Here is a 57671-nt window from a genome sequence, read left to right as displayed (position 1 = left end):
AGCGCGCCTTCCTGTTCCATGCACTCCATGTATTCGCCGATCAGTTGGTCGCAGGCGGCCTCACGCAGACTGAACGGCTCGCGAAAAGCCCGGTAGCCCGGTTCGTTCCATATCTCGTCCAGGTCCTTCTCCAACACGTTGCCGAACGATACCAGCGGGCCGTTGAAACCCTCGGGACGGGATTTCAAGGGCAGTTGCAGGAACACGCAGGGGCTTACTCCCCCGTCCACGGCCACGGTCATGTTCTCCTGGGGACGGTTCAGGCAGCTGGGCAACCGTTCCGGCACTACATGGACGATGCTCAGTTCCTGGCGGTTGAAGAAAGCTGCCCAACGTGCCCTGCGGGAGGCCTTTCTGGCGGCTTTGCCAGGTTGCACCAGACGCCCGGCATGCTCCGGGACTGCCTGAAAGGTGGGGTTCACACACAGGACACCGTCCAGACCCGTCCGCTTGGCCAAACGCACCGCTTCGGACAGCTCATGCTGGTTTTCGGGCTGGCGCAAAAAGGAAAGGCGCACCTGGCAGGAACTCCCAGCCATTTCCTTGAAGCGGCCAATGCCAGCCAGGATGTCTTCAAGCCGGGATGGAGGCCGCAACATGGCCTGGGTGGCCGGGGTGGCACCGCTCAAGGAGACCGTGAGCGCGTTCAATCCCGCATCCAGAAGACCTCGCCCAAGCTCCGGGGACAGGTGCACGCCGTTGGTGGTCAGGCCGCAGGGCGCTCCGGCCTGGGTGAAGGCGCGGACTATGGCGGGCAGATCCGGGTGCAGGAGAGGCTCTCCCCACCCCTGCAGGTGGACGAGGCTGAATCGCCTGGCGTGGGGCAACAGTTTCTCCACCACCGCCCAGGACACGTGCTCGCTTCGCCAGTGGTCGGCAAACGCCGTGTGCGGACACGTTGGGCAGCGGAGCGTGCAGTGCGTGCTCACGTCAAGCTGCAGGATGTTCCAGGCAGACGAAAGGGCCATGGACGGCATTTATTCCTTCGAGAAGCCCATGTCCAACCGGACTGATCTGTCAGCTCTTGCAAGAATCTCATACTTCCTCTTGCTTAAATCCGGCAATTCGGATTAAGGAATAAAACATGAAAACCGTGTGTCAGCTCTTCAAGGCGCTGACTGATGAAACCCGCCTGCGCATAGTAAACCTCCTGAGCCAGGGCGAACTGTGCGTCTGCGACCTGACGCACGCCCTGAAAATGCCTCAGTCAACTGTGTCCCGCCACCTGGCACACTTGAAGAACGCGGGCATAGTCATTGATCGACGCTGCAAGACATGGGCGTATTACCGGATTACAGATGATGCACTGCCGTTTACCCGAGACATCTTATCGTGCCTTGCCAGGCATGTGGCTCAATGTGATCAGGCACGCGCGGATATTGACGCCCTGGGTGATTATCGCTGCTGCTCGGAAAGGAACTGTGATCAACCACCAAAACGAGGGGGGGGGCCATGAGTGGGAGTGTGCCGACAGAAGACCCCTTGGTCAGGATGTACCGCGATCTGAAGCGGGCCATGGCCAAGGACATATCACAGGTGAAATGGGCCATGGTCATCGACCAGGCCAAGTGCATAGGCTGCCATGCCTGCGCGGTGGCCTGCGCCTCGGAGAACCGGCTCGGGCCAGGCGTGGTGTACCGCCCGGTGATGGAACAGGAAACCGGGACATACCCCAACGTGGGCCGGCGCTTTCTTCCCCGCCCCTGCATGCAGTGCGAGAATCCGCCCTGCGTTTCGGTGTGCCCGGTAACGGCCACCTACAAGAACGCGCAAGGGGTCACCGTCGTCGACTACAACCGCTGCATCGGCTGCCGGTACTGCCTGACCGCCTGCCCCTACGGTGCCCGCTGTTCGGACTTCGGAGGCTTCTATACATCCAAGACGGCTGAAGAGCCGGGACTCGTGCAAGGCCGTTACACCGCACGGGCCTACGAGCAGCAGAACGCCCCCGAGTACGCCAAATCCTGGGGCCAGCGCGGCAAGGGCTCGCCCGTGGGCAACGCCCGCAAGTGCCACTTCTGCCTGCACAGGCTCGAGGTCGGACAATTGCCCTCGTGCGTCACCAGCTGCGTGGGCAGGGCCACGTATTTCGGCGACCGTACAGATCCGGGCTCCCTGGTCAGCGAGCTCATGGGCTCGGCCCGCGCCTACACGCTCAAAGCGGAACTGGGCACCAAACCCAACGTCCACTACCTGGCATAGAGGAGGCTCACCGTGAAACCAAGCGTCAAAAAGCCTTTGCTCTACCTGAGTTTCGTTGGTCTGGCCGCCCTGGCGTTCGCTGTTGTGGACGTGCTCATCCACCGTTCCGGAGGAACGAACCTCGGGTCGTACGTACCCTGGGGCATGGGCGTGGTCATGTATCTTCTTTTCGTGGGCTTTTCCGCCGGAGGACTTCTCATCTCGGCTTTGACCCAGATTTTCGGCATGAAGGACTTAAAGCCTCTTGGTGGGCTGGCTACGTATGCGGCCTTAGTCGCCGAAGTGTGCGCGGGTATCGCCATCGCCTCGGACCTGGGCAGGTTCGAACGGATGTTCAACTTCGTGTTCTCACCAAGCCTTACTTCACCCATGTGGTGGATGTTCCTGTTTTTTTCTTCGGTGCTGTTCGTTTCCTTCATGAAGGCCTGGGCCTTCGCGAAGCTTGATGACGGCATCGTCTCCTTCTGGAGCTGGGTATCCATCCCTGTTGGGTTGTGCTTCTACTTCACCAACGGCTTCTTCTTTTCGGTACTTACCGGGCACGGGCTGTGGAGCGGACCGGTAATTCCTGTGCTGTTCGTCACGGCGGCGTTGCTTTGCGGCGGTGCCCTTGTGTGCGCCCTGGCCTGGTGGAGCAAGACGGATAAGATTGCTGTGGCCAAGCTGTCCTGGATAGTACTCTGGATGTTGGTGGTGTTCGCATTTCTGGAAGGACTCTGGCTGTGGATCGGTTGGCAGGGCGCTCGAGTTGAAACCGTGGCGGCTCTCAAGAATCTCTCCACCGGACCTGGCGCATGGGCCTTCTGGGGGGGACACGTATTGCTAGGGCTTATCCTCCCCCTGCTTCTTTTGCCACAGGCCAAGGACAATCCAGGCCTGGCCGCGTGGGCCTGCCTGTTCATTCTTATTGGCTTCGCCGGAGCGCGCTGGGCGTTCGTCGTCCCTGCCCAGAGCGTGGCCATGCTTCCCGGGCTCGATACGGCCTGGCAGCATCCGCGCCTCATGCTCACCTATCTGCCGAGCATGGCTGAATGGAGCTTGGCCGCGGGCGTGAGCGGGTTGGCGCTGTTCGGGTTCATCATGGGGCCGAAGGTCTTTCCCCGTCTCTACGGTTCAGGACCTCAACCAAACCAGGCCAGCTGAGGAGGTGACACCATGGACCGCAGAGACTTTTTGAAATCCTCCGCGCTTCTGGGCTGCGCCCTGGCCGCCGGGGAAAACATCGCCAACGCCGCCTCCTCCGAAGAGGCTTCCCGGAACCCATACCAGGGCTTCAAGCCCGAAGGCATGATCTTCTCGGCCTGCCAGCAGTGCAACACCCAGTGCGGCATCAAGGTGAAGATCGAAAACGGCAACGTGGTCAAGATCGACGGCAATCCTCTCTCGCCCTGGAACCTGACCCCGCAGCTGCCCTACAAGTCCTCCATGGCCGAGGCCGCCCTTCTGGACGCCCCCCTGTGCCCCAAGGGCTACGCCGGCATCCAGACACTCTACGACCCCTACCGCATCGTGAAGGTATTGAAACGCGCCGGAAAGCGCGGCGAGAACAAATGGAAGACCATTCCATTCGAACAGGCTGTGAAGGAGGTAGTGGAAGGCGGGGACCTCTTCGGCGAGGGCAAGGTGGACGGATTGAAAGACATCCTGACCTGCCGCGACCCCAAGATCTCCGACGCCCTCAAGAAGGACGCGGCCGACGTGGCCAGCAAGAAGATGACCCTGGACGAGTTCAAGGCCAAGAACGCGGACAACCTCAAATACCTGATCGATCCCGACCATCCTGATTTCGGGGTCAAGAACAACCAGTTCTGCCTGAACTGGGGCCGCCTGAAGGGAGGGCGAAGCGAGTTCGTACGGCGCTTCACCGAGTTCTCCGGCGGCTCCTACAATTACCACGGCCACACCACGGTGTGCCAGGGCTCGCTGTACTTCTCCTGCAAGGCCATGTCCGACCAGTATCTGGAGGGGAAATTCACCGACGGCTCCAAGTTCTACTGGCAGGCGGACACTGGCAACGCGGAGTTCATCTTCTTCGTGGGCGCCAACCCCTTCGAGGCCAACTACGGCCCGCCCCTTCGCGCCAGCAAGATAAGCCAGATCACCTCGGACGGGGTCAAGATCGCGGTGGCCGATCCGCGCTGCTCCAAGACGGCGGCCCGGGCCTGGAAGTGGCTGCCCGTGAAGCCCGACGGGATAGGCGCGCTGGCCCAGGCCATGATCCGCTGGATCATCGAGAACAAGCGCTACGACGCCCGCTACCTGGCCAACGCCAACAAGGCCGCCGCCAAGGCGGACAACGAGCCCACCTGGACCCAGGCCTGCTGGCTGGTGAAGCTCGACGCGGACGGCAAGCCCACGGTGTTCCTGCGCGGCTCGGACCTGGGCATGGAACCCCAGAAGCGCCCCACCAAGGACGGCAAGTCCGAATGGAGCTTCGACCCGTTCATCGTTGTCAACGACAACGGCGAACCCGTGCCATTCGATCCCAATGACGACAAGGCCGTTGTCGAAGGACAGCTGCTCTTCGCTGGAGAGCTGAACAGCATCAAGGTGAAGACCGCGCTGCAGATCTACGCGGAAGGCGCCAATTCCAAGAGCTTCGACGACTGGTGCAAGCTGGCCGGGGTGGCCTCCGCCGACGTGGCCGAGATCGCCAGGGAGTTCACCTCCCACGGCAAGAAGGCAGTGTGCGACCTGCACAGGGGCGTGTCGCAGCATACCTCGGGCTTCTTCAATGTGGTCTCCTGGATGCTGGTGAACGTGCTCATCGGCAACCACGACTGGATGGGGGGCTTAAGCAAGGCCACCACCTTCAACCACGACGGCTCGCGCGAGGGAAAACCCTACAACCTGACCAAGCACCCGGCCAAGATGCCCGGTTGGGGCATCTCCATCATCCGCCACCAGGCCAGCTACGAGAAGTCCTCGCTTTTTACCGGCTATCCGGCCAAGCGGGTGTGGTATCCCTTCGCCTCGGACATCTACCAGGAGGTCATCCCCAGCGCCGGGGACATGTATCCCTATCAGCTCAAATGCCTTCTGCTCTACATGGGCACGCCCGTGTATTCGCTTCCGGCAGGTCACGCCCTGGCCGCCATCCTGGCGGACCCGAAAAAGATACCGCTCTTTATAACCTCGGACACCACCGTGGGCGAGACCAGCATCTTCGCGGACTACGTCTTCCCGGACCTGACCTACCTTGAGCGCTGGGAGTTCGTGGGCTCGCACCCCTCAATGGCCCCCAAGGTTGGCGCCATCCGCCAGCCAGCGGCCAAACCCATGACCGACACCTGCACCGTGTACGGCCAGCAGATGCCGCTGAGCTTCGAGTCGCTGCTTTTGGGCCTGGCCGAGAAGCTCAACTTGGCTGGATTCGGCGAGGACGCCTTCGGCAAGGGCCTGCACCTGAAGCACCAGGACGACATGTACCTGCGCATGGTGGCCAACCTGGCCTTCGGCGACAAGGCCGACGGCACCGAGAAGCTTCCCGGGGCGTCCCAGGCGGAGATGGACATCTTCCTGAAGGCCCGCGCCCACCTGCCTCCCACGGTGTTCGACGCCAAGCGCTGGGAGTCTTTGGCGGGAACGGAGCTGTGGCCAAGCGTGGTGACCATCCTGAACAGGGGAGGGCGCTTCCAGGAGTACGCCCAGGCCTACAAGGACGGACAGCTCACCAACAAGTACGGCAAGATGGTGGGCATCTACTTCGACAACCTGGCCAAGGCCAAGGACTCCATGACCGGGAAGACCTACCTGCCTTACGGTGGATTCGTCCCCGGGCCCCTGGACGTGGCCGGCAATGCGCTGCCGGACGCCAAAGACGGGTACGATATGACGCTTATCACCTACAAGGCCGTGACCCAGACCAAGTCGCGCACCTCGGGCAACTACTGGCTCCAGGCCCCGTATCCCGAGAACTTCGTGGAAGTGGCGGCAGCGGACGCTGCCAAGCTTGGCTTGAAGGACGGCGATCTGGTGAAGGTTCTCTCGGCTTCGAACCCAGAAGGCGTCTGGGACCTGGGGCCGTTCGGCAAGAAGCCGGTGGCTGGCAAGGTGAAGGTGCTTGAAGGCCTTCGCCCCGGTGTGGTCAGCTTCTCGCTTGGGCATGGCCACTGGGCCTACGGGGCAGGCGTTTGGGAGATCGACGGCAAGAAGATCGCCCCTGACCTAAGGCGCGCCACGGGCATCCATGCCAATGCGGCCATGCGCCTTGATCCGGTGCTTAAAAACACCGGGCTGGTGGACAAGATCGGCGGAAGCGCCGTGTTTTATCAATCACCAGTGAAACTTGTAAAAGCCTAGCCTACACCAAGAGCCGGGCTCCTTCACAGGGGCCCGGCTCTTCTTTTCATGGCCATCAGCTACATCACGGCGTAGATCAGATGGGTGCATGGAGGCCCGCCCGAAATCATTGCCCTTTGCCCGCGCCCAAAGGCCTGTCCGGACATCTACCGATCGCTTCGCCCCAATCCGCCCGACTGAGCCAGCCCGGCGGCCAGCCGCCGCCTGCCTTCGAAGGACAGATGTTCGCACGCCCATTGGCGGTCCACGAAAAGCTCCGGGCCAAGGATCTCGGAATAATCGAGCAGCTCCACGCCGTGCGCCGCGACGCCACGGGCCAGGGCCGCCATGTTCCCGCGCATGCGCTCCGCGAACGCCGGTCCAACCAGGCCGACGGCCTCTTCCATGTTCACGGGCGTCACATACACAACGGGCGTCATGCCCGCCCGGCGCAGTATGTCCAGGGCGTCGCCCAGCACAAGCAGCATTGGACAGCCGCCGTCGATCACGGTCATGTAGTTGTCGATAAAGAGCCTGCAAAGATCCGCAGCTTCCGGGTCGCCCAGGGCGCAGCTGCCAGCTAGGGGGAGCCGGGCCTCCTGTCTGCGGGAGGCGAAGTAGTCCTCTTTGGCCGGGAATGCACCGGATGCGGTGATGGTCTTTAAGTGTGCGTTGAAGTCCTGTCCCCGCAGGCGTGCGGCGCACCACGCCAGATACGCTTTAGGGCCCGCGTCATTGCCCAGCACCGTGAGATAATGCAGCAGATTGCCGAAATACGTGGCCGGATGGAAGAAATCCCCCACCGTGAGCGCCCTGGGATTTATGTTGACGATGACGAACCGTGGCTTGTGTGGAGCCTGCGCCAGCATCTTGGCATAGGCCTTCACCAGTACCGGACTTAGCCCCGGCGCGCTGATGCCCTGGACCGTGAGGCCGGTTTCGGCTGCAACCAGCTGGGCCAGGGTGTCCTGGCGCTCGTCGCTGTGGTGGGCGCCCATGGTGGAATCGTTGAAATAGAGCACGTCCGGAGCGGATTTCTTCAGGGATTGCCAGAGGGTGTAGGCGTCGGCGTTGTGGTAGGTGTCGTATTCCGGGTGGCGCGACGGCCAGGCGTGCTCACGCATGCAGCGGGTGACCGCGTCCCGGTGGAGGTTCGCAAATGCAGCGTAGTCCCAGGCTATGGCACCGGCAATGGCCGCCAGCACGGCCACAAGGCTCGCCCGGACGGCGGAACGCGTGAAAAAGCGGCGCATGAGGACTCCAGGGAACTGAACGGCGAGAGCGCGGATAACCCGGCAGCCGCTTGGAGAGCATGTGCCTCAGGCGGGCGCGAATAGCAACGCCCGGCGCATCAGGGCCGCGAAACCAGGCTTGGGCCTTCAGTACCGCTCGTACGCCCTCTCAGCCATTTCTCGAATGAGATGACCGGCAGAATGAGAGCCCCGGTCAATGCCGCATAGAGCCAGGCCAGTCCATCAAGCGGCGCCGAGCCGAAAAGGGTCTGGAGCGGTGGCAGATAGACAAAACAGGCCTGGAGGAGCAGCAGGAGGCCTATGCCAATAAAAATGGGCGGGTTGCTGAAAATACCCTGGGTAAACAAAGAGTCGCGCAGGGAGCGGCAGTTGAGCAGGTAGAATACCTGGGTGAAGGTGATGCTGGTCACGCAGAGGGTTTGCGCTTCGGAGTGCGCCAGAGCGTGCCGGGCGCTGGTGACCGCTTCAGGGCCGACGTTTCGGAAATAATCCCACAGGAACAGGCCGCAGGCCCCGGCGGTCATCAGGGTGGCAACGATAATCAAACGGGCTACGATGAAGCCGGAAAAGGCGGGTTCGTCCGGAGTGCGGGGCATGCGCCGCATGACGCCTGGCTCCAAGGCCTCGAAGGCCAGAGGGATGGAAAGCGTGACGCTCGCTATCAGATTGATCCAGAGAGTCTGGCTTGGGGACATGGGCATCAGGAGCTCATTGACGTCGCCCACCTGGACAGTAGGAAAAAAAAACATGGCCACGGACAGGATGCACGCCAGCCCCAGATTGGTCGGCAGCACAAAGGCCAGGGATTTGATGAGGTTGTCGTAGACCCGGCGGCCCTCCTCGATGGCGGCGGTTATGGAGGAGAAGTTGTCGTCCATCAGGACGATCTTGGCAGCCTCCTTGGATACCGCCGAACCGGTTATGCCCATGGCGATGCCGATGTCCGCTCGCTTGAGCGCCGGTGCGTCATTGACGCCGTCGCCAGTCATGGCCACCACATGGCGAAGCGACTGGAGGGCCTGCACCAGCCTGATCTTGTGCTCGGGCGCCACACGGGCAAAGACGTTGCACTTTTCGGCGGCGGCCGTGAATTGTTCCTCGGAGAGCTGGTCCAGGTCGCGCCCCTGCATGGCTTCTTGCCCTGGCTGCAAAAGGCCCAGTTGCCGGCCGATGGCTTCGGCTGTCACGGGGTGGTCGCCGGTGATCATCTTCACCGTGATTCCGGCCTTGTGGCACGTTTTAATTGAATCGATCACCTCGGTGCGGGGAGGGTCCACCATGCAGACCAGGCCTGCGAACTGCATGCCGCTTTCCACCAAATCAGGTGAGATATGATCGACTGAAGCATCCCGCTTGTGGGCGAAGGCGATAACCCGCATTCCTTGCCTGGCATAGGCATCCATGGCTTCATTCACCAGTATCTTTTCGGCAGCGCTCAGGGAGCTGCGTTCCATGACGATTTCCGGAGCGCCTTTGAGGAGAATGCGGCGTTCGCTTCCGATCCGGTTCAAGGTGGCCATGTATTTGGTGTCTGATTCGAAAGGGATCACGTCCAACCGTTCATGCCGGCTGCGATGATCGTTGGCGTCCAGGCCCGCTTTTTGACCTGCCACCACCAACGCGGCTTCTGTCGGATCCCCTGTGATGATCCACCTGCCGTCCTCCTGGCGCAGCGTGGCGTCGTTGCAGAGCACGGCGATCGTCAACAGCTCGGCAAGGTCCGCGGGAATATCCGTCAGGGGAACCCCGCCATGCTCGAACGCCCCCACTGGTTCGTATCCTATTCCAGACACGCGGTATTCCTGGCCATCGCGCCAGGCAGCCTGCACCGTCATCTCGTTGCGGGTCATGGTGCCCGTCTTGTCGGAGCAGATGATGGTTGTGGACCCCAGGGTTTCGACCGCGGGAAGGTGCCGGACCACGGCATTTCGCGCGGCCATGCGCCGGACACCGATGGCCAGGCAGATGGTGACCACAGCGGGCAGGCCCTCGGGGATGGCTGCGACGGCAAGCGACACGGCAACCATGAGGGACTCGCCCACCGGAGCGTTCTTCACCCAGATGCCAAAAGAGATCAGCACCGCCACCACAACCACGACCGCAGCGGTTATCCCGGTGGTGACCTTCGCCAATTGCCTGGTGAGCGGGGTCTCCAACGCTTTGGCCTGGTTCAGGAGCGCATTGATCCGACCCAGCTCAGTGGAGTTTCCTGTGGTAACGACCACACCCGTGGCAGTGCCTTGCAGAACAAGGGTCCCGCTGAAGACCATGTTGAAACGGTCACCCAGCGGAGCATCCTGGGCTACGGCTTGTGTGCTCTTTGCCACCGGCAGGGATTCGCCGGTAAGGGCGGCTTCTTCGACAAGAAGGCTCTTCACCCGAACCAGCCGGAGATCGGCTGGGACCTTGTCGCCACTTTGCAGGGTTACGATGTCTCCCGGGACCAACTCTCCGGCCGGCAAGGCGATGGACCGGCCATCGCGCAGAACGGTCGCCGTCTCGGGCACCATGGCGGCAAGGGCTTCGATGGCTTTTCCAGCCCTGTACTCCTGGGTAAAACCAATGAGTGCGTTAATACCCACCGCTCCGAACACCACAACGGCATCGGTTGGTTTGTTGAGCGCCACAGCCAGCGCGCCCGCGGCGATCAAAAGCCAGCCGATGGGAGTATTCACCTGGTTCCAAAAGATGAGCCATGCGCTGCCGGAACCATCTTTTGAAAGGGTGTTCGTCCCATACTGTCGCAAACGACGGAGGGCCTCATCTTCCGTGAGTCCGCTGGCCGTTGTTTTCAGCTCGGAGAGCACATCATCATCGGGAAGAGAGTGCCATTTCATTGTATTATCCATCACCACAGACCTATTGAAAAAATGCTGAGAGATGACACTTCATGGTCAATCCAACATGTAGCGCAAGAAGCGAAACATTTCCACGAACAAAACAAGAAACCACAGGGCTATGCTTATTCCAGCTGCTGCGGCTGATATGTCTTTTATTATCTTTATCTTTATGTTTTCATTCTCTTCAACAAAGTCGCATAGGGACTCTATGGCGCTGTTGAACAACTCGGAAATGAGAACCAACGACGTAACTAAGATTATAAGTAACGAGTCAACCCATTGTTGCATTACAAAACAAACAACAATGACGACAAGTGACAGGTACACTTTGTACGCCACGCTAAAATCATAACGCATGGCATAACGCAGTCCGGAAAGACACACCTTGATCTTTCGTACCGGATGGTATCCGGATCTGATTCTGCTTATAAACTTATTGTTCATGGGCGCTTAACCGATTGTCTCCACGAGCTTCTTTGTGGCTCGCTCATGAGTTGTACTTGTTTTTTCGAGCCCCGCAAGAAGGGATTCCGGACATTGCTGCCTGCGGGAGAAACTGAAACATGGCTACTTTCTGCCCCAACCGGGGATGGATGGCAATGGCGGGCAAGTCTTGGCGGGTCCGGGTGGATACGCCTCCGGAATGGTCCGGACGGACGGAGACGCTTGTTTCAGGAATACTCGGCGCGGCTTATGCTCAAAAAAACGGCCACGATATCCGGGTCGAACTGGGTGCCCGAGAGTCTGGTCAATTCGGTCACGGCCTCCTCGTGGCATCGGCCCCGGCGGTAGGCGCGGTCCGCTGTCATGGCCTCGTAGGCATCGGCCACGGTGCAGATGCGGGCCAGCAGGGGGATGTCCGTTCCCGCCAGGCCATGCGGGTATCCCATACCGTCGAATTGCTCCTGGTGGTGCAGAGAGACCAGCAGGGCATCTTCAAGGAAGGTTGCCTCTTTGAGCATTTCATGGGCGATGGCGGGGTGGGTTCTTACGATGGCCAGCTCCTCCTGGGTGAGCGGCCCGGTCTTTCGCAGAATGGAGTTGGGGATGGCCAGCTTGCCGATGTCGTGGAGCAGGGACCCCCATTCCAGCTGGGTCAGCTGATCCTGGTTGAGCCCCATCTGCCTGCCGATGGCCATGGCCACCTTGTTGACGCGCAGGGAATGTTCGGCCGTGCTTGATTCGTTGAACTTAAGCGCGTTCAGGAAGGCGCGGATGGTGACGTCGTAGGAGAAGGCGAGGTTCTCATTGGCTGTCTCCAGCTTTTCCAGAAGCTCTGCGATGCTCTTGCGCATGGCGTTGATGTCCTGGCTTAAAAGGCCGACCTCGTCGTTGGAGGCCGCGACCACCTCGGTGCCCAGGTCACCGGCCGCGATCTTGCGAACGGAGGTGGAAAGCTGGGATATGGGGCGAACAACTTCTCTGGCCACCCACAGGCTGAAGGCGATCCCCACCAGGACGAGCATCGCGTACACCAGCACCTGCATCTGCACGTGGCGAAGGCGCAGGGCGGCCCAGTTGGAATCGTCCATCTCAAGCTCCACCACACGCTTCGCGGGCTGGCCCGCATCGACCGCTATGGGAATGTAGTGGAAATGCCTGCCGTCTTCTGCCGCCATCTGCTGCTGGCCCTGCTGGACCGCCTGGGTGGCGGCGGCAAGGCGCGCTCCAGGAGGCAGAAGACTGGAAGTGTCGTTGACGTTTAAGAAGTTGGTGGAGTGGTGCTGGGCGAATATCTCCAGGCTTTTGACGTAGGAGGCGTTGCCCACGATGTTTCTTGCCAGGTTCTGAAAGGCGAGTATGTCGTGAAAGCCCTCGCTCGGGCGAAAGGGCGCTCCCACTTCGAGAATGAATTTGCGGTCCTTGGTGGCCTGGTAGGCGAACTGCTTTATGCCGTCGTTGAAGCTTAGGATCGGCCTGTCCAGAACGTATTCGCCCGAGGCGAGCACTCCGTCAAGAAACAGCGCGAAATCCCCCTCGCCGATGACCAGGCCCAAGTCCTTGGCGAAATTGGTGTGGACGACGGTATGGGAGAGGTCCACCACGAACAAATCCATCCCGCCGCCAGCGGAGGCTATGACGCCCTCAAGGTCCATTCCCCGGGGATTGCCCGGGTTGTTCTCGTAGCTCTCGTGAAGAAGGCCCATGGCCTTCTTCATCTTGTCCGCCATGCGCTCTTCCAGGAGCTTCTGGGCGTTGTCCTGGATGCGGACCCCCTGTTCCACAAGCCTGACGATCATGGCCACGGTAGCGTCGTGGCTTTCCTTGGTCATGGTGTCGAAGAGCCTGCTGGAGAAGACGTGGGCCATAGCCACGACCACCACGATGGTAGCAACAACGAGCGTGGCCAGCTTTCTGGAGAGGGGTCTGAATCCGCTCATCTGGGACCTTCAGCCTGAGTCACCCTTTGGTTTTCACTCACGCAAAGCCCTGGACGCGAGCATCACCTCGCCACGCACAGATGTGAGTTACGATATTACTTTTTAAATATTGTAAACGCCCTGGATAGTCAAGCACTTAGGAGATTGCATGGCAAGCGCAAGAATGTTGACGTCAATCGTGGGGACAAGGGAGCAATCGGTTCGCAAAGCCGGACCATAAATGCCATCAGCCCGTGACGTAGGGAAAGAACTTCCTGTCTTCCTCCAGCATGTGTTGTGATATCACGTCCACCGCCAGGAAACCAAAGAGCTCTCCCACGGAGACCTGGTCCTGGTGAAACCGAGCCGTCAGCTTGTCCATGCCCTGGACGAGCCTCGTATGCATCTGCGTATGCTTGTCGGCATCGGGATAGCGAACTGCTCTGAAAAGGGCGTCCTCGTCGCGAAAGTGCTTGGCCACATGGGCGGTAAGGTCGCTGATCAGCTTCTCGCACACGTCTTTGGGCTTTTCATCGAGAAGGGCGGCAAGAAGCTCATTGGAGAAGCTGAACAGTTCGCGGTGTTGCGAGTCTATCAGTTCGTTTCCGGATTCGTAGGAGTCTTTCCAGGCAAGACGAATAAAACCCGTCCGCGTCCTGGCGAAAGTTTCGTCCAGGTCCTCAATGTCATCAATAACTTTAACGGTGTTTCGCCCGGCATTCTTGGCTTCGTATAATGCTGCGTCAGCCTGGTTCAGGCGTTGCTCAAGCGACTTGCCCGCTCCGGTGAAAGAGACCGCGCCGATGCTCACCGTGAAGCGAACAGTTCCGCGCTGCGTGTTCACAGCGGTCTGCTCGATGTTTACGCGAAGACGCTCGGCGATCTGCCTGCCGCGCGTCTGGCCGGTATTCAGGAGCACAGCCGCGAACTCGTCTCCTCCCAGGCGGCCGAAGACGTCGATTTCCCGCAATGAATTCCTGCACGTCGACGCCAGGCTTCTGAGAACGTCGTCGCCTATGGCGTGCCCGAAGGTGTCGTTTATGGTCTTGAATTCATCAATGTCGATCATGAGCACGGTCATGGATTCATGGAAGCGCCCGCCGCGAGCGATCTCCCGCTCCCCAAGGTCGAAGAAGCGCCGCCTGGTGTTCACCCCGGTCAGATAGTCCTCTGACGCGAGGCGTATCAGCTCGCTCTCGTTTTTCTTCTGGGCGGTAATGTCTTGCGCCTGGGAAATAAAGAAGAGGGGCTTGTCATCGTCATCGCGGACCAGGGAGACATTTAGCAGCACAAAAACAATGCCGCCGTTCTTGTGGATGTATCTCTTCTCGCGCTGGTACGTCTCTCTTTCGTGGGAGAGTATCTGCTGGAAGTAGGTTAACGCCTCGTCGACGTCTTCAGGGTGGGTGATGTCCTGGAACTTCTTGGACAACAACTCGGCTTCCGAATAGCCGACAAGATTGCACAGCGCGTTGTTCACAGCGATCCATTGGCCGTCGGGCGCTATAAGCGACATGCCTATGGACGCGAAGCTGAACGCGCTGAGAAACAGCTTGTCTGTGCACAGGATGGGGCTTTTGGCACAGAGTTCTTCGTCTTTTACTCCTCGAGCGCCAAAGCCTCCGGCGAAGTTCTCTTTTTTGTCTCTCATGTGGATTGCGTGTCTCTTGTCATGGCGTGGAGAAAGGCCACCAGTTTGCAGGAGGCTGCCCTGGCCGTCGTGGCGCGCCTGTTCCACGCCATGTATGTGCACACACTCCTAGGAAAGCGCCTTCTGGCCGCCGCCTTCGGCCTGCATGTTTTCGATGAGGTTCTTGAGTATCTGGGCCTGGTTGGCCAGCTCGCCCACGGCCTGGGCGCTTTGGCGCATGGCGTCCGAGGTTTCGGAGGAGATGCGGCTCACGTCCTCGATGCTGTGGTTTATCTCCTCGCTGGCCGAAGACTGCTGCTCCGATGCCGTGGCGATGGAGCGCACCTGGTCCGAGGTGGATTCCACCAGCCTAACGATCTCCATGAGGGACTCGCCGGACTTCACGGCCAGGCCTGTGGCCTCCTCGATGGTTCTGGCGGAGCGTTCCACGTTCTCGATGTTCTTTTTCGTGCCGTCCTGGATGCCCCGGATGGCGTCGCCCACTTCCTTGGTGGCGGTCATGGTCTTTTCGGCCAGCTTACGCACCTCGTCGGCCACAACCGCGAAGCCCCGGCCGGCCTCTCCGGCGCGGGCGGCCTCGATGGCGGCGTTTAAGGCCAGCAGGTTGGTCTGGTCCGCGATGTCGGAGATAACGTTCATTATCTGGCCGATGCCCTCGGCCTGCTTGCCCAGGGTGCCCATGTCGGCCTTCATCTCCTGGGACTGGTACTGCACGTCTTCTATGCCCTTGACCACCTGGCCCACCACCCTGGAGCCGTCCTCGGCCTTGGCCTTGGCCTCGTCCGCGGTGTGAGCGGCGTGGGAGGCGGACTTGGCCACTTCCAGCACCGTGGCGTTCATCTCCTCCATGGCCGTGGCCGTCTCGTCCACGCGGCGGGACTGCTCCTCGGAGCCCCGGCTCGACTGCTCGATCTGGGCCGAGAGCTCTTCCGAGGCCGAAGTGACTATCTCCACCACGCCTTCGAGCTGGTTGGCCGCGTGGAGCATGCCTTCGGCCTTGGCGCGCTCGGCCTGTTCCTTGGCGGCCTCGGCTTCCTGGGTGGCGATCCTGGCCTTTTCGGACTCCTCGGCCGCGATGCGGGTCTTCTCGTTCGCTTCGGCTATCTTCTCGTTCAGATTGGCAACCATCACCCGCAGGCTGTCCGCCACTTGCCCGATCTCGTCCTTTTGCGAAACTTCGAGCTTTTCCCCGAGCTTGCCCGAGGCCACGGAATCCGAGAAGACCACCACCTTGCCCAGCGGCCTGGAGATGGAGCGCGTCAGCAGGATGCCCAGGATGAAGGCGATGATGGGCGTGATGGATGCCACGATGGTCATGTTGCGGACGTTGGCCGCGACCTTCAGGTCGGCCTGCTCCTTCTCCGCGTCGGAATTCTTCTTGTTGTTCTGGATTATCTTCCCCAGTTCCGCGAACTGCTTTCTGTTGATGTCGAGCCCCTTGACCACGCTGTCCAGGGCTGCGTCGTACTTGGCCTGGTTGCCGGGGTCGCTCTCCCATTCCTTGATAAGGGTGAAGCCCTTGGAATTGGCGGCCGTCGCCTGCTCATTATACCCTTTGAACACCTTCCATACGGCCGCGTCCTCCGGGGACTGCGGCATGGTCTCGTAGCGCTCGAACCCCTCCCTGTAGAGCTTGCGAGCGGTATCTATGTTGGCGTATTGCCCGGCCCGTTCTTCCTTGGGCAGACCCGGGATGAGCAGGGTACGCTGCGCCGTGATGACGTTTCGCATGTTGAACCTGATCTGGGCCAAGGCTTCGATGCTGGGGAGATAAACCTTCGCTACGCTATTCAACGATTTTTCAGTGTCGCGTAATCCTGAATAGCCGATGAGGCCGACCACTCCGGCCAATATGGCCACAATGATAAAAGCGACGATCAAACGGATGCCGATCTTGATGTTTCCCATTACACACCTCGAATTTGTGTTTCGATTGTAACCGCATTCCGGGTGCCTCAAGGGAATACAAAAGGAGCCCCGATGCTTTCCTGGACCAGCCTCTTCACGCCAAAGGCAGTGGGATAATCTATTTTAAATAAGCAGATAATTGCGTAAGTGCAAGGCTTACCGGGAGAAATGATGCCTTCGGACGTTGCGCCCTAGTGCTCTTCGCGTCAACTGTTTGAGTTATCTCGCAAAACTAACAACCTTGCTGAAAGCCCGGCCGCACCCCCGCTATGGGACAAAACGCGAGTCCGCGCCCTGGAACTGTTCCGGGGAGAGGCCCTGGGCGCCGCCGCTTCCGCCTTGAGGTATCCGCAACTGCGTGTCGTCTGTAGCCCGGGGAGCCTGTGAGAACAGTATCTGGGGGGGCGGGCAGGGCGGATGAAACCAAGCCCCGACCCCGTCCGCTAGGCGCTTTTCTTCTTTATGAGCTGGAAGGCCTTTTCAACGAGCTCGTTTATCTTGGCCTTGGAAATCTGAGCGTCCGCTCCCACCTCGACGCCCTTGTGGTACAGGCTCTCGGTGATGATGGAGGAACACAGAAGAATGGGGATTTTTTTCAGCACCGGATCATCTTTGATTCTCTTGGTCAGGTGGTGGCCGTCCATGAGAGGCATCTCGATATCCAGGATCGCGATGTCGGGAATGCTCGAGGGTGATTCGTTCTTCAGATTTTCCAGGTACACCCAGGCTTCCTTGCCGTTTTCGAACTGGGCCACCTCGAAGTTGTTTTCCGAAAGCATGTTGAAGACCATGTTGCGCACCATGGTGGAGTCGTCGGCAATGATCGCCTTGTAGTTCTTGCTCTCCAGTTCCTTCTTCACCTCGCTCGAAACGTTGGCGTTGGGAGTGGCAAGTTCGTTGAGCTTGGCCACGATCTTTTCCAGATCGAGTAGGAAGACGATCTTGCCTTCCAGCCGGACGATGCCGGTGATGGAATTGGAGGTCAAAGACGACAGCTGGACGTTGGGCGCTTTGACCTGGTCCCAACTGAGCCGGTAGATGCGGGTGACGCCGGACACGAGAAACGAGGTGATCACCTGGTTGAACTCGGTGACTATTACTTTCAGATGCTCTGTCTGCTGGAGCTTTTTCCCCACCCAGTGGCTCAAATCGATAAGCGGGACGATCTCGGTGCGCAAATCGAACGCGCCCATGACCGACGGATTGGACGCGTCAGGCATGTCGGTCAGCTCCGGGAGCCGGATAATCTCCAGCACCTTGGCCACGTTCATGCCGTAGTAGGTCCGGGAGGTGCGGTCGGTTTCGGGGTCATGCTCGTCAATAAAGAATTCAACGACCTCGAATTCGTTGGTTCCGGATTCCAGCAGAATGTCTGTTTTCGACATGTCTTCATCCTTCACTGAGTGTTTGCCGGGCGTCGGATTCAGTTTTTCGCAAGACACACAGAGAGCGGCGCGGCTGCTTGTTTTGTGCAACCCGGCTGTCTCAAGGAAGGCTGTATGAGACCCGTGGCTTTCCGAAAGCACTCGCCTCGCGACGAGGATGGCAATGATTATTTAAAACCGATAATTTGAACAATTCGTTAAAGCAAGTAGGGTTCGGAGAAATCTTTATTCATCAGCATGATATTTTGTATTCCACGCATTTTTGATCAAGAAGAGTTGAAGCCTGAAACAGTGTGCCCCATGCGTAGCCGATTTCTTATGGACGAACGAATAGGGACGGACGCAACCACTAACGGCAAGAGAGCCGGCAAGCCCTGAAGAGCCCAAAAGACGGGGCGACCGGTTTTATCGCGGCAAGTCCCTTTTTTATTGAGCAATCCTTGACGATTTGGCGAAATGTTCCTCAGAGTGGCGGCTCCCCCTTGCGCCAAACATGCGCGACAGGGTAACATGCCAGAGGTATGGCTCCCGAGGCGGTTCGTAATTTTCAATGCCTTTAGGCGTGCAATGAGGATTTACCGTATGGCTGATGTTTTTATCAAAAACGACAAAGTGTACGACGAGGATGTTCGCACATTCGTTAACGCCCAGAAAGGGGTGTTCCTCGTTTTGTCCCACGACCAGTTGTTCGGCAAAAACCTGCGCAACACCATCGTGCGCCACCTGGCCCTCAAGGAGGAGTGCATCATAAGCGTCTACACCCTGGAGCAGCTCCACTCGGGCATAGGCCAGCAGTTGGGCCAGGGCAACCGCGTCCTCATTTTCATCGAGCGCGAGATCAACGGCAAGAATTGCCACGACCTGGTCCAGCTGATCAAAATCGAGCACCCCGAAGTCATGGTGGTCGTGCTCACCAGCGAAGTGGCCAGGGAAATGCTCATCTACCTGCACGAACTCGGGGCCAACAACGTCATCACCAAGCCCTTCTCGGCCGACACGCTCATCGAAAAGATAGCCTTCACCGTGAAGCCCCGGGGCCAGATAGGCGAACTCATAGAGGCGGGCAAGGCGCTCAACGCCTCTGGCAAACACGATGAAGCCGTGGCCATGGCCCACAGGATTCTGGAGATAAAACCCAAGAGTCCCGCAGCGCTCATCCTGCTGGGCGACAGCTTCAAGGGCCTTGGCGACACCCAGAAGGCCCTGGACGCCTACAACAACGCCTACAAGAACGCCAAACTCTACCTGGAACCCATCAGAAAGATTGCCGAACTCCACAAGGAAAACGGCAACATCCGGGAAGAGACCAAATACCTGGAGAAGCTCGACAGGCTCTCGCCCCTGAACGTGGAGCGCAAGGTCACCATCGGCGGAAACTACATGGCGCTTGGCGAGCCGGACAAGGCCTCCGAGATCTTCAACGACGCCATGAAACTGGCCACCAAGGAGGCACAGGCCCAGATGAGCCGGGTGAGCCGCGCCATAGCCGACCAGTGCCTGCTCTCCAACCCAGAGCTCTCGGAGAAGTATCTGCGCCTGTCGCTGGAAGTGAAAAAGGGCGGGCTGGACAAGTCCGACATCGACACCTTCAACCGCCTTGGGATCACCCTGCGCAAGCAGGGGCGCTGGTCCGACGCGGTGGTGGAGTATCGCCGCGCCTTGAAGATCTCCCCCGAGGACGCGGGGCTCTACTACAACACGGCCATGGCCTTCACTGAGGGCAAGGAGGCCCAGAAGGCGCTCAAGCACCTGGACAAGGCCCTGGAACTTGATCCGGAGCTCTGGGCGGGCAACGAGACCATCTGCTTAAACATCGCCATGGCCTACTACAACTGCGCGGACAAGGAGCGGGCCCTGGAGTTCGCGAAACGGGCCTTGGAGGTGAACTCCTCGTCTGAAAAGGCGCGGATTCTCATCAAGAAGATCGGGGAGCGCGGGGCCTGACGGCTTGCAAAAACCGTTCTCGCAGCCCGAATGCGATCAATTCGCCTTGGCGATGCACGGAGAGACCAAGAGCCTGCCTTTCCAGGCCCCGTGCAGGGTCCGCATGGCCACGAAAAGCCACATGACACTTAGAAACACCGCCAGCACGGAGCCGAACACCGAAAAGAACGCTATGGAGAGTGTGGCGCCCAACTTGAGCGTGGCCACGGTGTAGACGCCCAGCGGGAAGGTGTAGCCCCACCAGCCCAGGTTGAAGGGAATACCGGCCCTGAAGTAGCGGATGGTGATGAGCGTGGCCAAAAGAAGCCACCACAGCCCGAAGCCCCAGAGCATGGTGCCTGCGATGACGCTTATGGAGGCCGCGCCCCTGCCCACCTGTTCCATGTTCCAGGCCGTAAAGATGGCCGGGGCGTCGCTGCCAAGTATAAGGAGCCCCAGGGCTCCGGTGCCGATTGGGCCGAGCGCCAGCCAGCTGGATGCGGCCATGCTCTCGTGGGGCAGCCGGTGCAGGGACATGCGAAGTAGCAGGATGGTGAGGATCGCGAAGGCCACGGGCACGGAAAACGCCCAGAGAACGTAGCTGGCGATGAGCGTCACGAACTGGGCCTGCGCCTCGGCCAAAAGGGGCGCGAGCATGCCGCCGGTGACGGCCGCCACCTCGGCGGCCACCACGGGCAGGAGCCATACGGCGGTCATCTGGTCCAGCACGTGTTCCTGGCGAGTGAACATGAGGTAGGGTATCAGCACGCCGCAGATGAGCGACATGGCCACGTCTATCCACCACAAGGCCTGGGCCAGGCCCACCACCCCGGCCCCAAAGCGGGGCAGGCCGAAGTAGAGTAGCCCGTTTATAATGGTCGCAAGCCCCATGGGGATGGTGCCGATGAACATGGACACCACGCTGTGGCCGAATATCCGCTTGGCTTCCTGCCCGAACATGATCCAGCGTGCGGTGTAGAGCCCCGCGAACAGCAGAAACATGCCGATGTTCGCCATCCAGAGGAGTTCTCCGGCCGCGTAGAGGGCAGGGGAGGCGCCCGGGAGCTGGGGCAGTGTCAACGCCAGGATGCCGGTGCCCATGGTGGCCGCGAACCAGTTGGGGGTGAACTGTCGGATCATTTCCCGGGGATGCTCCAGGCAGGTGAGGGGCCGTAAATCGTTCAAAAGTTTCTTTAACTTGTCGCGGGACATGGGTGTTCCTTGGTGATCTCTGCCGTGCTTAGGCCGAACTGCAGCCAGAGAGCTCTCAATCAGGATAAACTTGATCTTATTTAGCTTAGATCTGAATACGAGGTTACCGCAGTGGCGTCAACCGTCGAAAGAGGGGGAGGCCCCGGGAAGCACTCCGGGGTTCTAGATGCTCACCTGGATGCCCAGTTCCACGATCCTGTCCGAGGGGATGTTGAAGAACCGCGAGGCTGGCTGGGAGATGCGGGCCATGAGGGTGAACAGTATCTTGCGCCACCCCATGAGCCGCGAGCCGCCAGTGGTGAGGATCGTCTCCCGGCCAAGGAAGTAGGTGACGTCATAGGTGTCAAGCGCGAGGCCCTTGGCCTGGGCCTGTTCCAGAACAGCGGGCACATCCGGGGTTTCCATGAATCCGTAGCGGGCGAAGACCCGGTGGCAATTGCGCCCCAAATCAATGATCTGGAGACGATCCTCCTGATCCACGTAGGGCGTCTCGTCCACCAGAAGGGTCAAGATGACCACATTCTTGTGCAGCACGGGGATATGGGTGAAGAAATGGAGCATGGTCACCGGGGTGCCCTGCGGGTAGAGGCTCATGAACACGCCCGTGCCCGGCACGCGCTTGGGGTCGAGGATGGCCACGTCTCGCCAGAAGGTATCCAGGGGAACCACGAACTGGGAGACGCTCTCGTTGAGCGCCCGGCGGCCGTCCCGCCAGGTGAGCATGGTGAGCAGCACAAGGAAGGCGATGAGAAGCGTGATCCAACCGCCGTCGAAGAACTTCAGGATGTTGGCATTCAGGAAGGCCAGGTCGATGGACAGGAAAAAACCGGACAGGGACGCGGCCTGCCAGCGCGGCCATTCCCAGCGGTAGTGGGCGACATGGTAGAACAGGAGCGAAGTGATGGACATGGTGGCCGTAACGGAGATGCCGTATGCCGCAGCCAAATTGCTCGACTCCTTGAAAAGCAGGGTCAGCACCAGACAAGCAACCATGAGAGCCCAGTTGACGCTCGGGATGTATATCTGGCCTTCCTGCTCGCTCGATGTGTGGATGATGCGCACCCTGGGCATGAAGCCCAGCTGAACCGCCTGCCGGGTGAGCGAGAAGGCGCCGGAAATAAGCGCCTGCGACGCGATGACCGTGGCCATCGTCGCAAGGCCGACCATGGGGTAGAGCAGGGCCGGAGGCACTATGCCGTAAAAGGGGTTGTCCACGATGCTTGGCGAATGCAGCAGGCCGGCCCCTTGGCCCAGATAATTGAGAACAAGGCATGGAAAAGCCAGGGCCAACCAGGAAATGCGTATGGGATTTCGTCCGAAGTGTCCCATGTCGGCATACAGGGCTTCGCACCCGGTGATGCACATGACCACCGCGCCAAGCACGATGAACCCGTGAAACCGGTTCTCGATGAAGAAATTGACCGCATGGAAGGGGTTGAAGGAGGAGAGAATTTCAGGAGCCTGTGAAATGTTCGCCGCTCCGAAGAAGCCGATGGCGATAAACCAGGCCACCATTACAGGCCCGAACACCTTGCCGATGCCTGCCGTTCCCCATTTCTGGCACACGAAAAGCCCCGTGAGAATCACGCAGGTGATGGGCAGCACCAGAGGGGCCGCGGCCTTGGTGGCCACGTTCAGGCCCTCCACGGCGGAAAGCACGGAGATGGCGGGGGTAATAACCCCTTCGCCATACAGTAACGCCGCCCCGAGCATGCCGAAGATGGTCAGTACGGCCAGGCGGCGGCTATTCGACCATTGTTTTTTCGGCAAAAGCTCAAGCAGCGAGAACATGCCGCCTTCCCCCTTGTTGTCGGCCAGCATGATGAAAAGGATGTATTTGGCCGTAACAACCGTGGTGAGCGACCAGAACACCAGGGAGATAACCCCCAGGATGTTTGCCTGAGTGAGGCTCACGGCGTGGGGACCGTTGAAGCATTCCCGGATGGCGTACAGAGGGCTTGTGCCGATGTCGCCGAAGACCACTCCCAGGGCGCCAAGGGACATGGAAAGGAAACGGCTGCGGGATTTGTGGCTGGCGTCGCTTGCGGGCATGCTCATATCGAGGTTTTCCTTGCCGGTGTGCGTGTGTAAAAGAGTATTATTATCAGGCACCTTACTGTGAGTGAACATTCATTGTCCAGACATACCGTCCCCGATTCGCCGGGAGGTTGCACAGAACTCCCGCGCAGGGCGTTTGGCTTCCAAAGCTTGCGGCAATTTTCCCCCCGCCTTTACTTCACCCTGAAAAGCGTCTAAAAATATTGCACTAATCTAAAGAGGTGGACCAGATGGAGACCGCAGGGGCAGCAAAAAGCTTCTTGTTTGTTTCAGACGTCCATTTCGATCCCTTTGCCGACCCCGCCATTGTAAAGTCCCTGGCAGCCACGGATGTTTCGGGCTGGAAGAACATCTTCCTCTCTTCAAGCCAGACCGCGCCATCGCCGTACGGTACCGACGCCAACTTTTCCCTGCTGGAATCGGCCCTGGACAGCATGGCGACAACGGCCAAGGGCGTCGACCTCATCATCTTCCCTGGCGACGTGCTGGCCCACAAGTTCGAGGAGAAATACGCCGCCATCACCGGCGACACCAGCGCCAGCGGAGTGGCCTCCTTTGTCCAGAAAACGGTGTCTTTCTTTGTAAACGAGGTGGACAGCCGGTTCCCCAAGGCCACGGTGCTCATGGCCATCGGCAACAACGACAGCCTAAACGGCGACTACAAGAGCGCCCCCGGCGACGCCTATCTTAAGGTTACGGCCGACTCCATGGCCAAGGCCTTCTTTAATACCGACGCGGAGCGAGCCGCCTTCCTGAACGGCTACTCCAAGGCCGGGTACTACGCCATCGAGCCGGACGGGAAAAACGGCATCAAATACATCGTGCTAAACGACATCTTCTGGTCCGACAGATCCGATCAGACCGCGGCGGGTATCGCGGAGCTCTCCTGGCTCACCTCAGAGCTGGAGCAGTCATCCCAGGCCAACCAGAAGGTCTGGATCATAAACCACATCCCGTTAGGCGCCGACGCCAAGGGCATGGCCGCCAGCATCATCAAGGACGGCCTTACTTACAAGGGGCTCATGACGGCAGGGTTCAACGACGCCTTTGCCGCAATCGAAACCGCCTACGCCCAGACCATCAAGGCCGACCTGGCCGGGCACACCCACCGCGACGAGTTCCGCATCCTCTCGCCCGAACCGGCGTCGCCGTATTCCACCCTGACCAGCATCTCCCTGTCCATTTCGCCCGTAGACTCCAACAACCCCGGCTACGAGATATACACCTACGACCCCAAGTCCGGCTCGCTCCTGGACAAGGCCACCTACACCCGGGACCTGAGCAGGCCCGGCACCTCCTTCGTCAAGGAGTACGACTTCTCCCTGACCTACGGGCAGGGGCTGTCCACGGCGCAGGAGTGGTGGACAGCAGCGGGCGACATTCTCACCCAGCCAGCGAGCCGGGCCGCGTATTCGACGTATTACTCGGCCGGGGCCATGACCGACGCTGCGGTCCCGATCACGCCCACCAACTTCCCGGTCTACTGGCTGGCCGCCACCAACGTAACGCCCGAAAGCTACGCCATAAGCGCCGCTCCCGCGGCAACGGTGTGGAACGCCTTGGCCGAGCTTCTGTCAAAGCCCGCAAGCGGCAGCGCCAACCCGGCAGCCACCGGCGGCACAGCCCTCACCCTGCTGGCCCCCACAGGCATCACAACATCCGGCTCCGCCAGCACTGCCACGGCCGCAGCGCTTCTCGCCAACACCTGAAGAGGTCCTCGCCATGACCACGCTTCCCATCAAGCGCAGGACATTTCTGCGCTACGCCCTGTCCGGGGCTGGCCTTCTGGCAGCAAGGGCCATGCATGGCCCTGCGGACCTGGCCTGGGCCCTGGCCAATCAGCCCGGCATCGACTGCCCGGACGGCGACCCAGGATCATACACGGCCACATCAGCCGAGCGGGCAGGGATGTTTCTGCTTTTCTCCGACGTCCATTTCGACCCGTTTTCTGATCCCGCAAAGGTGAAGGCCCTGGCCGCAGCCCCGGCGAGCGCCTGGCGGGAGATTCTGGCCGTCTCCGGGCCAGTGGTTAGCCCCTACGGGCAGGACTCCAACGACGCGCTCTTTCAGTCTTTCCTGGACGACATGGCCGCGCGCGCCCCAAGGCCGGACTTCCTGCTGTTCCCGGGCGATCTTCTCTGCCACCAATTCTGGACCGAGTATCCGCGCCTGACCGGGGATTCTACGCCCCAGGGCCTTCTGGCCTTCATAGGAAAGACCGCCGAGTACTTCCTGACCGAGGTGACCCGCCGCTTTCCGGACATCCCCCTGTATCTCGCCCTGGGCAACAACGACAGTTTCGAGGGCGACTTCCGCATTGCCCCGAACAGTCCCTACCTAGTGGCCACGGCCCCCATAATCGCCCAGCGCGCCCTGAAAAGCGAAGCCGACCGGACCCGCTTTCTTGACTCCTACCCGGGATACGGCTGCTACAGCCTGCCCCTGCCAGGGCCGGGCAACGGCAAGCTCATCGTTTTCAACAACATCTTCTGGGCCAAGAGATACCCGGATCAGACGGCAGGCAAGCCGGTGCTGGAGTTTCTGGAGCGCGAGATAACGGCGGCTGGCCGCCAGGGCGAGAAGGTCTGGCTCATGGCCCATGTACCCCTGGGGGACAATTCCAAGTCAAGCGCCGCAAAGTTTTTGAAAAAGGGCACCGTCACCTACGACGGGCTCTTAACGGATGCCTGGAACAATGCGCTCGGCCGCCTGCTGGTTACCCACGCGGCCACGGTGAAGGCGTGCTTTGCCGGGCACGTCCACCGCGACGAATTCCGTCTGGTGTATCCGAACGGCCAGCCCATGCCGACGGTCTCCATGCGCCTTGCGCCGTCCATCTCGCCGGTTACGGGCAACAACCCCGGCTACCAGGTATACTCGTACGACAGGCAGAGCCTGGAGCTTTTGGACGTGACCGTCCACTCCATCAACATCGGGGCGGCAAAGCCCGCCTGGAGCAGGGAATACACGTACTCTAAAGCCTACGGCAGAGGGCTTCGTTCGGCCAAGGACTGGCAGGAGATGTACCAGGGGCTCCTGACCTGCGAGCCCAGGCGAAAGGCGTTCTCGCAGGCGTTCGACCTGCGCAGCCCGCACATAAACGAAGTGACCCCGCGCACCTTCCAGATATTCTGGGACGGCCTGGCCGTTACGGTAGGCGAGGCAGGGGGAGCGCTTTAGACGGGATGTGAGGAGGGTGGTTTTTTGCGGGAGCGGTCGCAGCAGCGTACAGGTTGCTTATGCCGTGGTCTCGCTCGCAGGGCTCACATATGAGTTCAGCCGGGAGGTCCTGGCATCGCCAAAGGCCAGCAGCTCCTTTTCCAGGATGAACCTGGCGAATTTCAGGGCGGATTCCAAAGAGCAGTTGATCTCAAGGGCGTTCAGCAGGTGTGTGATGGCGTTGTCCAGGTCGTCCCCTTCGAAGTAGGCCCTGGCGATGTTGAATTGAAGGTTCTCGTCCTCCGGGGACATCTCCTGGGCCTTGAAGTAATAGCGAAGGGTCTCCTCGATGAGCCCCCGGCGGCGAAGGCTTATGCCCAGTTCATTGAAGAGATGCTTGTGCTGCTCCTGGAAAGCTTCGTTCAGTTTGATGAGATCGTTGAAAACGTACTGAGCCTTTTGCGTTTTCCCGAGCGCGAGCAGGGAAATCCCCATTCCGAAAAGGGCCCGGATGTTGGCGTCATCGATGCTGCGAACCTTTTCGTACTCGCGTACGGCGCTTGCGTGGTTGCCTTGCTCCCGGTAGCTGTCGCCCTTCATGAGCGGGCTGCTTAAGAGCTTGTAGGTCAGCTGCGGCTCGGGAGTGAAGTCGTCGAGCACGGCCTCCTTGTCCAGAACGGTAAGCGCGCCCTGTATGCGCAAGTGCATGTCCAGGCTGCGCATTTCCACCTTGTTGCCGGAGATTTCCTTGGCGAACCAGGAGGTCTTGGACACTGATTTCCGCTTGGTGGTGCCTGTGCCCAGGGTTACTTCCTGTTCCCGGGAAAAGACGCCGTAGAGTTTTATGCAGGTTGCATCCATGAGAAAACCTGATCCGGGTAAGTCCTGATACGATGAGCGATCATGCGGCTGGCGCCACTGATGCGCAAGCCCTGGTCGGCCTTACGGACGCTAGTCGATGAGCAGGTTGCTGCCTTTTCCTGAACTCCACGGTTTGGGAAGGTAGCCCGGCGTGGATTCCTCCATGATTCCGGAATTGATTTTGCGGATCAGGTTGGCCGCTTCCTGGAAGTCCGACCGGATGGTCAGAGCCTTGTTCAAATGATCCAGGGCCTTGCCATTCTCGTTCCCGAAAATATGCGCCTTGGCTATGTTGTAGTGGAGGTTCTCGTCCTGGGGGGTCACTTCCAGGGCCTGGGTGTAGGCGTGTATGGCGCCCAGGTAATCACCGCTGCGTCTGAGTTTCACCCCGAGGCTGTTGTAGGGGTTCACCGCCTCCGGATCGTCCTTTAATATCTCAACGAAGACTTCCTTGAGTTCTTTTAACTTGTCCTGCATGGCAAAAAGGTCCGCAGCACGCTTGAGGTGGGCCTGGTACGCCTCGTCATTGCCTTTGCCCTTGTTGGCATAGGCCAGCCCGCGGTAGGCCTCGGCGTAGAGTTCGTTCAGAGCCACTGCCTTGTTGAAGGCTATTATGGCGCGCCCGAAACTCTTTGCGCGCAAATAGTCCATGCCCATGTTGAAATACTTGAGCGCCTCGTTCTCTTCGGCGACCACTTCCTCGAAACCATCTATCGCGGTGTCAAAGTCTCCGTTTCTCAATGCCTCCTTGGCATTGTCGAGCATTTCTTCCTCTATCTCCCCGGCGGAAAGCGAATTCCAGGCGGAGCGGATGTGTTTTTCAATGGTCTCCTGGGAGTAGGGGCGGATAACGTAGCCCGAGCATCCGGCGGACACGGCGTCCATCACGTATTCGCGGTTGCATTCGCTCGTAACCATCACCAGCGCCTTCACCGCAAGGGTCTGGTCTTTTGATATGCGGCGAAGGCACTCCAGCCCATCCATGTCGGAGAGCTGGGAATCGATCAGGGCGATGTTGGCCTGGCCGGCACGCAGATGCTGCATGGATTTATCGAGCGACGGATAGGCGCGCACGTTTTGAAACAACATGCGGGTGAGAATGCCTCTGTCGATGGACGAATGGTGGGCATTGCCGGATAAAACAGCGACAGAAAGCTCTCTGGGGTCGAATCTCATACTCGGAGACCTTCTCCTGATGCATGTTCGAGTGTGGCCCTTACGGCGAAAGAACAATAATTATACATCACAGTTGGAATATAAACAACGTTTAATCCTGAAAAACGATATACTCTTATGAGCCTAGGCTCGAATGATTTCCGCGCGGGCCATGCACGCTCCATGAAGATTTCTTGTTCGGTTTATCACTGTGGCTTCTCCAGCAGGCGAGTGCAAGGTAGGGTAACGGGAAAAACGGATGAATATGGAAAATATGCCGATCATAATCCTGGCGATGGGTTCACAGGGAGCGGCATGGTCGTAGGTTCAAGGTGAAGGTTCAGGGTGGGAACCGAATACACGTACCCGCACACCTACGGCAGGGGGATTCGCTCATCCAAGGGCTGGCAGGAGATGTATCAGGGGCTCGTCACCTGCGAGCCACGGAAAAAGGCGTTCGCAGAAGCGTTCGAGGGACGCAGCGCACACGACTGCGAGGTGACCCAGCGCACCTTCCAGGTATTCTGGGACTGCCTTGCCGTTACTGTGGGTGGTTCCTAGGCGGGGTGGATGAGGAGGTGGCCAAACCTACCAAAACGTACCGATTCCTCTCAATTCTTCTTTACCGTAGAGGGCCGGATTAGAACGCTTTGTGGCGTGAGCCAGAAGAACGGGCCTTGCGCGGGCAGGCGTGGCGACTGCTCAATGGGCTGTAATTCCTGTTGAACATTCCCCAATTCCTGGCCGTTGAATAATTGGAGTTCTGATACTCACACGCTATTGTTATCTGGAGAAAATCAAGCCTTACTTGGTGGTAATAGTTTATTATATTTTACTGGTATGCAGCGATTAGTTCTGTATGTTAATTTTATAATACACTGCTGCAGTTTAAGTTGATTATCATTGATAATAATTGTAATTTAAAAACAATAACATTGCTGTGTGGATTAAAAATCCAATCATATTCCTTAATGTTTCAGACGGTGAGCCTGGACGTTGTGCAATAACATATTTAGTGTCCCAGGGGCAATGTCCTCTTTTTTTGAGTTCGAAATAAGACGCTAAGGAATATAAAGATGATATTAGTGGTATGTAGAAGAATACGCCTTTGACAATTATTGTTAGCTCGCGACACAAGGCATTAACGAATCCAATTGGTCTTTTGTCAGGCCCGAGCACTTTAATTCCATAAAGCATTTTTCCGGGTGTGCTTCCAGTGATACCTATAGATATGGCAATTAGAGGTGTTGATATGCCTACAGAAAAAACAAATAAGAATATATAATCGAAAAAAATTTCTCTTGTGCCAGAAATGTGAATATAGTTATAAATAACTTTATTGAGATCAATAAAATTATACATGATTAGCAGCAGGAGAATAAGTACTAAGTGACAATCAAAATATCTTGCAAAATGCCGTCTCCATGGGTGTGGGGTCGTGTCAGTATAATTGCGTGTACTGTTTTGCTCGGTTTGCTTCATTTTATTATTGTTATGTATTTTTAATGCTCCTCGCACGCCATGAATAGAAAACACGAATACTACTGCAAATTCAAATGTTGTTATAATGTCTGTAGGATCAAGACCATTGTAATGGATAACATTATTTACAAATATTAACGTAGACATGACAAGAATAAATATAGACGCTTTTAAGCTGTTCTTTGTGATTAATTTATAAGACAGGAATGCATAAATAACAGCAGAAATAAATATCATAGTTGGCACTATAGAATCGTAAATTGTTTCTATAGCAGATTCATTTATTAAGTTCATGCAAATTAATAATGAATCAATACACTGCCAGGAGGATGACAACGCTCCATAGAGGACCGCTCTGTTTGCTCCACGCTCAGTGGTGACATCCGGCCAATACCATCTCACGGGCGTTATTGTGCTATTATGCTGCTCTGGCACGATGGTAACTTCCAGGTAGATATTTTCAGCTGAGAAAATATCTACTATACGATTTCATTCTGGTCAACGATAACCAGTGGCCGGTTTGACTGTAGTTTTCCAATGTCTGCCTCTCGAATTCCCATCCGATAATTTCAGAACCTCCCGAAATCTCCCGATTCCTCTCAATTCTTCCGCTGCACAGCCGGGCCGGATCATGGCTGAATGCGGCCCATGGTTACCGGCGACATCACATCCCTTGCCGAAGCGGCCGCCAAGAAACACAACCTCCCGCCCAGGCTGGTTCGAGCCATCGTCACGGTGGAGTCTGCCGGTAAAACAGGCGCCACCCGCTACGAACCAGCCTTTTTCAACCGCTACATCCGTCAACAGAATCTTCCCGAAGCTGAAGGGAAGGGCAGGGCCACCTCCTGGGGGCTCATGCAGATAATGGGCGAAACCGCCCGCACTCTCGGATTCGCAGGTGCGTTTACCTCCCTCCTGACTCCCGCCATCGGCCTCGAATGGGGCTGCCGTTACCTCTCCCGCCTGCGCGACCGCTACGCCTGCGAATCCTGGGAGTGCATCTGCCGGGCCTACAACGGGGGCCCCGGCAACCGCCACAACGAAAAAAACACCTATCCTGCCAAGGTCCTGGCCGCCCTGGGCGGCGTCTGGCCCGGCAAGGAGTAAGTCCGTGAACAATCTGGCCTCGCGCAAGCTGGTCATGGGCGTGGTGTCCGTGCTGGCCGCACGGGCGATCCCGGAGGAGACAACATCCCGTGCATAACCCCCATTCCGGCATGGGCGCGCCCACATACGCCTACGACGCCATCCGCCCCTGGCTGGCCACCGGCACAGTTATCCTCTGGCAGGGCAACGACCTGTTGGGCCGCGCCATCCGCCTGTTCACCGAGTTCAGCCACGCATCCCTCGTGGTACGCGAGCTGGACCCCTTAAGCATCGAACGCGTGGACGTTATCGAGGCGTTGGCCACCGGGCTTGAGATGCGCCACCTGAGCGAGCGCATGGCAGGCTATAACGGGCGCGTGTTCGCCTTCAGGCCGCTGGATCTCACCGCGGACATTCAGGCCAGGGTGAAGAGCTTCGCCCTGGATGAATGCGGCAAGGGCGTGCGCTACGACTACGCGGGCCTTTTCGCCAACGCCCTGGGGCGGGTGAGCGAGGGGGCCAACCGGTATTTCTGCTCGGAGTTCGCGGCCAGGGCGTTGGAACAGGGGGGTATCGCGAGATTAAAAGCCCATCGCAACGGCGAGGCCGCGCGCCCGGGCGACATCCCCGTGTGGTTCGACGGCGTTCTGCGCGAGATCGAGGTGGCCAGATGATGGAAACCATGGCCACGGCCTCGTTCATCGTTAATCCCATCCTGCTGGCCATCCTTGGCTACATGCTCAAGCGCTGGATCGAGCGCCTCGAGACCACCATCAAGGACATCTTGAAGACCCAGGGGGAGTGCCAGATCACCTTGGCCCGGGTGTACCGCACCAAGGCCGAGGCCGAAGCGGACAGCTCCCGCCAGTGGGACAAGCTGGACGACCTGGGCAACCGAATGACCCGGGTGGAAACCCGCCTGGAATCGGACGGGAAGTGAGCGTGGCGGAACCTGCGAATTTTCGGGATTTAACGCCGCTGGAGGAGCGCTTCGTTCAGGAATACCTGGTGGACTTGAATGGCTCCGCCGCCTGCCTGCGGGCCGGGTCCACCACGCGCCATCCCAACAAGCTGGCCTCGCAGATGAAGGCCAGGCCGCCGGTGCGCCGGGCCATAGATGCGGCCATGAGCGAGCGGGCCAGACATACCGGCATCACCGCCGAATGGGTGCTCAACAACCTGAAGGTCGTGGCCGAGCGCTGCCTTCAGGCCGTGCCGGTCGTAAAGCGCGGCGCCCACCAGGAGGAGGACGGCCAGGGGCTGTGGAGCTTCGACGCCTCCGGGGCCATCCGCAGCCTGGAGCTCATCGGCAGGCACCGGGGCATGTTCAAGGACCAGGTGGACCATGTGGTGAAGGGACGCATGGTGCACGAGCACGGCCTGTGTTCGCGCTCCGAGGCCATTCTTGAGATGCTCACCGGCACCGTTTCCGAGGGTGTCCCGGGCGACACCCCGGAGGACATCCATTCAAACGTTTCTAGTGATGTTACTAGTAATATTTATAGTAACCATGCCCAAAAGGCCGGAAGCGAACCCAAAGAAATAACAGGCGAAACACAAGCGCAGGATTCCCATGAACCGGCTTGAACGCGAGGCCTTGTATGCTGAGCTGTTCAAAACCTGCGGCCGCGAAGGCTTCACCACGGCCGCCCGGCGCCTGTGCAGGACCGATCTGTACTTCCTGCTCACGGTAATTCTTGGCCGAAAAGACATGCAGCGAGACTGGCTGCACGATCGGTGCATAGAGGTCCAGGACGAGCCGGACGGCCGCCTGGATCTCTGGGCCCGGGAGCACTACAAAAGTACCATCATCACCTTCGGCAAGACCATCCAGGACGTATTGGCCAACCCGGAAATCACCGTGGGCCTGTTCAGCTTCACCCGGCCCATCGCCAAGGCCTTCCTGCGCCAGATCATGCGCGAGTTCGAGGGAAACGAAACCCTGAAGGAGCTCTTCCCGGACATCCTCTGGGAGCATCCGCGCAAACAGGCCCCCAAGTGGAGCGAGGACGACGGCATAATCGTCCGCCGCCAAGGCAATCCCAAAGAGGCCACCATCGAGGCCTGGGGCCTGGTGGACGGCCAGCCCACCTCCAAGCACTACGGACTGGTGGTTTACGACGACGTGGTCACCCGCGAATCCGTCACCTCCCCGGACATGATCAGTAAGGTCACCGAAGCCTGGGAGCTCTCGCAATCCTTGGGCAGCGACGGCGGCACGGTGCGCACCATCGGCACCCGCTATCACGCGAACGACACCTACCACACCATGATTCGGCGCGGCTCGGCCATCCCGCGCATCCATCCGGCCACCATCGACGGCACGGTGGACGGCGAGCCCGTGCTCATGAGCCGCGAAACGCTAATAAAGAAGCGCCGGGACATGGGGCCCTACACCTTCGGCTGCCAGATGCTCCAGGACCCCGTGGCCGACAAGGCCCAGGGCTTCAAGCGCGAGTGGCTCCAGTTCTGGGAGCCGAAGAACCTGGGGGAATTAAACGTCTACATCCTGGTGGACCCGGCCGGGAAGAAGAAGCAGGCCAGCGACTACACGGTGATGAAGGTGATAGGCCTGGGGCCGGACCAGAACTACTACGAGATCGACTGCATCCGCGACCGCCTGAACCTCACCGAGCGGGCCGCAGCGCTCCTGCGCCTGCACCGGCAATACAGGCCCATCAAGGTGGGCTATGAACAGTACGGCATGCAGGCCGACATCGAGCACATCAAATACCTCCAGGCCCTGGAGAACTACCGCTTCCCCATAGTGGAGCTCGGCGGCTCCATGCCCAAGGAGGACCGCATCCGGCGCCTGGTGCCGCTCTACGAGCAGGGTCGGTTCTTCCATCCCACGCGCATCCTCTACGTGGACCACGAGAAGAAAAGCCGCGATCTGGTGGCCGAGTTCATCGCGGACGAATACGAGGCCTTTCCCGTTGCCGCCCACGACGACATGCTCGATTGCCAGGCCCGCATCGTGGACCCGGAGCTCGGGGCCAGGTTCCCGGAACAGGCCGCAAACGGACACGCCCAGCCTTCCGGGCGGGCCATCATGGACTACAACCCGCTGGACGGGCTTGGCGGAGCCACCGCCCGCACCAGCTACGACCCCTACGGAGGCTGACATGGCAGGCGGCGGCGGATTTCAGGACGTATCGATCGACGACATGAACACGAAGATCTCCCAGATCACCCCTCCCAGCCGGGAGGAAAACCCCATGCTCTACGAGGACGACCAGTTCGGCAACAGCCGCCTGGACGCCTGGTATTCGAATGAAGTGTCCAAGGTGGCCAGGTCCATGCAGCCCCAAGATCCGCAGGAGCTTACCAGGAACGTCACCGATGCTGTCATCCGGGCCAACGCCCAGGGGCGCCTTCCCGACCCGGACTACGACATCCTGGCCAAACAGGGCGTGGACTACGGCAAGATAGAGTGGTCCCCCTCGAACATAAGCGCCCTGGCCGCCCAGCGGGCCAGCGACTACCTCTCGGACCGGATGGCCAAGGCCTCGGCCCAGAGCCGCAAGCTCTCCCAGGCCCAGCAGGAGCTTCTGCTGGCCCAGCGCACGGAATTGGAGAAAACCCGGCTCACCACGGCGGCCGCCGGAGACCAGGCGGCCAGGGACCAGGCCCGGCAAGCACGGCTCACCAAGCTTATCAAGGGGAGCGTGAAGTTTCCGGCCGGTTCGAGCCTTCTGGCCCTGGACGACCCGGAGAACGAGTACAAGGCCACCTAGGTGTGTGAGCGAGCGCGTTTGCGGCCTTAAGCCGCCGCGCAAAAGGGGAGAGGAGCAATGAAGGCTCCTCTCCTTCAATATCTAGCAGATTGCTTCATTTCCAGAAGGTCCTGTGGGGGGCGACCAATTCGTCTTCCAGTTCCGGAAAAGGACCCACCACCAGGATGGGCTTTTGTCCCGTTTTATAGACCGTACGACACGGCAGGTTCATGGTGGGGTTGTCCTTGCTGGCGCCGGTCAGTTTTTTCAATGTGGTTTCCTCAACGCCGTAGACCAGGTTTCCGATGTTGGCCCAATAAACGTTTCCGGCGCACATGACGCACGGTTCGAACGTTGTCACCAGGGTGCATCTCCACAAGTACTCCGGATTGTACTGCGCAAACGCCCGCCGCGACAGTTCTGTTTCGGCATGCTGAATCGAGTTCAGATTTCCCTGTTTCATCAGCACTTTCTCGCCATCCGGTGCCACCAGTACCGCGCCAAATGGGTGATGGCCAAATTCCGCCGCTTCCTTGGCGACATCATTCGCAGCCCTCAGATGTTTCAGGATCTGCTGATAATCGAGGGGAAACCTACGTGTGTCCGAAGATGGTTTCCAATCTTCGGACCCGGTCTTTTCCGCAGCAAGCGCATGACGTGCCGGTAGGGTGACCGCCGTGGAAAAAAGAAACGCTCCGATTGTTGCCGTAGCTTTTAAGAAATCGCGTTTTGACTTTTGCATGTTCTAGCCTCGCTTGAGTTGTGTCTCAGTGCCAGCAAACACACAGGACGACCCAGTCCGCCGGAGAGAGCCGGCCCTTGGTCAAGGGCGGCGTCAGCTGTGGATCCATTCCCATCATTGCCTCAGTTTCAGGCCCACGGCAACCGGTCGGCAAGAGAGAGTTGGTTCTGTTCGAATTAATATGGCCTCAAGGGTATCTCCAAGAGGCCGAGCCCCGAACGCCAAACAGCCGAACCCGGCCGGATCTCACACTCACAACGCAGCGCATACGCGGATGAAAGCGCATCTTACAACGGAGCTGGCGGTGCCGGAAACCCCGGCGGCCCGGCCGGAACAGCCGATGGAATCCAGACCATCGGCAACGGCTGCGGCGGCAAGCTGGTGGTAATCTGCAAAGGTTTGCTCACCGTGGAATCCGGCGGGAAGATAGAAGCGAACGGCATGGTTGGCGGTGCAGCCGGATATGGTGGCGGAGGCGGCTCCGGAGGCGGGCACATAAGCGTCATCACCCCGTCCGGCACACAGTACCAGAACAACGGGACCGTCCAGGCCGCAGGCGGGGCAGGGGGCAACTCCAACAATGGTTGGGGTGCCGGCGGCCCAGGCGGCGCTGGCTCGGTAGTAACCAAAACCTTTATCGAAATGGGATGGTAAACAATGGACTATCATATCTTTCATAGCACTCAGGTTGAGGCCTCCCGCGATCTTGTGGCGGCCCTTGGCGCGGAGCCTCTGAACACCGGCATGCAGATTTTAAGCGTGAACGGGGACAGCGTGACCATAACCGGGCATCACATCCAGAACGTGGCCATAAACCCCAACATCCCAGGCTACCCGTACGTGACCTTCAAAAACGGCGACCAGGACGTGGGCCTTTTCGCGCCAGCGTCCTGGGACGAAGTGAAGGCATGGGTGGCACCCGAGGCCCCGGTCCTGGCGGCGGCCAAGCCGACCGTTCTCTCTCCGTACGAGTTCGCCATCCGGTTCACCCAGGACGAGCGCAAGGCCATCCTGGCGGCCATGAAGACCGACGTGGACGTGGAGGACGCCAAGACCGTCCTGGACAAGGCAAGCCAGGTGGACCTGACCAACCCGGTGACCGTGGAGTACGTCGAGCTCCTGGTGTCCAAGGGCCTTCTGACCCAGGACCGGGCCGCACTGATACTCGCCCCGTAAATGATCTGATACATCTGCCCGGCAGACAGCAATCATCCTCAAATATTCCCCTCTGCCCTTGGCGGCACTTCACCGCCGGAATCGAGAGGCTCTTTCAGACCTCAGTCACATTCGGGATCAACCGCAGGAGACATCATGCCGCAGAGTTTCGGAGTTTACGGCGCACAGAGCCATGGCGTGCAGCCGTGGATCAACACCCTGGTCGTCGGAAAATCCCTCTTTAACTTTTACGACTCCCAAGGAGACATGGTGTCCACTGCGCCAGTCTTCATTCCCGCCGTGCAGGACGGCCCGGGCGTGGTGGCGCGCTACAACAACCTGACGCTCAACCATACGCTCACAACCACCAACCGCTGCCGGTCGCTCACCGTGCTGGTGGACGGCGACCTGACAATAAACTCGGGCGGGGGCATAAGCATGACGGCCCGTGGAGCACGCGGCAGCGCCGCCATGGGACTCTACGACGGATATATACCCATTAGCATCGACATCTCCTCGAAGTACCTGAGGCTTGCCGATGTGCTCAAGTACTTGCGGGATAACGCCATCGACGTGACCGACTGCTGGTTCTGGGACGATTGGTCGAAGAATATGGGGGTCACGGCCACGTTTAGCCAAGGCGGGGCTTTGGTGCTGCTGAGTGCGGCAGGGTGTGGAGGTGGGGGAGCCAAAATGGAGATGGTTGGCGGTTCCGCCGGCAACCAGAGGACAGGCAATGTCGGTGCGGCTGGAACCAATGGCGGAACAGGTGGTGGAGGAGGCGGCGGAGCCAGCTGGAGCTGGGGCATCAGTGGGGTCGGGGGCAAGGCCAATCCCTGGGGAGGCGGTTCCGGCGGCGGATCAGGACTTCCGATAGATTACAGCAATCTTGCTGTGCAGCTCGATGCCGACCAGTTCGGCGGAAAGGGCGGGGACGGCTATTCGTCCGGGGCCGGAGATTCCTGGTGCTCATACGCAGGTGCGGGGAACTTGCAGGGCGCCATGTACGGGGTCGGATACCAGACAACCTGGACCTCCGCCCAGGACGGAACCGGGGGAATCCTCCGGGTCATCGTGAAGGGGAACGTCACAATAAATGCCGGCGGAGTTATTCAGGCTGATGGTAAAAACGGCGGCGGGGACGCCACTCGCCTGTACCAATATGCAGGGGCTGGGTCAGGCGGCGGCCATGTGTCAATCATCACACTCGGTAACTACACAAACAACGGGACAGTCCGGGCCAACGGTGGAACCGGCGGGACGTATACGACACACGGTGCTGCGGGCGGCGCGGGAGGCACGGGCTCCGTGGTCACCAAAACCTTCGCCCAGATGGGCTGGTAGGCTCCCACAACCTCGCACCTCCAGCGGCCGGAACCGCCCTGATAATGAATCAATCCCGGCAATCGTTCCCTTTGGCGGACCAGGCCGTCACCCTGTCCCCCCTGATGGTGAAGGTCATGTCGCACCAATCTGTTCTCATCCCGCCAGGAGTTCCCGGGATCACGCTGGTGAATTTGTTTCCGTACCCATAATCAACGGGAATGTACGTGGTAGGGGTGGGAGCGATGTAGCGTTGATCGAACCGCTTATAGACGAAGTACTCGGTATCTCCGTCCACGACCGATTTGTCCGGAACTCCCATGTTCCTTATCAAGCCGCCTCTGGAAGCACCGATCCAAGAATCCATATTCTCCCTGAATCTCTTCTCCGTGGCGCATGAGGCGAGCAGGGCGCACAACAGGATCAACACAAGGTCACGCATTTGAGTGGAAGATTCTTAACAACATAGCGTTTTGGGTGAAGTACAGACATACCCAGACCACCGCGTACAACAGTATGCCGTAGACCATGCCACCGCCGAGCGCCCCCCCAACCACATAATAGAAGTATCTCTCGCCAGTCATACCCTACCTCCGCTGCTCATTGTAACGGCTCAGCCAAGCCGTCAGGTGAAAGCCCAAACAAACTGGCACCGGGAGAATCCTTCCAGCCCTCTTGGGCTCCACGCCCACTCACTTGGCCGGGTAAACGAACCAAAAACAAACTTCGCTGTAATCAATAAAAATACGATAAATACATATCATTAAAAAGGTACAAGCGCAATGACTATAGCTTCCCAGGTTAACAAGGTCCTGTATTCAGGCACCGGCGGCACGGTCTACCCGTACACTTTCAAGATTTTCTCCCCCACCGACCTGGTGGTGGTCCGCCGGGCCGTGGACGGCGTGGAGAACGTCCTGGTTCTGAGCACCGACTACAAGGTATCGGGAGTGGGGTCGGATACTGGCGGCAGCGTCATTTTGCAGGGCGAGCAGGCCGAAACCCCGCCGGCCACCGGCGAGAAGCTCCTGGTCAAGCGGGTGATTCCTCTCACCCAGAGCACCGACTGGGTGGAAAACGACGATTTCCCCGCACAGGTCATCGAGAACGCCATGGACCGGGTGATCTGCATCTCCCAGCAGCAGCAGGAGCAGATCGACCGCTGCCTGAAGGTCGGCGAAACCAGCAGCCTAAGCGGTACCATCGACCCGGATCAGATCGCGGCCAATGCGGCAGCTGCAGCCATGAACGCCCAGGCTGCGGCGTCCAGCGCCGGACAGGCTGCGGCATCGGCGGCTTCGGTGTCGCCAGGAGCAGCCGGGGGCGTAGCCACCCTGGACAACTCAGGACAGGTCCCGGAAACCCAGCTGGCCAACGCCGTCACCCCCGGTTCATCCATCTTTTTAACCCAGAACTACACCTGCCTCATGTATTAGGAGGACGCCTCATGAGTTCCAATTCCCAGCCCGCCTTTCCCGGCGTTCCAGCCATTACCGGAGCGCTTTCCCTGACCAACGCTGACATCACCAGCTTCAAGGACCTCCACACCGTGCCTGCCGATTCCAATGGGGTGATGGTGGGGCGCCTGCGCGCGTCAAGCACGGACACCGGCCCCGTCACCCTTCAGTTCGCGCGCACCCTTGCCGGAGCGGACTACGTGTACGGCGAATCACAAGTGCCGGCTGGTTCGGGCACCAACGGCAGCGCGGGCTGGAAGGACATCATGAACGACCTGAACCTGGGCAACGCCATGACACTGGCTCCGGGCGAGAAGCTCAGGGTGCGGGCCAAGACCGCGGTGACCGCAGGCCTCAAGATCGACCTGATCATGGAAGCCGCTCCCCTGTAGGGTTCGGCATTGACAGCAAGGAGCGCCCGTGAGCATCTACTCCACCAGATCAGCGGCAGCGGGGCAGGGCGTGCAGCCCTGGTCCAAGACCATCACCCTGTTTCCGGGCGGAGGCGACGTGTCGGCCTTCTTTGGCCTCTACCAATCGCAGGGAGACGTCACCCTTACCGGCGCCAACACCATCCCCACACTCCCGGACGGCCCGGAGAAGGTGGTCCGCTACGGCAACCTCACCCTGGGCGACGGAACCATCGCCACCAGCCTGACCGCCTCGAACCGGTGCAAGGGGCTCACTATTTTATGCGACACTCTAGTTGTAAAAAGTAACGCCACATTGGGGATGTCAGCCAGAGGGCCATGCATCACCAGGACAGATGACCCGTTTTTCCCGTTCATTGACTTCAAGATACCCTTCCAGGTGACGCTGTCATCTTCATCAGTAAGTGTCAGTTGTGCCATTGATACGATTAGGCGCTCTGGTATTGCCCCATGGGACTCCGGAGTTTTTCAGTCTGTGCTTTTGTCGCTCCTTGGATTTAACTTGTCTGTATCTCAAGTTGGATCAGTTGCACTTCTAGTAGCAAGTGGCTGTGGGGGTGGGGGAGTTGGTGCGGTAGGTGGAACTGGGACAAATGGTGGATGCGGTGGAGGGGGCGGCGGATACAACGTAAACTGGGGAGGTAATTATAACATACAAGCTGGGGGAGGTAGCGGGACGCCATACGGTGGCGGTTCCGGAACTGGAGGAACCTATGCCGAATCTGCTGGCGCGTATAGCGTAACAAACCAAGCCTATGGGAGAGATATTTATTCAGGCCCTGGCACTTGGTCTGTTCCTACGGGTGTCGGAGCAGGGGCAGGAAATCCATGTCCGGGAAACTCTGCAAGCAATGGTGTCGGCGGAAAGTTGGTTGTTATTGCAAAAACAGCTGTCACAATTCACTCTGGTGGAAAAATAGAGTCCAGGGGAGTAGCCGGAAGTGCCTACGGTGGGTCATCTGGCGGTGGTCACGTTTCAATAATTACTCCCAGCTATGCTAATAGCGGAACCGTGCAGTGCCCAGGTGGGACTGGCTCATCCGGATATAATGGTGGCGCAGGCTCCGTTGTGACCAAGACCTTCGCGGACATGGGCTGGTGAGCCAGGGGAATCATCTCCAGGTACGTATGGCAGACTGCTACTCCAACAATAGCCAACCTCTCCTTCGTCCTCACCCAATCAGCTAAACCTTTCCCCCTCCATATCACCTTATCCCCAGGAGACCACCATGCCTCAGAGTTTTGGGGTATACGGCGAACAGAAAAAGGACGTGCAGCCGTGGTCGCAGACCATCACGCTCTTTCCCGGTTCGCAGAACGTGTCCAACTTCTTTTCGCTCTACACTTCGCAGGGAGACGTCACCCTCACCGGCGCCAACACCATCCCCACGCTCCTGGACGGGCCGGAGAAGGTGGTTCGCTACGGCAACCTCACTCTGGGCGACGGCACAACCCCCACCAGCCTGAACGCCTCGAACCGGTGCAAGGGACTGACAATTATATGCGACAGCCTCACTGTTAAGGCTAATGCCAGCCTGAACATGACCGCGCGCGGAGCGCGGGTGCTCACAAACGATGACCCATTCTTTCCGTTCGTGGACTTTAGAATTCCTAGTCAGATCACGCTGGTTTCAAACCAGGTCACCCCAACCAAGGCATTGTCCGTCATCAGGGATTTGGGCCTCGCGCTGTGGGACCAGGGAACTTGGCAGGCATTGGTGAGCGGGATCTTCGGGTTCAATCTGGGCATCACCCAGGCAGGGACTGTTTCACTTTTGCAGGTGGCTGGTTGTGGGGCCGGAGGTTCACCCAACTCTATGGGAACAGGAGTAATAGGTGTTGCTGGCACGAATGGCGGCATGGGGGGCGGTGGAACCGGAGGATCCAACACAATTGGCGGTGGTAGCTATTATTCCGCCCGAGGCGGGTATGGAAGCCCGTATTCCGGAGGGTCCGGATCTGGCGCCGCTTTCGCTAACAGTGGATATGAAGGCTATGTCATGGAAGGGGCGCCTCTCCAGTCAAAATACTCAGGCCCTGGAGGTCGAGGTGGTTTTCTTTGGCATACGCTCAGTTATTGGATGGACTCCGCTCTTGCCGGATATGGTTGCGGTGGGGCTGGGAATCCTGGCGGACTTGCGGCCTCCGGGGCTCCATCCAACCCAGGAGGTGATGGAACTGGAGGAAGACTGACAATCGTGTGTCGAGGGTCTGCTACTGTACTGGCCGGTGGAAAAATTGAGGCCAACGGAGTGGCGGGCGGCAGTGCGGCGAACAATTCCTGTGGTGGAGGCGGATCCGGCGGAGGAACTGTTATCATCATTGCCCCGACGTGCAGCAACTCGGGGACAGTTCAGGCTGCCGGAGGCGCAGGAGGTACTGGAAACTATGCTGCAGGCGGCGCAGGCGGAGCGGGATCGGTGGTCACCAAAACGTTCATCGAAATGGGGTGGTGACAGGCATCTCTTGTGAACGAAACCAACAAAAGGGGCCCTCGGGCCCCTTCTTTATTCTCTTCACTGTTTTCTCTCCGAAACAGCACTACTCATCCATGTGCGCGGTCAAGAACATGGACTTCTCCAACGACACGAAGAACTGCTGGTACGGCTCCGGGTCTTCCACGGCCGTGATGTTGTACTGGGCGTTTGCCCGCACCAGCATCTGCTCCTGGCCCTTGGGCCTAACGGACACGGTCATACGCAGGCTATAGCCGGAAAGCTTCGTGCCGCTCACCGAGCCGAGTACCATGTCCGCCTTGTCTATGATGAAGCCCAGGTCCTGCAGGGTAGCCATCACCGTGCGCAGGGTCTTTTCCTTGTCGGCGGTGTCGAAGCGCCGGCTCTGGTAGTTGCGCAGTTCCACCTGGGAGGCCGAGGCCGCCATGATCTGGTTGCGCGACGTGGTCTGGCATCCGGCCAGGCAGGCAAGCAGGAGCAGGGCGGCCAGTAGGGCTGGGAGTGTGCGGGATGTCATATGTCGTGGGCCTCCAGAAAGACGGATTGGGCCAATTTGTTGAAGAATTCCTGATAAATCGTGGGATCGTTGACGGTTTCCGCCTTGGTGACGTCCTTCTTGGTGTTCCAGACCACGCGCTGCAAGGTCAGGCGCACCAGCACCCGGTCGCCTTTTTCGCCCACCGGCCGGGTGACCAGCGAGGCCCGTATCTTCTGCTCCTTGTCCACCGGAACGGCCACGCCGAAGAGGAGGGCAACCACGATGGCGCCCGCCACCTGGCCAGCATGGATGGCGGTGCGGTTCTTGGAAGAGGTCACCAAGCCGAGGTCCGTGCAGCTCTCGTCCAGGTTGAAGCCCAGGTCCTGGAGCAGGGCGGCCGAAGCGGCCAGCATCTTCTTCTCGTCCGTGGTGTCGAACACCCGGGACTGCAGTTGCTTGTTGGAAAGATCCTCAGGAGAGAGGTCCAAAGCCTGTTTCGGCACCTTGGCCGTCACGCACCCCGAGAGCAGAGCCACGATGGCAACAACGGCCGCGCTTCTCTTGAACATGAATCCTCCCCTTAACAACCCGGTGAAAATGTTCAATCTTCACAGCTTGTTCAAAAAGCCTGCTGGCAAGGCGCAGAAAAAAGTCAAGGCTGAAGCGTATTGGACATACGCGAAGGTTTGACTTTTGAACGGCAACGAAGCCAGTGGGCATTTTTCAACAAGCTGTCAGAAACTGGACTGGCGGTAGGCGAAGTCCCGCACCTTCTGTTCGTTGTCGAACTTGACGATGACGGTCAGGGTGCGCTGGGAGCGCGAAGCCGCGCCGGAGGCCACGCCGCCACCCACCAGGAGCAGGGTGCCGTAGGCGTTGCTCTTGGAGTAGCTGACCTCGGTGGAGATCTTGTCGTAGACCCACACCTCGCGGCGCTGGTCGTCAGTGGTAACCATGTTGGGGGAACCAAGGGCGGCCACAACGTCGGCGGAGCTCATGCCCACGCGGATTTCGCGCTGCACGGTGCCCACGGAAATACGGTCCGCGACGTCGTTCTGGACCTGGGCCTTGTGGCTGGAGGCCGAACACCCCATGGATGCGAACACGGTGGCGGCCATGAACACTAAGACAAGCCGTTTCATGCAATCCCCCTGATTTTTTTGGGCAAGCTATCCACAAGGGTGCGTTTGTGTCAATTGGCAAGTATATACTATGCGATCAATTTATGGCAAATCGAACGTATTCATAAAATTTAGCGAATAGATATTTGTTATTATACGGCAAGGAAGATCGTCAGGAATTGATGAGCGAACCCCGCGCTTGCCATACTCGAATCGATCGGGGAATATTCCGGACAAATCGGAAAGAGCGGGAGATGCTTTTTGAGCGATGCCGCCGTGTGCACGGCCGGTCTTTCGGGACGGCAAGAAGTAGGGGAACGCGAAAATAATGGATCTGGCTCAAGACTGGGTCGGGCCATCCCATAGCCCCAAGCTTCAAGCTAGTGTCTCGAATCCATGTCCCAAAAGAAATCGGGGGCTTACGTTTTATCCGTAAGCCCCCGTAATTCTTGGTCGGGATGAGAGGATTCGAACCTCCGGCCTCTGCGTCCCGAACGCAGCGCTCTAGCCAAGCTGAGCTACATCCCGCGATGGAGATGAGGCTTGTAAACAAGTGATCGGGGTTTGGCAAGTATGATTTCATGTTGTCAAGGCGCTGTCTTTTCAAGTATCTATATTCAGGTCTTGCCATCCCTTCGTGATCATGGGCTTTCGTTCATCCCCAGCCGGAGGATCGGCCGGCACGACAAACATCAAAGGATTCAAATGTGATAAGCGTAGTAGTCGTCGACGACTCGGCATTCATGCGCAAGGCGCTCGCGTCCATGCTCGAGAAGGACCCGGAGATCAAGGTCGTGGCCACGGCCCGGGACGGCCAGGAAGGCCTTGAGGTCATTCGCAAGCACAATCCGGACGTTATCACGCTTGATATCGAAATGCCCCGCATGGACGGTTTGACGGCGCTCAAACACATCATGATGGAGATGCCAAAGCCTGTGCTTATGGTCAGCTCCCTCACGGTTGAAGGCGCCGAAGCCACACTGAAGGCAATGGAGCTTGGAGCGGTTGACTTCATTCCGAAGCAGCTCTCCAAAGTCTCGTTGGACATCGTCAAGATCGAAGAAGACCTCCAGGCCAAGGTCAAGCAGATCGCCCGGCGTAAGTTCAGGCCTCCAACGCCCTACAAAAGACCGTGCGTTTCCACCTCCACGGCGCCCTGTCCGCCTGCCGAAACGGAACACAGAAGAGAGTTCGTTCGCCCCTCCGGGGCTCTGGTCCGTGACCTGGTGGCCATCGGTGTCTCCACCGGCGGACCTCCAGCGGTCCAAAAGGTGCTGTCGGCCCTGCCCAAGGATTTTCCCGCCTCCATTGTCATTGCGCAGCACATGCCGGCGGCCTTTACCGGCCCCTTTGCCAAACGGCTCGACGGCGTTTGCCAGGTGTCGGTCAAGGAAGCTGAAACAGGCGACCGGCTAGCGCCGGGCCAGGTCTTCATTGCTCCAGGCGGCAAACACCTGAAATTGCACCAGAAGGTCAGCAGGGTTGAGATCGAGATCACTTCCGAGCCCGCCGAGGCGCTCTACAAGCCTTCGGCCAACGTGCTGGTCGGGTCGGCGGCGGATGCGGTGGGCAAACGGGCGCTTGGCGTCATCCTCACCGGCATGGGCTCCGACGGTCTGGAGGGCGTGAAGGTTCTCAAGCAGAAGGGGGGACGCGCGCTGGCCCAGTCGGATGCTTCCTGCGTTGTGTATGGAATGCCGAAAGCCATCGTTGACGCCGGTCTTGCCGATGAAATCGTGGATATTGACGAGATGGCCCAGGCCATCATGAACTGTCTGTATAAATAAGTGTTGCTCCGTCCCGACACTGGACGGAATCCGGGGAGCCTATGGGCGAACACGACGAACTGTTTAGCCAGCTTCAGTCCGGAGATGTCGAACTGGAACGCGAAGCTGCTTTTGCCGCTGGCGAAGCCAAAATCGAGGCCGCTGTCCCTCTTTTGGCGAAACTGGTTCAAAGTCAGAACTTGGGCGTCCAGGAGGCGGCGGACCGCGCCTTGCGCAGCATCGGCGGCCCGGCGGTCGTTCGCGCCGTGGCGCCGCTCTTGCGCTCCGACGACCCTCCCGCGCGAAATATCGCCATGGACGTCATGCGCGAGGTCGGGGATCAGGATTTCCCGACGCTTGTGGAGCTTCTGCACGACCAGGACCCCGACATGCGGATTTTCGCCTCCGACATCATAGGCTCCACCAACAGCCCCATGGCTGTCGATCCTCTCTGCGAAGCCCTGCTCAAGGATCCGGAAGTCAACGTGCGCTACCAGGCGGCGGTGAGCCTGGGGACGCTTGGCAAGCACGAAGCCGCCAAGTGCCTCAACAAGGCCCTGACCGACGACGAGTGGGTGCAGTTCGCGGTCATCGAATCCTTGGCGAAAATCCGCGACGAGTCTTCCGTGAGCGCCTTGATCGGCGCCTTGAGCAAGTCGTCCGACCTCGTGGCCTCCATGATCGTGGATACCCTTGGCGAGATAGGCAACATCAAAGCCGTGACCATGCTGATTAAGTATCTGGACAACTCCCCGGCGGCGCTTCGCAACAAGATTTGCAAGGCCGTGGTGATGATCCTCGGCGGCAAATCCCTGACATTGCTCTCCGAGAACGACAGGGAGAAATTCCGGGACTACCTTTTGGCCGCACTTTCCGACGAAGACATCGATATCCAGGACGCTGCCGTGCACGGTCTGGCCTTTGTAGGCGGTGCCAAAGCGTCCCGTGCGGTACTTGAGCTGGCTGGCAATCTTGAGCCGGACAACGACCAGGAGCGCCTGGAACTGGCTGTTTCTGCCTTGGCGACCATTGGTCTGACGGATTCCCTGAAAGAGGCCCTCGCCTCAGGAGAGCACTCCGTGGCCCAGGTGGCGGTGGAGGCCATGACCCGTATCGGCGGGCTGGAGGTTTCGCAGCTTCTGATGGCCTCATTCTGGAAACGCGACCGGGATATCCAGCGCGAAATCGTCCGCGCCTTGCTCCAGGTGGGGGGAGAGGAGGCTGTCGAATTCTTCATCGATGTCCTGGCCAGACACACGGACGGCACAGTCATCAAAGGAACGCTCAATTTCCTTGGCAGAAAGATGCATGTCTCATCCGCTGCGGAAGCGTTATTCCAGCAGCTGCATCATCCGTACGACGACGTGAAGGAGGCCGCTCTCGACGCGTGCGTGGCCATTGGCGGCGTCGATATGGCCGAACGCTTCAAGGAAATGTCAAAATCCGAAGAGCCGCTGGAGCGGCTCATGGCGGTCTACGCCCTGGGCAAGATAGACCCCGAATCCAACATCGAAGAACTGAGGGCGGCCCTCGAAGACGAGGTCCCGGATATCCGCAAAGTGGCGCTCGAAGCCGTGGCCAGGCTCTGCGGCCCGGAAGGGGAAGGGCTTGCCCTTCTTGTTTCCAGGCTCTCCGACGAGTCCCGGGAAGTACGTCTGGCCGTGGTGGAACAGATAGGACACTGCTCGCTGACCGAGGGCACCGAGTACCTCATACAGGCATTGGATGATTCCGACGACTGGGTCCGCATCAGGGCCATGGAAGCCTTGGGAACCCGCATGGCCCAGGAAGCCGTGCCCAAGCTCGTCGGCTTCCTTGAAAGCCCCAACAAGCTCCTGGCCTTAAAGGTCATCGAGACGCTTGGGGAGATCGGCGGCAACGTGTCCTTCCGGGCTCTTCTCGAAGTGCTCAACACAAACGACCAGGAACTGATCGATGCGGCCGAAGCCGCCATCTCCAAGATTCAAGAAGGGCACGGAGAGGATTTGTAGATGTCCTCTCTTTTTTCCAAGTCCATTTCCCTGCGCAAGGAACTCAAGATAACAGATGCCGAGTTCACGCAGCTCAGGGACTACATTTACCAGCAGTCGGGAATATACATTGCGGACAACCGCAAGTATCTTCTCGAGAACAGGCTGGCCAACCGCATCAAGGAATTGAATCTCAAGAGTTTTGCCGAATATTACCACTTCCTGCAGTACGATCCCGGCAAACGCCAGGAATTGAACCGCCTCTTCGAGGTGGTGACCACAAACGAAACGAGCTTTTACCGCAACCCTCCGCAATTGGCTGTTTTCCAAAACAATGTCCTTGCCGAGGTGATCGACCAGCAGCGCAAACTCGGCGCCAAAAAGCTCCGCATATGGTCCGCTGGCTGCTCAACGGGTGAGGAACCCTACACCATCGCCATCATTCTGCTTGAGGCGCTCAAGACCGAAATCGCCTCCTGGGATATAAAAATCACCGCGAACGATCTGTCCGAGGCGGTGCTGTCCTCGGCAAGGCGCGGCGTCTATAATGACTATACGCTACGCACCACGCCAAAGGATATTGTTACAAAGTATTTCCTGGCGGAAGAGGGCAAATTCAAAGTGAAGCCTGAGGTGAAGCGCCTGGTCAGTTTCGGGCAGATCAACTTGAGTGACAGGGCCATGCTGAAGCGAGTGGATCGGTCCCAGATAGTTTTCTGCAGGAATGTGATCATTTACTTTGATGATGAAATGAAGAAAAATGTGATCGGTTCTTTCTATGACAATTTGTTACCCGGAGGATATCTGCTTATTGGGCACTCAGAGTCGTTGCATAACATATCCCGGGCGTTTAAACCCAAGCACTACCCCGGCGCCATTGTCTATTTGAAAGAAGGATAAAGAATTCCGAATGTTGGCCGAAAATGACGTGTATGGCCAGGTGCAGTCTTGCTCCAGGTTTCGGGAGTGTCAGTGGGTGTAAAGGTAATCGCCATAGCCAACCAAAAAGGCGGAGTGGGCAAAACCACCACGGCTTTATCAATGGGAGCGGCTCTGGCAAGGATGGAGAAAAAGGTTCTCCTCATGGATTTGGACCCGCACGGTTGCGCTTCGGTGCACCTGGGGTTGTTTCCGGAGAACGTGCCGGTATCGGCGTACGATTTGCTGTTGCTGGACCAGTTCGAGAAGAGCCAGTGGGACAGTGCCGTGTTTCCATCAAGAGAAGGCGGCATGGACCTTGTAGCCAGCAACGTCCGGCTTTCGGAATTGGACATAGATCTCAAGGGACGGGAGAATAAGGGACTTTTGCTCAAGAACTTGTTGGCCTCGGCGGCGGGGGAGTACGATTTCGTAATCCTTGATTGCCCGCCGAACATGGGAGTGCTCCTGGTGAATGCGATGGTGGCCTCGGACCTGCTCATCATCCCGATCCAGACTGATTTTCTGGCACTTCATGGCTTGAGGCTGATCTTTGACTCCATAAGGATATTGAACCGGGTGCTCCCGCGTCCGGTGGCCTGGAAAGCATTGGCCACCATGTTCGACAAGCGCGCCGGGGCCTGCCGCAGGGTGCTGGAACTTGTCCGAAACAAGCTGGGTGACAAGATGTTCGAAACGGTCATTGGCCTGGACACTCAATTCCGGGAAGCCAGCGCGCGCGGTCAGGTGATATACGACGTGGCGCCGGGCTCGCGCGGAGCAAAGGAATACATGGCTTTGGCGAAGGAAATAGTGACCTGATGAAGACGTTGGAAACGTATTTTGAACAGGACGTCGTCCTGCCCGAGGCCGCAGGTCAAACGCAGGGGTTGACCGGTCCAGAGCAGGCGTTTTTGGAAAAGTACGTCGGAGCCGGATGGGAGAACTCTCCCGAGGGCAGGGCTTTGGCCCGCCCGGTTCAGGCCGAGCAAGTCATGGGGCCGTCCGGAGACGCTCCCGAAGTGGATGGCGGACCTGACGAAGCGAGCCTCATGGCCGAGGAGGAACTCAGGCTCGTGAGTTTCCACGTAGCCGACCAGGTTTTCGCTGTGCCCATTATGCTCGTGCAGGAAGTGCTTCGCGCTGTTCCAGCCACAAAACTGCCCGCGGCGCCGCGGTTTTTGGCTGGGGTCACCAACCTGCGCGGCCGGGTGACCCCGTTGGTGGATTTGGCCTGTTTGCTCGGAGTTCCGTCGAACCCGGAAGTGCCCGACAACTTTTTGATCGTGTGCCGCGTGCATGGTATGCAAATCGGACTTCAGGTCCGGGCGATCGACACGATGTACAAAGCCCCGCGCGGCGACATCGAATGGAATATCGAAAGTCAGGTTGGCGTCAGTGCCGACCTTATGGCTGGTCTTCTTAAAAATGGCGACAGGCTGATCAAGATATTGTCGGTCAGCCGACTGTTTCAGAAAGTGCTCAAGAACTAGGAGCCGGATATGTCAAAAACGATTCTCATCGTTGACGATTCGAAGACAGTGCGGAACCTCGTGGCCTTTATCATGAAAAAGGAAGGCTTTAAGGTCGTAACGGCCGAGGACGGCCTGGACGGCCTGGAAAAACTGTACTCCGCAGACAAGATCGACCTGATCATCTCGGACATCAACATGCCGCGAATGGACGGATTCACGTTCATCAAAAGCGTCCGCGAGCAGGATGCCTACAGGGACATGCCCATAGTGGTACTCTCCACTGAGGGTCAGGAAAAGGACATACAGGCCGGTCTTTCGATCGGAGCCAACATGTACATGGTCAAACCGGCCCAGCCGGAAAAAATGCTCAAGAACGTCAAGATGCTTCTTGGCTAGACGATAGAACCCGCCCATAGAGGTACGCATGAGCCAAGATTTCATGGATCCGGAACTCTTCGCCGATTTCATCGTCGAAGCAAAAGAACATCTTGAAACCATCGAGCCGAACCTGCTCGAGTTGGAAAAGAATCCGGACAATCTTAGCTTGTTGAACGAGATATTCCGGCCCATGCACTCCCTCAAAGGGGCATCCGGCTTCCTTGGCCTCAATCATATCAACGGCCTGGCCCACCGTGCCGAGAACATTCTGGACGAGTTGCGCAAGGGCAACATAGCCGTGACCGCGGCGATCATGGATGTGATTCTCGCGGCAACCGACGCCTTGCGCACCATGATCGACAACCTGGAGACACAGGGAGTCGAGGGCGATGTCGAAACAGCATCCATTATCCAGCGCATCGAAGCGATTCTGGCAGGAGAGAGCCTGCCGGATTCAGCCCCGGCGGCGGATCCGGTTCCTGAAGAGCCCGACCTTGCCCCGAGCGCTCCCTTAGAGGAGGACACCGTGAGCAGTGAAAACAAGCCTCCTGTGAGCGAAGGGCGCGGATTCATAATGCCCGAAATTGTCGAAACCGGGCCTGCGTATGATCTTCAGGCAATAGGCGAAGGACACCTCAACGACTTCCTTGAAGAAGCTCTCGAAATAATTGAAAATCTCAATTCTTCGCTTCTCGAACTGGAAAAAGACCCCACCGCCGGCGGGGATTTGGTCAACGACACCTTCAGGTATTTTCACAATCTCAAGGGAAACTCCGGGATCATAGGCCACAAGGAGCTCAACGCGCTCACCCATGAGGCCGAAACCTTGCTCAACAAGGTGCGCAAAGGGGAAATGACCCCGACCCCGCGCATGATCGACCTGCTGCTTGGCACTGTGGACACCATGGAGACCCTGGTCTCCAAGATCGACGCGAAACACAACCAGGCGACGCCCCTGGACATCTCCTTTCTGGTGGAAAAACTGCAGCAGGCCGTGGCCACGGGAGACGTGGACTTTGGCGAGCATGCCGCTCCAGAGGCCGAAGCGGTAGCGCCTGAAGAACCTGTGGAAGCAGCGCCCGAAGAGGCGCCGGTCCAACCTGAAGAAGCCCCTGAAGAAGCCCCTGAAGAGGCCCCCGAAGAGGCGCAGGCCCAAGACGAGGAGACGAAACCCGCTTCCTCTTCAGAGCACGACGACGAAGACAACGAGATTTTCGAGGAGACCGTCAACCATCAGCTGGCCAATATCCACCTGGCCCTGGAGGAGTTGGCCAAGGACGGCTCCAACAAGGATTATATCGACGGCTTGTACCGCTCGCTCGACACCCTGCGCAATTCGACAGGCTACATGGGCCTTGACGAGATAAAGACCTACGCCGAGCGCACGGCAGGAATGGTGGACCAGGCCCGGAAATCCGGTTTGGACTTCGAGTTGATGCTGGACATTCTCAAGCAGGAATGTGCCATCATCGAAGATATGATCAAGGCTGTGCTGAAAACGCTCAAGGGCGGCGGGGCTACGGAAGAGACAGCTCCCGTGGCGCAGCCTGCCGAGGCCGCACCGGATAAGGCCGAGGCCGTTGTTGCGGACAAGCCCAAGCCCAAGGCTGAGAAAAAGCCCAAACCCGAGCCCAAACCTGAGCCCAAGCCTGAGCCCAAACCTGAGCCCAAGCCTGAGCCCAAGCCTGAGCCCAAGCCTGAGCCCAAGCCTGAGCCTGAGCCCGAACCTAAGCCCGAGCCCAAGCCGGCTCCAAAGCCTGCTCCCAAGGCCGAGCCGGCTCCGCCTCCAGCACCCGCGGCTGCCGCGGGGGGTCAAGGTCAACCGGCTGCAAAGGTTTCGTCCACCATCCGGGTTGACCACGAGAAGCTTGACCACCTCATGAACCTGATCGGCGAGCTTATCATCAACCGGAACCGGTACGCCCTCCTGGCCAGATCACTGGAAGAGGGCAAGCTGGACGTCCAGGCCATAGCCCAGCAGCTCACCGAGACCACCTACGCCATGGCCAGGCTCTCGGACGACCTTCAGGACACCATCATGAAGGTCCGCATGGTGCCGGTTTCCTCGGTGTTCTCCCGCTTCCCGCGCCTGGTGCGGGACCTTTCGCGCAAATCCGGCAAGGAAGTGGAACTCATCATGGAAGGTGAGGAAACCGAGCTGGACAAGTCCGTGGTGGAGGTCATCGGCGACCCGCTGGTGCACCTTATCCGAAACAGCGTCGACCACGGCCTGGAAACCGAAGAAGCCCGCCTGGCCGCGGGCAAGTCGGCCATCGGCAAGGTCTGGCTGCGCGCCTATCACCGCGGCAATTCCGTGGCCATCGAGGTCGAGGACGAAGGCAAGGGCATCGATCCGGCCAAGATGCGCGAAGTGGGCATCCGCAAAGGCCTCGTCACCCCTGAGGAAGCCAAGAACCTGGACGACCGCGACGCCCTGGAGCTCATCTTCATGCCGGGCTTCTCCTCGGCCGAGACCATCACCGACATTTCGGGACGCGGCGTGGGCATGGACGTGGTCCGCACCAACATCAAGAACCTCAAGGGCACCGTGAGCGTGACCAGCGAGGTGGGCAAGGGCACCAAGTTCACCATGGCCCTGCCCCTGACCCTGGCCATCATCGACGCGCTCATGGTCATGGTGGGCGAACAGATCTACGCCATTCCGCTCGACGCCGTCTCCGAGACCACCAAGATCGAAGTCAAGCGCATGACCGAGGTCAACAAGCGCAAGGCCGTCACCCTGCGCGGCGAAGTGCTTGGCATCATAGAGCTTCGCGAAATCCTGGAGCTTCCCCCGCCCGAGGACGAGGAGAAGGAGATCGTCTCCATGGTCATCCTCCAGGACAACGACCGCCGATTGGGCGTTATCGTGGACAAGCTCCTGGAACGTCAGGAAGTGGTTATCAAGCCCCTGGGCTCCTACCTCTCGGAGTTCGACATGCGCGGCCTCTCCGGCGCCACCATCATGGGCGACGGATCGGTGGTGCTCATCCTTGACCCGCACGAGATATACCTCATGGCCACCTCGCAGCGCAGTTCGGCCAGTCTCTGATCCTCAGCACCGCACCATAAGAAAAGCGGCTCCCTAGGGAGCCGCTTTTTTGTGCGCGTACCGGCTAAAAAACTTAAGAGACATCAGCCGAGGAAAAACCTCACGTAGGAGGCCACAACCCCGGCAAAACCGGCCACCGTCAGGAAGAACGCGGCCACGCAGTGGAGCTTCAAGCGCAGCGGGTTCTGGTTCTTGAGCACCAGAGCCCAGAGAAGGCAGGCCATGACGAAGCACCCCAAGCCGATTCCCTCTCCCCAGAAGAAGGCAGGGCGTATCGGCAGGTCGCGCACCGCTGGCCAAATCATAGCGAAAAGCCCGGCCTGGCAGGCAAGGGCCGCCAGCGTTGAGAACGTGGCCCATTTGGCGGCCATCTTCAAAGCGTAATTGTAATAGTCGCGGCCGAAGTCGTCCTTGTCGCGCCGGTGGATGAGGTACAGAGGAGACAACGCCCCGGCCATGGCCAGGCTTATGCTCAGAACCCACGGAAGGAGCAGCCAGGCGGAAGAAACAACGGGGGGGAGGAAAAAGAACGGATCATCCGAGGGATCAGCCGGAGTCGCCACGAAATGCCGGAGAAAGGCGAGGAAAAGATAGCCGAGAACCCAGGCCGAGGCTGTGGCGGATACCCCGAGGGAGGCCTGCGCCGCGCGTTTCTCCTTGAGCGTTTGCCACGCAGCCCGGTAGATGATGGCCAGAACGGCGCACACAAGCAGAACGATTGCCAGGGGGGCTGTGGGAAGAGGCCAGCCGAGCCAGAAGGACGCCGCGGCCGGGAATTGAAACTTCATCACGGCCGCGCCGCAAACCAGGCCGATTATGGAAACGATGCCGGCCAGAAGGCAGAGCGTGGCCGTCTGCTGCCCGTATTTGTCCCTAAAGACCTTCACCCGCTTCGGGGGGTTGAAGAGAAGCACGGCGCTGGTCAGGGGCAAACCCGAAGCGGCCAGTGCGATTGACAAAGGCAGACAGACGAGGGCCATGATGGCCGCGAAGAGAACAGTATCGCTCACGCTGGACCGGACTCCTTGTTTATTCACTCAGGCGCCGTAATGGCGGCGCGGCTTTTTTGCCTTAATTTGGTCCGCGATGCAACGCGGGCAAATGGCAAGAATGGATCGCCACTGTTTGCAACCTGTTGTAAAAGTCGAATCTCGCAGCCTGTTCAAAAAGTCAGCTGGCCAGGCGCGGAAAAAAGTCAAGACTGAAGCGTAGTTGACATATGCGAAGGTTTGACTTTTGCGCGGCAACGCCGCCAGCGGGAGTTTTTGGGCAGGCTGCTAAGTCTCCGTTTTTTAAAGACCGAGACCTTGCTTTCATGGCAAGGGTCGATTATCGCGAGAGAAAACTCTTGGAGAATGCGGTGAAACGATTAAGCCTGACCGTCCTGGCGTTGACGCTTGCCTTCTCCGGTTGTGCCCAAAACAAGGGCAAAGTCGCCAAGGAAGCCGCCCAGCCTTCCCGAGTGGACACTCTTGAAGCCAGTTTTTCCCGCTTCCAGGAGCAGCAGCGCGCCAGGGACGCCGACATCGACTACAAGCTCCGCGAGATAGCCACCCGCCTGGACAAGCTCGGTTCCGGCCAGGCTCCGGCCCCAAAAGCCACCAAAGGCAAAGAGCGCAAACCCGTTGCCGCAAGCGCCTCCCGCCAGCCCATCGTCGCCGGCCAGGTGATTCCGTATTCCCAGCTTTCGGGCACGGCCCCCGCCCAGACGCCCATGCCGGCCCAGGTGCAACAGTCTCCCTCGGCTCCCCAGCCGGTTTCAGCGCAGCCCGCGGCTGTTCAGCCCGCGCCGCAGCCTCTGCCCGCGTTGCAACCGCCTGTGGTCACGCTCGGAGAGTCCGCAGGAAGGCTTCAGCCCGCGACCCTGATGCAGGCCAGGCAGCCGATGCCGGTGTCCGCACCTCGCTCCGCCAAGGAAAAAACCTCGGCCCGCACACCGCAGCCCGTGAGCGGCCTGACCCAGCCCGCGCCTGTTTCCCCCGCGCCAGCCCCGGCGCCTCACCAGGCCAAGGCGCCCGCAACCGCCGCTGCCTCCCCCCAGACCACGGACATGCAGGAGCAGCTTCTCTACACCGAAGCGCTCCGGTCGGTCTCGGCCAACAAAAACGACGAGGGGCGCAAGAAATTCAATGACTTCCTGGCCAAATACCCAAGCTCCTCCAAGACTCCCGAGGCCCTCTACTGGATCGGGGAGAGCTACATGGGCGACAAAAGCTACAACCAGGCCATTCTGGCCTTCAAGGAAGTCACCACCCGGTTCCCCAAGGATTCCAAATCAGCCGAATCCCTTTATCGCATCGCGGACGCCTACGAACGCCTGGGCGACAAGTCCAATGCCGTATTCCACTTGAAGATGCTGGTGGATGAGAACCCCAACTCCGAATTCGCCGGGAAAGCCAAACAGAAGCTGAAGCAGCTGGGCCAGTAAGCACCGTGTCCGAGCGCACGCGCCAGGAGTTTTGGGCCAGCCTGTGCCTCAAACATTCGCCCGGGCTCGGGCCGCGCACGTCCAAAAAAATCCTCGAACGCTTCGGGAGCGCGGCCAAGGCCGTGGACAATGCCGCACGCTGGCAAGGCATGGGCCTTGCTACTTCAGCGCAATTGCAGTCTTTTCTCGCCCAGTCCTGGCTTTCTCAGGCCCAGGATGAACTGGCCGTTGCGCATGACAAGGGCATCGACGTCCTGCTCTGGTCCGATCCGCGCTACCCGGAACGCTTGAGGGAGATCCCCGACCCTCCGGTATTCCTCTACGCCATTGGCGACCTGGGGCTACTGGATTTTCCAGGCGTGGCCATGGTCGGCTCCAGGGATTCTTCCCGCTACGGCATCGAACTGGCCCGCCGCATCGCCGTGGATCTTTCCGCTGCGGGGATCACGGTCATTTCCGGAATGGCCCACGGCATCGATCGGGAAGCGCATCTGGGAGGCCTCTCCGGCCCGGGCAGCTCCATCGCGGTGATGGGCACAGGCCCGGACCTCATCTATCCCGCTTCCAACCGCGACCTGTGGCGCGAGCTCGCGGGCAAGGGGCTGGTGCTCTCTGAATTTCCTCCCGGCACGAAGCCGCTTGCGGCCAATTTCCCCAAGCGAAACCGCATAATAAGCGGACTCTCCCTGGGAGTTCTTGTGGTGGAGGCCAGCACCCGCTCGGGCAGCCTCATCACCGCCAGGCTGGCCATGGAGCAGGGCAGGGAGGTCTTCGCCCTGCCGGGGCCGGTGTCCCTGCCGAGCTACCGGGGCTGCCACGAGATCATCAACAAAGGGGCCAAGCTCATCCACGGGGCCGAGGACATCCTCTTGGAAATAAAACCTCAGCTGGAAGCCTTTCTGGCCCGGCAAGGGCACCCGAAAATATCGCCTTCGGCCCGCCCCGTGAGTGAACAGGCCAGCCTCTTGCCCGCGCGTTCCGCCGCAAGAGCGCCGCAAGCGCGTTCGGGGCCGGACGAAAGGGCTTCCAGGCGCGCAAAGTCCCAGTCTTCATCCGCTGGCGGCCCCGGCCTCGACCCCGCGCAGCTTTGCGCCGCTTCCCACATTGTACCCGGACAGCAGGCGTCCTCTTCGTTGGAAGAGACTGTGGCCGGGCATCTTGAGGCCCTGGGGGCCACGCATATCGACTCGCTCTGCCGCGTGCTCGGCAAGGATGCCTCGGAAATGAGCCGCACTTTGGTAGTGCTCGAACTGAAAGGGGTTGTGCGCAGGCTTCCCGGTGGGTACTATCTCTCAGCTTGATTCCACGAAGGAGCCGTAAGGCATGCAGAAGATACCGCTCAACCTGGCCAAACCGGGCTTTGTTCTGGCCAAGCCGGTTGCCAGATCCGACGGAATGGTCGTGGCCCCGCAGGGGGCCGAGCTCACCGAGGCCCTGCTCGACAAGTTCGACATGATGGGCGTCGAGCAGGTGGTGGTGGAAGGCGAACCCATCCAGACGGACGGTGTGGCCTCGGGCACCAACTACGACACACGCCTGCAACGCCTGGATCATCTGTTCCGCCACCACGAGAAGGATCAGTGGATGAACCAGGTGAAGGCTCTTTTCACTCACTTTTTCAAGATGAAGGTGGCCTCCAAGGCCGGCTAGGAGCATACGTCATGGTCGAGGACCTGAAACTCGAGCGCAAGGATCAGATCCTGGCGGTCAAAGACCTGCCGACCCTGCCCAAGGTGTTGGACGAGGTGTCCCGCCTGGTGAAGGACCCGGATTCCTCCACCGAGCAGATCGCCAAGCTCATCGCCATGGACCAGGTGCTCTCGGCCAAAGTCTTGAAGATGGTCAACTCGCCCATCTACGGATTTCCAGGCCGCATAAGCTCCATTCACCACGCCCTGGTGCTTCTGGGGTTCAACGTCCTGCGCGGGGTCATCGTCTCCACGTCGGTGATGGACATGATGAACCAGGCCATGGTGGGCCTGTGGGAGC

Annotated in this window: 51 protein-coding genes, 1 tRNA gene and 1 riboswitch (2 of these 53 cut by a window edge); of the genes, 32 read left to right on the top strand and 20 right to left on the bottom strand. The window is 59.2% G+C overall.

Going from position 1 to position 57671, the window contains the following annotated elements; genetic code table 11:
• Positions 1-968: the 5' portion of a radical SAM protein gene (locus tag HY795_05990; protein ID MBI4804766.1), read on the bottom strand. The gene continues 91 nt to the left of window position 1, outside the view; only the first 968 of its 1059 coding nucleotides appear in the window; it begins with the start codon at positions 966-968; its stop codon lies beyond the left edge, outside the window.
• A gap of 116 nt (positions 969-1084) precedes the next feature.
• On the opposite strand from HY795_05990, the gene HY795_05985 reads away from it, so the two are divergent.
• From HY795_05985 to HY795_05970, 4 genes are read left to right on the top strand one after another with little or no spacing between them, the layout of a single operon-like run.
• Positions 1085-1456, top strand: coding sequence for a winged helix-turn-helix transcriptional regulator (locus HY795_05985; protein MBI4804765.1), 372 nt, complete (start codon positions 1085-1087; stop codon positions 1454-1456).
• On the top strand, positions 1453-2202 hold the full coding sequence (locus tag HY795_05980; protein MBI4804764.1) for a 4Fe-4S dicluster domain-containing protein: 750 nt from the start codon (positions 1453-1455) through the stop codon (positions 2200-2202). Before HY795_05985 ends, HY795_05980 begins: the two co-directional genes overlap by 4 nt.
• A 12-nt stretch (positions 2203-2214) precedes the next feature.
• On the top strand, positions 2215-3345 hold the full coding sequence (gene nrfD / locus HY795_05975) for a polysulfide reductase NrfD (protein MBI4804763.1): 1131 nt from the start codon (positions 2215-2217) through the stop codon (positions 3343-3345).
• A gap of 12 nt (positions 3346-3357) precedes the next feature.
• A complete protein-coding gene (locus tag HY795_05970) occupies positions 3358-6504 on the top strand; it encodes a molybdopterin-dependent oxidoreductase (GenBank protein MBI4804762.1) in 3147 nt (1048 codons plus the stop codon).
• A 146-nt stretch (positions 6505-6650) separates the two neighbouring features.
• Here the strand turns inward: HY795_05970 and HY795_05965 are convergent, their stop codons facing one another.
• The 7 genes from HY795_05965 to HY795_05935 all read right to left on the bottom strand — a co-directional run bounded on the left by HY795_05965 (position 6651) and on the right by HY795_05935 (position 17880).
• On the bottom strand, positions 6651-7736 hold the full coding sequence (locus HY795_05965; GenBank protein MBI4804761.1) for a hypothetical protein: 1086 nt from the start codon (positions 7734-7736) through the stop codon (positions 6651-6653).
• Positions 7737-7834: 98 nt separating this feature from the next.
• Positions 7835-10585: an HAD-IC family P-type ATPase gene (locus HY795_05960; GenBank protein MBI4804760.1), complete on the bottom strand. Its 2751-nt coding sequence runs from the start codon at positions 10583-10585 to the stop codon at positions 7835-7837.
• Between the two features lie 45 nt (positions 10586-10630).
• Positions 10631-11020, bottom strand: coding sequence for a diacylglycerol kinase (locus HY795_05955; protein ID MBI4804759.1), 390 nt, complete (start codon positions 11018-11020; stop codon positions 10631-10633).
• Between the two features lie 227 nt (positions 11021-11247).
• Positions 11248-12957 carry an HD domain-containing protein gene (locus HY795_05950; GenBank protein MBI4804758.1) on the bottom strand — a complete coding sequence of 570 codons (1710 nt, stop codon included), beginning with the start codon at positions 12955-12957 and terminating at the stop codon, positions 11248-11250.
• Positions 12958-13183: 226 nt separating this feature from the next.
• The gene (locus HY795_05945; GenBank protein MBI4804757.1) at positions 13184-14587 is read right to left on the bottom strand and encodes a bacteriohemerythrin; all 1404 of its coding nucleotides are present in this window, start codon (positions 14585-14587) and stop codon (positions 13184-13186) included.
• Between the two features lie 108 nt (positions 14588-14695).
• Entirely contained in the window at positions 14696-16495 is a 1800-nt protein-coding gene (locus HY795_05940; GenBank protein ID MBI4804756.1) for an MCP four helix bundle domain-containing protein, read from the bottom strand.
• 443 nt (positions 16496-16938) lie between these two features.
• Positions 16939-17880 carry a chemotaxis protein CheV gene (locus HY795_05935; GenBank protein MBI4804755.1) on the bottom strand — a complete coding sequence of 314 codons (942 nt, stop codon included), beginning with the start codon at positions 17878-17880 and terminating at the stop codon, positions 16939-16941.
• An 82-nt stretch (positions 17881-17962) separates the two neighbouring features.
• Positions 17963-18052, bottom strand: a riboswitch (cyclic di-GMP riboswitch).
• A gap of 425 nt (positions 18053-18477) precedes the next feature.
• On the opposite strand from HY795_05935, the gene HY795_05930 reads away from it, so the two are divergent.
• A complete protein-coding gene (locus HY795_05930) occupies positions 18478-19824 on the top strand; it encodes a tetratricopeptide repeat protein (GenBank protein MBI4804754.1) in 1347 nt (448 codons plus the stop codon).
• 36 nt (positions 19825-19860) lie between these two features.
• Here HY795_05930 and HY795_05925 read toward each other — a convergent pair whose 3' ends face one another.
• Together HY795_05925 and HY795_05920 are read right to left on the bottom strand one after the other, a co-directional pair.
• Complete coding sequence (locus HY795_05925) at positions 19861-21015, bottom strand: TDT family transporter (protein ID MBI4804753.1); 1155 nt, start codon at positions 21013-21015, stop codon at positions 19861-19863.
• 162 nt (positions 21016-21177) lie between these two features.
• On the bottom strand, positions 21178-23067 hold the full coding sequence (locus tag HY795_05920) for a KUP/HAK/KT family potassium transporter (GenBank protein MBI4804752.1): 1890 nt from the start codon (positions 23065-23067) through the stop codon (positions 21178-21180).
• Between the two features lie 236 nt (positions 23068-23303).
• Between HY795_05920 and HY795_05915 the strand changes: the two genes are divergently transcribed.
• Together HY795_05915 and HY795_05910 are read left to right on the top strand one after the other, a co-directional pair.
• Positions 23304-24782: a metallophosphoesterase gene (locus tag HY795_05915; protein ID MBI4804751.1), complete on the top strand. Its 1479-nt coding sequence runs from the start codon at positions 23304-23306 to the stop codon at positions 24780-24782.
• 13 nt (positions 24783-24795) lie between these two features.
• Complete coding sequence (locus HY795_05910; protein MBI4804750.1) at positions 24796-26253, top strand: metallophosphoesterase; 1458 nt, start codon at positions 24796-24798, stop codon at positions 26251-26253.
• 57 nt (positions 26254-26310) lie between these two features.
• Here HY795_05910 and HY795_05905 read toward each other — a convergent pair whose 3' ends face one another.
• Together HY795_05905 and HY795_05900 are read right to left on the bottom strand one after the other, a co-directional pair.
• Positions 26311-27093 (bottom strand): tetratricopeptide repeat protein, encoded by a 783-nt coding sequence (locus tag HY795_05905; GenBank protein MBI4804749.1) that lies wholly within the window; start codon positions 27091-27093, stop codon positions 26311-26313.
• 90 nt (positions 27094-27183) lie between these two features.
• A complete protein-coding gene (locus tag HY795_05900; GenBank protein ID MBI4804748.1) occupies positions 27184-28269 on the bottom strand; it encodes a tetratricopeptide repeat protein in 1086 nt (361 codons plus the stop codon).
• Positions 28270-28593: 324 nt separating this feature from the next.
• On the opposite strand from HY795_05900, the gene HY795_05895 reads away from it, so the two are divergent.
• Positions 28594-28809, top strand: a complete 216-nt coding sequence (locus HY795_05895) for a hypothetical protein (protein ID MBI4804747.1) — start codon at positions 28594-28596, stop codon at positions 28807-28809.
• A 339-nt stretch (positions 28810-29148) separates the two neighbouring features.
• On the opposite strand, the gene HY795_05890 is transcribed toward HY795_05895, so the two are convergent.
• Complete coding sequence (locus tag HY795_05890; protein MBI4804746.1) at positions 29149-30165, bottom strand: RDD family protein; 1017 nt, start codon at positions 30163-30165, stop codon at positions 29149-29151.
• 204 nt (positions 30166-30369) lie between these two features.
• Here HY795_05890 and HY795_05885 point away from each other — a divergent pair, with 204 nt between their 5' ends.
• From HY795_05885 to HY795_05860, 6 genes are all read left to right on the top strand, one after another.
• A complete protein-coding gene (locus HY795_05885) occupies positions 30370-30837 on the top strand; it encodes a transglycosylase SLT domain-containing protein (protein MBI4804745.1) in 468 nt (155 codons plus the stop codon).
• Positions 30838-30926: 89 nt separating this feature from the next.
• Positions 30927-31490, top strand: coding sequence for a hypothetical protein (locus tag HY795_05880; GenBank protein ID MBI4804744.1), 564 nt, complete (start codon positions 30927-30929; stop codon positions 31488-31490).
• Positions 31487-31756 carry a hypothetical protein gene (locus tag HY795_05875; GenBank protein ID MBI4804743.1) on the top strand — a complete coding sequence of 90 codons (270 nt, stop codon included), beginning with the start codon at positions 31487-31489 and terminating at the stop codon, positions 31754-31756. The genes HY795_05880 and HY795_05875 overlap by 4 nt, the downstream gene beginning before the upstream one ends.
• A 2-nt stretch (positions 31757-31758) precedes the next feature.
• Positions 31759-32403, top strand: coding sequence for a terminase small subunit (locus HY795_05870; GenBank protein ID MBI4804742.1), 645 nt, complete (start codon positions 31759-31761; stop codon positions 32401-32403).
• Positions 32390-33940: a hypothetical protein gene (locus tag HY795_05865; GenBank protein ID MBI4804741.1), complete on the top strand. Its 1551-nt coding sequence runs from the start codon at positions 32390-32392 to the stop codon at positions 33938-33940. The genes HY795_05870 and HY795_05865 overlap by 14 nt, the downstream gene beginning before the upstream one ends.
• Before the next feature lies 1 nt (position 33941).
• Positions 33942-34553: a hypothetical protein gene (locus tag HY795_05860; protein ID MBI4804740.1), complete on the top strand. Its 612-nt coding sequence runs from the start codon at positions 33942-33944 to the stop codon at positions 34551-34553.
• Between the two features lie 94 nt (positions 34554-34647).
• Here the strand turns inward: HY795_05860 and HY795_05855 are convergent, their stop codons facing one another.
• Positions 34648-35274, bottom strand: coding sequence for a nucleoside deaminase (locus tag HY795_05855; GenBank protein MBI4804739.1), 627 nt, complete (start codon positions 35272-35274; stop codon positions 34648-34650).
• 381 nt (positions 35275-35655) lie between these two features.
• Here HY795_05855 and HY795_05850 point away from each other — a divergent pair, with 381 nt between their 5' ends.
• The 3 genes from HY795_05850 to HY795_05840 all read left to right on the top strand — a co-directional run bounded on the left by HY795_05850 (position 35656) and on the right by HY795_05840 (position 37773).
• Positions 35656-35928 carry a hypothetical protein gene (locus HY795_05850; protein ID MBI4804738.1) on the top strand — a complete coding sequence of 91 codons (273 nt, stop codon included), beginning with the start codon at positions 35656-35658 and terminating at the stop codon, positions 35926-35928.
• 3 nt (positions 35929-35931) lie between these two features.
• Positions 35932-36450 (top strand): hypothetical protein, encoded by a 519-nt coding sequence (locus HY795_05845; protein MBI4804737.1) that lies wholly within the window; start codon positions 35932-35934, stop codon positions 36448-36450.
• 135 nt (positions 36451-36585) lie between these two features.
• On the top strand, positions 36586-37773 hold the full coding sequence (locus HY795_05840; GenBank protein ID MBI4804736.1) for a hypothetical protein: 1188 nt from the start codon (positions 36586-36588) through the stop codon (positions 37771-37773).
• Positions 37774-37822: 49 nt separating this feature from the next.
• Here the strand turns inward: HY795_05840 and HY795_05835 are convergent, their stop codons facing one another.
• The gene (locus HY795_05835) at positions 37823-38119 is read right to left on the bottom strand and encodes a hypothetical protein (protein ID MBI4804735.1); all 297 of its coding nucleotides are present in this window, start codon (positions 38117-38119) and stop codon (positions 37823-37825) included.
• A gap of 415 nt (positions 38120-38534) precedes the next feature.
• Here HY795_05835 and HY795_05830 point away from each other — a divergent pair, with 415 nt between their 5' ends.
• The 4 genes from HY795_05830 to HY795_05815 all read left to right on the top strand — a co-directional run bounded on the left by HY795_05830 (position 38535) and on the right by HY795_05815 (position 42096).
• Positions 38535-39188, top strand: a complete 654-nt coding sequence (locus HY795_05830) for a hypothetical protein (GenBank protein MBI4804734.1) — start codon at positions 38535-38537, stop codon at positions 39186-39188.
• 11 nt (positions 39189-39199) lie between these two features.
• Entirely contained in the window at positions 39200-39601 is a 402-nt protein-coding gene (locus tag HY795_05825; protein ID MBI4804733.1) for a hypothetical protein, read from the top strand.
• A 28-nt stretch (positions 39602-39629) separates the two neighbouring features.
• Complete coding sequence (locus tag HY795_05820; GenBank protein ID MBI4804732.1) at positions 39630-40742, top strand: hypothetical protein; 1113 nt, start codon at positions 39630-39632, stop codon at positions 40740-40742.
• A 127-nt stretch (positions 40743-40869) separates the two neighbouring features.
• A complete protein-coding gene (locus tag HY795_05815; GenBank protein MBI4804731.1) occupies positions 40870-42096 on the top strand; it encodes a hypothetical protein in 1227 nt (408 codons plus the stop codon).
• Between the two features lie 85 nt (positions 42097-42181).
• On the opposite strand, the gene HY795_05810 is transcribed toward HY795_05815, so the two are convergent.
• The 4 genes from HY795_05810 to HY795_05795 all read right to left on the bottom strand — a co-directional run bounded on the left by HY795_05810 (position 42182) and on the right by HY795_05795 (position 44223).
• Positions 42182-42613 (bottom strand): hypothetical protein, encoded by a 432-nt coding sequence (locus tag HY795_05810; GenBank protein ID MBI4804730.1) that lies wholly within the window; start codon positions 42611-42613, stop codon positions 42182-42184.
• Positions 42610-43143: a hypothetical protein gene (locus tag HY795_05805; protein ID MBI4804729.1), complete on the bottom strand. Its 534-nt coding sequence runs from the start codon at positions 43141-43143 to the stop codon at positions 42610-42612. The genes HY795_05810 and HY795_05805 overlap by 4 nt, the downstream gene beginning before the upstream one ends.
• A gap of 165 nt (positions 43144-43308) precedes the next feature.
• Positions 43309-43716: a hypothetical protein gene (locus HY795_05800; protein ID MBI4804728.1), complete on the bottom strand. Its 408-nt coding sequence runs from the start codon at positions 43714-43716 to the stop codon at positions 43309-43311.
• Between the two features lie 429 nt (positions 43717-44145).
• Positions 44146-44223: transfer RNA gene (locus HY795_05795), tRNA-Pro, on the bottom strand.
• Between the two features lie 179 nt (positions 44224-44402).
• On the opposite strand from HY795_05795, the gene HY795_05790 reads away from it, so the two are divergent.
• The 7 genes from HY795_05790 (at position 44403) to HY795_05760 (ending at position 53254) form a co-directional block, all read left to right on the top strand.
• Complete coding sequence (locus HY795_05790; GenBank protein ID MBI4804727.1) at positions 44403-45482, top strand: chemotaxis response regulator protein-glutamate methylesterase; 1080 nt, start codon at positions 44403-44405, stop codon at positions 45480-45482.
• A 41-nt stretch (positions 45483-45523) separates the two neighbouring features.
• A complete protein-coding gene (locus HY795_05785) occupies positions 45524-47452 on the top strand; it encodes a HEAT repeat domain-containing protein (GenBank protein ID MBI4804726.1) in 1929 nt (642 codons plus the stop codon).
• Positions 47453-48331: a protein-glutamate O-methyltransferase CheR gene (locus tag HY795_05780; protein MBI4804725.1), complete on the top strand. Its 879-nt coding sequence runs from the start codon at positions 47453-47455 to the stop codon at positions 48329-48331. It begins immediately after the preceding gene.
• 72 nt (positions 48332-48403) lie between these two features.
• Positions 48404-49171 carry a ParA family protein gene (locus HY795_05775; protein ID MBI4804724.1) on the top strand — a complete coding sequence of 256 codons (768 nt, stop codon included), beginning with the start codon at positions 48404-48406 and terminating at the stop codon, positions 49169-49171.
• Positions 49171-49842: a purine-binding chemotaxis protein CheW gene (locus tag HY795_05770; protein MBI4804723.1), complete on the top strand. Its 672-nt coding sequence runs from the start codon at positions 49171-49173 to the stop codon at positions 49840-49842. The genes HY795_05775 and HY795_05770 overlap by 1 nt, the downstream gene beginning before the upstream one ends.
• Positions 49843-49851: 9 nt before the next feature.
• A complete protein-coding gene (locus HY795_05765; protein ID MBI4804722.1) occupies positions 49852-50220 on the top strand; it encodes a response regulator in 369 nt (122 codons plus the stop codon).
• Between the two features lie 28 nt (positions 50221-50248).
• Positions 50249-53254, top strand: coding sequence for an Hpt domain-containing protein (locus HY795_05760; protein MBI4804721.1), 3006 nt, complete (start codon positions 50249-50251; stop codon positions 53252-53254).
• Between the two features lie 83 nt (positions 53255-53337).
• Here the strand turns inward: HY795_05760 and HY795_05755 are convergent, their stop codons facing one another.
• Entirely contained in the window at positions 53338-54264 is a 927-nt protein-coding gene (locus tag HY795_05755) for a hypothetical protein (protein ID MBI4804720.1), read from the bottom strand.
• 350 nt (positions 54265-54614) lie between these two features.
• On the opposite strand from HY795_05755, the gene HY795_05750 reads away from it, so the two are divergent.
• The 4 genes in view from HY795_05750 to HY795_05735 are tightly spaced (at most 22 nt apart) and all read left to right on the top strand, a layout consistent with a single transcriptional unit that may run on beyond the window.
• The gene (locus tag HY795_05750; GenBank protein MBI4804719.1) at positions 54615-55682 is read left to right on the top strand and encodes a tetratricopeptide repeat protein; all 1068 of its coding nucleotides are present in this window, start codon (positions 54615-54617) and stop codon (positions 55680-55682) included.
• Between the two features lie 5 nt (positions 55683-55687).
• On the top strand, positions 55688-56983 hold the full coding sequence (dprA, locus tag HY795_05745; GenBank protein ID MBI4804718.1) for a DNA-protecting protein DprA: 1296 nt from the start codon (positions 55688-55690) through the stop codon (positions 56981-56983).
• Between the two features lie 22 nt (positions 56984-57005).
• Complete coding sequence (locus HY795_05740; GenBank protein ID MBI4804717.1) at positions 57006-57332, top strand: hypothetical protein; 327 nt, start codon at positions 57006-57008, stop codon at positions 57330-57332.
• Between the two features lie 11 nt (positions 57333-57343).
• Positions 57344-57671: the 5' portion of an HDOD domain-containing protein gene (locus HY795_05735; GenBank protein ID MBI4804716.1), read on the top strand. The gene runs 512 nt beyond the window's last position; the window shows 328 of its 840 coding nt (coding positions 1-328); it begins with the start codon at positions 57344-57346; its stop codon lies off the right edge, out of view.

The organism is Desulfovibrio sp. (assembly GCA_016208105.1).
GTDB lineage: Bacteria > Desulfobacterota > Desulfovibrionia > Desulfovibrionales > Desulfovibrionaceae > Fundidesulfovibrio.
This window is presented reverse-complemented; position numbering and strand designations above follow the sequence as displayed.

Excerpts from the sequence above, each read along its gene's own strand:
- HY795_05985 (MBI4804765.1), top strand. The coding sequence starts at position 1,085 with ATGAAAACCGTGTGTCAGCTCTTCAAGGCGCTGACTGATGAAACCCGC.
- HY795_05980 (MBI4804764.1), top strand. The coding sequence starts at position 1,453 with ATGAGTGGGAGTGTGCCGACAGAAGACCCCTTGGTCAGGATGTACCGC.
- HY795_05970 (MBI4804762.1), top strand. The coding sequence starts at position 3,358 with ATGGACCGCAGAGACTTTTTGAAATCCTCCGCGCTTCTGGGCTGCGCC.
- HY795_05965 (MBI4804761.1), bottom strand. The coding sequence starts at position 7,736 with ATGCGCCGCTTTTTCACGCGTTCCGCCGTCCGGGCGAGCCTTGTGGCC.
- HY795_05960 (MBI4804760.1), bottom strand. The coding sequence starts at position 10,585 with ATGGATAATACAATGAAATGGCACTCTCTTCCCGATGATGATGTGCTC.
- HY795_05955 (MBI4804759.1), bottom strand. The coding sequence starts at position 11,020 with ATGAACAATAAGTTTATAAGCAGAATCAGATCCGGATACCATCCGGTA.
- HY795_05950 (MBI4804758.1), bottom strand. The coding sequence starts at position 12,957 with ATGAGCGGATTCAGACCCCTCTCCAGAAAGCTGGCCACGCTCGTTGTT.
- HY795_05945 (MBI4804757.1), bottom strand. The coding sequence starts at position 14,587 with ATGAGAGACAAAAAAGAGAACTTCGCCGGAGGCTTTGGCGCTCGAGGA.
- HY795_05940 (MBI4804756.1), bottom strand. The coding sequence starts at position 16,495 with ATGGGAAACATCAAGATCGGCATCCGTTTGATCGTCGCTTTTATCATT.
- HY795_05935 (MBI4804755.1), bottom strand. The coding sequence starts at position 17,880 with ATGTCGAAAACAGACATTCTGCTGGAATCCGGAACCAACGAATTCGAG.
- HY795_05925 (MBI4804753.1), bottom strand. The coding sequence starts at position 21,015 with ATGTCCCGCGACAAGTTAAAGAAACTTTTGAACGATTTACGGCCCCTC.
- HY795_05920 (MBI4804752.1), bottom strand. The coding sequence starts at position 23,067 with ATGCCCGCAAGCGACGCCAGCCACAAATCCCGCAGCCGTTTCCTTTCC.
- HY795_05915 (MBI4804751.1), top strand. The coding sequence starts at position 23,304 with ATGGAGACCGCAGGGGCAGCAAAAAGCTTCTTGTTTGTTTCAGACGTC.
- HY795_05910 (MBI4804750.1), top strand. The coding sequence starts at position 24,796 with ATGACCACGCTTCCCATCAAGCGCAGGACATTTCTGCGCTACGCCCTG.
- HY795_05905 (MBI4804749.1), bottom strand. The coding sequence starts at position 27,093 with ATGGATGCAACCTGCATAAAACTCTACGGCGTCTTTTCCCGGGAACAG.
- HY795_05900 (MBI4804748.1), bottom strand. The coding sequence starts at position 28,269 with ATGAGATTCGACCCCAGAGAGCTTTCTGTCGCTGTTTTATCCGGCAAT.
- HY795_05885 (MBI4804745.1), top strand. The coding sequence starts at position 30,370 with ATGCGGCCCATGGTTACCGGCGACATCACATCCCTTGCCGAAGCGGCC.
- HY795_05875 (MBI4804743.1), top strand. The coding sequence starts at position 31,487 with ATGATGGAAACCATGGCCACGGCCTCGTTCATCGTTAATCCCATCCTG.
- HY795_05865 (MBI4804741.1), top strand. The coding sequence starts at position 32,390 with ATGAACCGGCTTGAACGCGAGGCCTTGTATGCTGAGCTGTTCAAAACC.
- HY795_05860 (MBI4804740.1), top strand. The coding sequence starts at position 33,942 with ATGGCAGGCGGCGGCGGATTTCAGGACGTATCGATCGACGACATGAAC.
- HY795_05855 (MBI4804739.1), bottom strand. The coding sequence starts at position 35,274 with ATGCAAAAGTCAAAACGCGATTTCTTAAAAGCTACGGCAACAATCGGA.
- HY795_05845 (MBI4804737.1), top strand. The coding sequence starts at position 35,932 with ATGGACTATCATATCTTTCATAGCACTCAGGTTGAGGCCTCCCGCGAT.
- HY795_05840 (MBI4804736.1), top strand. The coding sequence starts at position 36,586 with ATGCCGCAGAGTTTCGGAGTTTACGGCGCACAGAGCCATGGCGTGCAG.
- HY795_05835 (MBI4804735.1), bottom strand. The coding sequence starts at position 38,119 with ATGGATTCTTGGATCGGTGCTTCCAGAGGCGGCTTGATAAGGAACATG.
- HY795_05830 (MBI4804734.1), top strand. The coding sequence starts at position 38,535 with ATGACTATAGCTTCCCAGGTTAACAAGGTCCTGTATTCAGGCACCGGC.
- HY795_05825 (MBI4804733.1), top strand. The coding sequence starts at position 39,200 with ATGAGTTCCAATTCCCAGCCCGCCTTTCCCGGCGTTCCAGCCATTACC.
- HY795_05815 (MBI4804731.1), top strand. The coding sequence starts at position 40,870 with ATGCCTCAGAGTTTTGGGGTATACGGCGAACAGAAAAAGGACGTGCAG.
- HY795_05810 (MBI4804730.1), bottom strand. The coding sequence starts at position 42,613 with ATGACATCCCGCACACTCCCAGCCCTACTGGCCGCCCTGCTCCTGCTT.
- HY795_05805 (MBI4804729.1), bottom strand. The coding sequence starts at position 43,143 with ATGTTCAAGAGAAGCGCGGCCGTTGTTGCCATCGTGGCTCTGCTCTCG.
- HY795_05800 (MBI4804728.1), bottom strand. The coding sequence starts at position 43,716 with ATGAAACGGCTTGTCTTAGTGTTCATGGCCGCCACCGTGTTCGCATCC.
- HY795_05785 (MBI4804726.1), top strand. The coding sequence starts at position 45,524 with ATGGGCGAACACGACGAACTGTTTAGCCAGCTTCAGTCCGGAGATGTC.
- HY795_05780 (MBI4804725.1), top strand. The coding sequence starts at position 47,453 with ATGTCCTCTCTTTTTTCCAAGTCCATTTCCCTGCGCAAGGAACTCAAG.
- HY795_05770 (MBI4804723.1), top strand. The coding sequence starts at position 49,171 with ATGAAGACGTTGGAAACGTATTTTGAACAGGACGTCGTCCTGCCCGAG.
- HY795_05765 (MBI4804722.1), top strand. The coding sequence starts at position 49,852 with ATGTCAAAAACGATTCTCATCGTTGACGATTCGAAGACAGTGCGGAAC.
- HY795_05760 (MBI4804721.1), top strand. The coding sequence starts at position 50,249 with ATGAGCCAAGATTTCATGGATCCGGAACTCTTCGCCGATTTCATCGTC.
- HY795_05740 (MBI4804717.1), top strand. The coding sequence starts at position 57,006 with ATGCAGAAGATACCGCTCAACCTGGCCAAACCGGGCTTTGTTCTGGCC.